Source organism: Arsenicibacter sp. R0_47, assembly GCF_057652235.1.
Genome location: NZ_JBYFCJ010000002.1, coordinates 230,686 through 288,356, shown reverse-complemented (window position 1 = coordinate 288,356; position 57,671 = coordinate 230,686). Strand labels below are relative to the sequence as shown.

Here is a 57,671-nt window from a genome sequence, read left to right as displayed (position 1 = left end):
AAAAAAAGCCACCCCTTCTTACCGAAAGGATGGCTTTTGTGTGTCGTTTTACAAGACCTAGAGCAGCAGTCCGGCCAGGGTGGCCGACATGTAACTGGCTAATGTACCACAAATCAGCGCCTTAAAGCCTAAGCGCGCCAGATCACTGCGGCGGCTTGGGGCCAGTTCGCTGATCCCTCCCACCTGAATCGCAATCGAGCTGAAGTTCGCAAACCCGCACAGGGCGAAGCTGGTAATGGCTACCGTTTTCGGATCCAGGGTATCTTTTAACTTGATCAGATCCAGGTAAGCAACGAATTCGTTAACGACCATTTTGGTACCCATCAGCGCACCGGCCGCCTGAATATCTTTCGTTGGAACCCCCATTGCCCAGGCAAAAACGGAGAACAGGTTGCCTAACAGAAAATTAAGGCTTAACTCCGGAAAACCGGCCAGTTCCCCTATTTTAAACAGAATCCCGTCGATCAGGGCGATCAGGGCAATAAACCCGATCAGCATCGCAATTACGTTGAAACCGACTTTCAAGCCTTCGCTGGCACCGGCAGCAATCGCGTCGAGCAGGTTCGCGTGGTTTTTCTTGATATCAACCTTTGCTGACCCCTGTGTTTCAGAGACTTCCGTTTCCGGAAAAACAATCTTGCTGATGACCAGCGCACCTGGCGCAGCCATGATACTGGCGGCCAGCAGGTACTCGGCCGGAATACCGAACGAGATGTAAATGGCCATAACGCCACCCGCAATACAAGCAAAACTTCCCGCCATTGAGGCCAGCAGCTCAGAGTTGGTCATGCCTTTCAGATAAGGCTTTATCATGATCTGCGCCTCGACCTGCCCCACGAATGCACTCGATACGTTTGATAACGCTTCGGCACCACTCACGCCCATCAGCCATTTCATGATCCGGGCCATAAAGGCCACGATTCGCTGCATGATGCCCAGGTGATAAAAAATATTTACCAGCACGGCGACGAAGATGATGGTCGGGATAATTTTAAAGAAAAAGATCGTTGGCTGACCGAATGTCTTGTTGAGCAGGGTCTCCCGTACCAGCGGACCGAACACGAAATCGGCGCCTTTATCGGCAAAATCAAGTAGTTTTTTCACGAAAGCCCCCAGGACACTGAACAGGTTCCGGCCAACGTCCGTTTTTAAGACAAAAATCGCCAGACCAAATTGCAGGCCCAGTCCAACTCCTACGGTTCTTAAATTAATTGCACGGCGATTATTAGACATCAATATGGCAATGCCCAGAATCAGGACAATGCCGATAAGCCCGGTGAAGCGCTCCATTTAGCGTTGTTAGATGATAAAAGTTTCAATTAGGTCCTGCGAAGATACAAAGTTTATGCCTTTACCGATGGGCTTTAGGAGAATACTTTGACAGACAGCCGGTCCTTATGGCCTTTTTTAGTACTTTTTAAAGACACCCGGACACGAAAAAGCCGTATGCCCGGGTAATCCCCGCATACGGCTTCAGCCTGAAAACAAATTATTCTTTCCTACAGGTTGGCAATCGCCTGCGCAGCCGATTCTTCAATCGGCTCTTCCGGCGTTTCCTCTTTTTCCGCTTCGTCTTTCCGGAAAAGGCACACCACATCCTTGATATCGTCCTCTGTCAGATCAAAGAAACGTTTCTGCGCGTTAAACGCCTCCTGCCCCTCTTCTACTTCACATTTTTTATAGTTGCCGTCCTCATTCAGTTCATACGCGTTGATATTGTCGCGCAGGTTGAATTCCAGGATTTGCATGCACTGCTTGCGAACCCTTGGATCGGCGAGGAAAAACAATGATTCAAGCCGCCGGTCGAAGCTGCGGACCATCACATCTGCACTGCCGCCGTAAATTTTCGGATTACCGTTATTGTGGAAATAGAAAATACGGGTGTGCTCCAGAAAGTCGCCCACGATTGACCGCACCGTGATGTTTTCGCTCAATCCGACCCGTTTTGGCCGCAGGCAGCAAATGCCCCGCACAATCAGCCGGATCGGTACGCCGGCCTGCGAAGCACGGTACAACTCGTCGATTACTTCCTTATCCTCCAGCGAGTTAATCTTAATACAGATACCGCTATCCTTACCCGCCTGTGCGTTTTCGGCTTCCGTCTGAATCAGCCGGATCAGCTGTTTACGCATGTCACGCGGGGCCGTAATCAGGTACTGGTAATCATTAGGCAGCGAGTGCCCGGTGATTACATTGAAGAACTCGGAAATATCGTGTGTATACACATCATCGGCCGTCAGCAGCCCGATATCGGTATACAGCTTGGCCGTGTCTTCGTTGTAATTTCCGCTCGACAGGTGGGCATACCGCACCACGCGGCTCCCTTCATTCCGGACAACCAGCAGCAGCTTTGTGTGCGTTTTGAAACTACTGATGCCATAAATTACGAAGCAGCCGGCTTTTTGCAGACGCTGGGCTTCGTGGATATTATTTTCTTCATCGAAACGGGCTTTTACCTCAAACAGCGCTGATACGTGCTTCCCGTTTTCGGCCGCCTTCAGCAGGGCATCCGTCACCCGCGAGTTTTTGGCCAGCCGGTAAATGGTCAGCTTAATCGCCAGTACGTTCGAATCTTCGGCCGCCTGTTCGAGTAGTTGCAGTACCGCCTCAAAATTGTTGTAAGGGTGATGCAGCAGAATATCCCGCTCCTTGATCGTCTCGAAAATATCCTTGATTTTCTCACGGCCTAATCCCAGCGGCGGCACCGGTGAGCGCTGAGCCGGCATATCGGCCTTAAAATCTGGATGTTTGATGATCTGCCAGAGACTGGTGAAATCAATCAGCGAAGCCGCTTCGAACAGATTATAATCGTCGATTTCCCACTTCTTTTTCAACAGATTGCTCATCCACTCCGATGCACCCGGCTCTATCTCAACCCGCACCACGCGGCCAAGTCGCCGGTTTTTGATCTTCTGCCGGATCTCGTCGATAAAGTCAGCTTCTACGTCGTCACTTTCTTCAAGGGTAAAATCCCCGTTACGCGTGATGCGGAAGAGGTTTACCGACAGAATTTCAACATTCCTGTAGAGCTTTTTGATATTATGCCGTACGATTTCCTCAATCGGCAAAAACAACATAATGGGGTCTTTGCCCTCCTCTTCCCGTTCAATGGTCAGGAAGCGCGGCAGGTTGGCCGGAATCTGTACAAACGACAACCGGTGATGGTCATCTTCCTCCGCAATCTGCTTTTTCCGGACTACTTTCGCATCCGGATTCTGGGTCACTACCCCGAAAATCAGCACCTTCGCCAATAATACCGGAAACGTATGGGTATAGTCATACAGCATCGGCGTCAGGGTCGGGTAAATCGTCCGGTCAAAGTAATGATCCGCCTCTTCCTGCTCCTCCTGACTCAGATCGCCATATTGTACTAATTGAAGACCGTTTTCCGGAAAGACCGGTAGCAGATCATTCATCAACAGGCTGTGCTGATCCTTATTGAACTGATGGGCTGCCCGGAAAAGTGCTTTTTTAAACGGCACCTCCCGCAAGCCTGAATAATCGATCCGCTCTTTGTTATAGTCCAGGTAATTATACAGACTTCCGATACGGATGGTAAAAAACTCATCCAGGTTTGAGGCGGTAATTGCCAGAAACTTCAGGCGCTCCATGATCGTCCGTTCAGGACTACGGGCCTGATCGAGCACACGTTCATTAAACTTCAGCCAGCTCAGGTCACGACTCAGGTAATTACTCTGATCGATAACACTGATTGCTTTATCATTGGCTTTTGCAGCCAGTTTACTATCCCCTTTTGCAGGTACCGGTTCCGCAGTACGCTGTCCGATACGGGAGATAAGATTTGTTACTATTTTATGTGGATTCATGCGAATACGTTTAGGATTTTTACAATTTCAACAGGCACAGTGCGCTTATGAAATGCATTATCGGATTTATCGTGTCATACACGCTTTCCGGCTGGTTATGCTGCCGTTTCACAAATATAACCCCTATAGGTAACATTTATTTCCTGCTGACTGCTAACAAATTGTAAAATTTCTATTTATCGTTTTGTTGTTGACCAATCATTCAGGAACGGACACACAGGGAGCATCTTGATTTCCGCTTTTTGCAGGCAGGCGTTGTGTGGGAAGAAATGGTATTAAAACAATAGTGGTGGCACGACTTAGCGTCGTGCCACCACTATTTCGCTTTTTGTTTCGGGCAACCACGTGGGGAGCGATCCCACGGTTGTGATGTATTATGTTTTGGGCGACCGCGTGGGGGGCGATCCCATGGTTGTGATGTATTATGTTTTGGGCGACCACGTGGGGGGCGATCCCATGGTTGTGATGTATTATGTTTTGGGCGACCACGTGGGGTCGCCCCTACGGTTATGGCGTATTATGTTTGGGGCGATCCCACGGTATTAAATATCGATCCGGGCGTATTTGGCGTTGCGCTCGATGAATTCGCGGCGCGGCGCTACATCATCCCCCATCAGCATCGAGAACACGTGATCAGCATCGGCTGCCGATTCAATGGTTACCCGCTTCAGGCTCCGGGTATCCGGATCCATGGTGGTACTCCAGAGTTGCTCCGGGTTCATCTCGCCAAGCCCCTTGTAACGCTGTACATGTACGTTTTCTTCACGACCGGCACCCGCAATTTCGCGGACAGCCGCCTCGCGCTGGGCTTCGGTCCAGCAGTACCGCTCTTCCTTGCCTTTCTTCACCAGATACAGCGGCGGTTGGGCAATATAGACATACCCATGCTCGATCAGCAGGCGCAGGTGACGGAAAAACAACGTCAGGATCAGCGTCCGGATGTGACTGCCATCCACGTCGGCATCGGTCATGATGATGATCTTATGGTACCGCAGCTTATCAAGATTCATCACCGTTTCGTCGCCAACGCGTTCCAGCCGGATACCCAGCGCCGTGATGATGTTCTTGATTTCTTCGTTTTCGTAGATTTTGTGCTCCATGGCTTTCTCTACGTTCAGGATTTTACCCCGCAACGGCAGAATCGCCTGGAACGCCCGGTTACGGCCCTGTTTGGCCGATCCGCCGGCCGAGTCACCTTCCACCAGATAAAGCTCGCAGTGGCTCGGGTCGGTGTCCGAACAGTCAGCCAGTTTGCCCGGCAGCCCCATACCGCTCATGAAGTCCTTACGGTCCGTCATGATACGCTTATAGGCGAGTTCGGCAGCAATCCGCGCCTGGGCCGAAATCAACACCTTCCGGATGATCGACTGGGCGATTTTCGGATTTTCTTCGAGCCACGTTTCCAGCATGTCCGACATCGCCTGACTTACGGCGCTCACGACATCACTGTTACCCAGCTTGGTTTTAGTCTGGCCTTCGAACTGAGGTTCAGCCACTTTCACCGAAATGACAGCCGTTAAACCCTTCCGGAAGTCTCCTCCGTCGAACGTAACCTTACCGGCATTTTTCGGCAGGTTGGCGGCGTTTTTATCGGCGTAGTTTTTCAGTACCCGCGTCAGCGCCGTACGGAAACCCTGCACGTGTGTACCGCCTTCGATGGTATTGATGTTGTTCACATAGGAGGAGATGTTTTCACCGGCCTCCATGTTATACACCAGGGCCACCTGAACCGGTGTGCTGCCCTTATCGCTCTCCATATACACCGGCTCCATGCCTTCGAGCGACGGCCGGCTTTGATCGAGGTATTTTACAAATTCGATCAGACCACCTTCCGACAGGAATTCGGTCCGGTTGATCGGCTCACCGTTTTCGTCCAGTTCCCGCAGGTCAGTCAGCGTAATCCGGATACCCTTGTTCAGGAACGCCAGTTCACGCAGACGGCCGGCAACGGTTTCGTAGCGGTAAACGGCTTCGGTAAAGATGCTCTCGTCCGGCTTGAAATGCACCATCGTACCGGTATCTTCAGCCGTACCGATCTCCCGTACATCGTACATCGGATGGCCCGTCTGATACTCCTGCTCGAAGATTTTACCTTCACGGTGTACTTCTACCCGTAAGCGTGTCGATAGTGCATTTACGCAGGATACACCGACCCCGTGCAAACCACCCGATACTTTGTAGGTATCCTTATCAAACTTACCCCCCGCGTGCAGGACAGTCATAACAACCTCCAGGGCCGACTTACCGGTTTTGTGTAAACCGGTCGGAATGCCCCGGCCGTTATCGCGGACGGTAATCGAGTTATCTTCGTTAATCGTTACGTGGATTGTATCACAGTAGCCTGCTAAAGCCTCATCAATGGAGTTATCTACAACCTCCCAGATCAGATGGTGTAATCCCTTTATGCCTACATCACCAATATACATCGCCGGGCGTTTGCGCACGGCTTCAAGCCCCTCAAGCACCTGGATATTACTGGCACCATAGTTACTCCGGTCGTTTGCGTCGGTCAGGACGTCTGTGTCAATTATTTCGTTTGTCATACCATTCAGTAGGATCAATAATCCGTGTGTACAGGTAGTGATGGTTCGTGCGTGTACGCTAGTTTAAGATTGTAAAAATACAAAAAAAAACGATCATTTCCTACCGGTTTTCGGGCGAACGATTCAATATACACGTTTTTTCAGCCAATAAAAAAGTCTGACAAAAAGCCAGACTTTTTTACCTTTTTCCGTTTTTCGTACTCTTTTACGGCTGTTTTGCAACCACCCGCCGGCCGTTACCCGCCAATCCGTTAAAATCCTAAAAAAATCTTATTCCTGTCCGTTGTTCGGCAGGATCGCGACCGGCCGGTTGGTCCGCAGTTCATCAACGGCTTTTTCCAGTTGCTGATCACGGCCTTTCGAGAGCAATTCCGGTTCATTCCGCACCAGTACATCGGGCTCTAACTGGGTATTTTCCATGTACTTACCATCCGTCGTAACCATGCCGACCTGCGGAATACCAAACACCAGTGTCGGGTCAATCTGGCTTTCCCACCAGACCGCCGTTCCGGTTCCCGGTACCGGCATCCCGACAATCTTACCGATTTTGTTGGCGCGGTACGCATACGGGAACATGTGGGCGTCGGAATAATTACTTTCGCCGACCAGCACTACCGATGGTTTTATCCACTTCCGCATCGGTTCGTGACCGCCTTTCTGACCGCGCGGCACCATCTCAATATACTTCTGTCCGCTCAGCAGGGTAGCCAGATCATCGTGCAGCCAGCCGCCCCCGTTGAAGCGTGTATCCACAATGATGCTTTCCTTGTTAGCACACTTACCCAGAATCTCTTCGTAGGCTGTCCGGTAGCTCGCGTCGTTCATGCCCCGGATGTGTACGTAGCCGACCTTACCGCCCGACAGACGCTCGGTTTCTTCGCGGCGGGTGCGTACCCAGCGCTGGTACCGCAGTTCATTTTCTTCTCCGAGCGAAACCGGCTTGAGCGCTTCTTCCCAGCGTACATTGGTCGCCGGATCATAGAGCGACAACAGCGTATTCTTACCGGCCTTGCGGTTCAGCAGCTGGTTGTGATCCACTGCCGCCGTGATCGGCTGACCGTCGATTTTTTCTACAATCACACCCGCTTTTACCTTTGAGGCCGCCACATCGAGCGGGCCTTTCTTAATCACTTCCGTAATTCTCAGCCCGTCGCCGGTAAACGACTGGTCATAGAATAGCCCCAGCGACGCGGTGGCATCCATATTCTGCTGCGGGTGTGCATAACGGCAACCGGTGTGCGAGGCATTCAGCTCACCCAGCAGTTCGCTCAGCAGCTCGGCAAAATCGCGGTTATTTGCGATGGACGGCAGGAATTTCCGGTACTCGTCCCGATAAAATTTCCAGTCAATACCGTGCAGGTCGGTCACGTAAAACTTCTTCTGCACCTGCCGCCAGGCATGATCAAAGATGTACGCTTTCTCGCCCAGATAGCTCAGGTTCATCTCTCCGCTGATCGTCACGGGTTCTTTTTTGCCCGACTCCGCATCAACTTTGGTAATGCCCCGCTCCGACAGCACAAACAGCGATTTACCGTCCTTGCTCAGCTCCAGTTCCGAACCCGCATCCTTCACCAGAATTTTGGTTTCTCTGGTGCGCAGCTCCGTCACCCACAGGTCGGAGGTTTTCTCGAAGCGGGCGAGGTAAAACAGTTTTTCACCGTCCTTCGACATGACGGCATCCGACAGGTCTGACGAGTGAATGGTCAGGCGTACTTTCCGATCATCAATGCCGTCAAGTTCCATTTTCAGGCCCGTGTCGTCCTTTTTCTCAGCAGCCACCGCCTTGCCTGCGTCTTTTTTGGCCGCTTCAGCCTTAGCCGCTTTGGCCGCATCTTCCTCCTTTTTCTCCTTTTCTTCTTTTTCCTTCAGCAGGGCAAAATCTTCTTTGCTGAGCTTAAACCGGTCAAACGCCTCTTTGGTAAAAAACAGCGCGTAGGCGTCGCCCTCACCGCCCCAGCTGCCGTGGTTTTTCATCCCGTCGCGGTCGGAGGTCATGATCAGCGCCTTGCCGCCCATCGACCATTTGGCGCGGCTTTCATTATAGCCGCTCTGGGTCAGGTTTACGACGGAGCTTTTCCCGTCGGCCGCAATCAGGCCGACATCTGATGAGAAAATGTTGTAGGCGGCAAAATCAACCAGAAACCATTTGCCGTCCGGCGACCACTGGTAGTATTGATCACCATCGGAATAGGAGTAATTTTTATCGGCGGTCAGGATCGTGCGCGTAGCTTTCATGGCCAGATTTACCACTTTCAGTACCACCCGTTCTTCCAGATAGGCAACCTCTTTACCATCAGGCGAAAACGCAGGCTGAAACTCCTCGGCATCGGTCGCAATGACCGGCTCCTCAGTCAGGACTGTTGACGAATAAAAATATGGCTCTTCCTTCCGGGTGATGGTGCTTTTGTAAATATTCCAGTTGTTGTTCCGTTCGGCGGCGTACAGCAACGTACGACCGTCGGGGCTGAAACTCACCGAACGCTCCTGCTCCGGCGTGTTGGTAATCCGTCGGGTAATCCCGCCTTCGACCGAGGTCACAAACACCTCACCCCGGACAATAAACGCAATTTCCTTACCGCCCGGCGACAAGGCCATTTCGGTGGCGCCGCTACTGACCGGCACAATTTTTTCGCTCAGTAACCGGCCGTCGTTCATGATCTGAACTGCCACTTTCTGCGGCTGACCGTTGGCCGACATTGTATAAATTTCGCCGTCGAAGCCAAAGCACAGCGTCCCGTTATCGGCCAGTGAGAGGAAACGCACCGGATGTTTAGTAAAGCTGGTCACCGCTTTGGTCTGCGAGGGATCGTCCAGCCGCATGCGGTGTACGTTGTAGGAGCCGCTTTGCTCGCTGAGGTAATACACAGTCTGCCCGTCGGCGGCCAGCACCGGATTCCGGTCTTCGCCGATGAAGTTTGTCAGTTTGGTATGCTTCCCGGCGGCCACATCGTAGGCCCACACATCGCGGGTAACCGACGACGTATGGTGTTTCCGCATGGCATCTTCATAGCCTTTGATGTCGTGGTACAGCAACGTGCGGCCGTCGCGGCTGTAGCGGGCCAGTTCGGCGGGGGTTGTCAGCTCCATTTTCGTCCGGCCGCCTGTTACCGGTACGCTGTATAATTCACCGAGCAAGCCTATCGGAAACTGTGCGTTGGCGGCATCGTCCGTACGGGCCGATGAGAAAATAATCCGCTGGTTATCCGGTGTAAAGTCAGACGGCAGGTCATTGGCCGAGTGAAAGGTCAGGCGTTTTGCTTCACCGCCGGCAGCCGGCATCACAAATACATCGAAGTTGCCGTACCGGTCTGAAGCAAAGGCAATTGACTTACCATCGTGCGACCAGACCGGCATGTAATCGTAGCTTTCGTGGATAGTCAGCGGAACGGCCTGACCACCTGCGGCCGGTACTTTGTAGATATCCCCCTGATAACTGAAAACGATGGTTTGCCCGTCGGGTGAAATGGCCGGATACCGCATCCAGAGTGGCTTCTGCGCATAGGCTGCCATCGACAGCGTAGCCGCCAGTAGCGTAAAGAGTAGCTTCATAGTGTTCAGGAATTGTGAGTTACCCTAAAGCTACAAAAAAAGCCGGACGCATCGGTCCGGCTCTCTCATTTCCCGCAACTATTTGTACACAAACAGCTTAGCTTTGCGTACCTGTATCTGTCCGGCCTACGTCTGATCCTGTCAGTCTTCAGGGAACGGCACGTAGACAAATCCGGCAAATTCGCCCTGCACCACAAAGAGGCAGGCGTATTCATCCGGATTCTTATAATTCTCCTTGAACAGATCAACCGACTCAGCACCAATGAGGTTGCGTTGTACAAACTCATCAATCAGGGTTGCCTTGTAATTCCATTCATTGCCTAAATCCCCGCTGCGGAATAGCAGCTGCCCCAGTTCAACTTCACGGCGGGAAGCTGTAAAAATCGGAAAGTCCGAAAAACCGCGCTTCCGGATCTGGTACGATGCTTCTTTCAGGTGGTCGGCCACCAGCACAAAATCGGCCGACACTTCGCCCATCAGCCGTTTGTTGATGTCGGGCGAGTTCGCATCGTCGAGTAAGGTATTTTCGTTACTGTGATGAATCATGTTCTTAAAAACGGGCGGCTAACAGCAATTCAAGATCCTTATACCGCATGTTGAATTTCTTAGCAATGTAGGCATTCGTCAGCGTGCCTTTATGACTGTAAACACCTTTCATAAACCAACGGTTCGCATACATCATTTCTTCGATGCCGCCGATGGTGCCGGTTTGCAGCAGAAACGGCAGAAAAACGTTGCTCAGGGCCATGCTTGCGGTCCGCGCCACACGGGAAGCAATGTTCGGTACACAGTAGTGAATAACCCCGTGCTGCCGGTAAACCGGGTGCTTATGGGTACTCATCCGCGACGTTTCAAAGTTGCCGCCCTGATCAATGGCCACGTCGATGATGATCGAATCGGGCTTCATCTGCGCTACCATTTCTTCGGTAACCACCACCGGACTCATGCCCTCTTCCGACCGCATTGACCCGATCACAACATCGGCGCGCTGAATGGCTTCGGTCAGTGTATCCGAATCGATAATGGCCGTGTAGATATGCTGACCGATTGAGTACTTAAAGCGCTGTAATTTATAGAGGTATTTGTCAAATACCTTGATTTCGGCACCCAGCCCGATGGCCATACGGGCGGCATATTCGGCCACGGTGCCCGCTCCCAGAATCACCACCTTCGTTGGCGGAATACCGGTAATACCGCCGAGAATAATACCCTGACCGTTGGCGCTGTTCAGGTATTCGCTGGCAATGAGCATCACGGTGCTGCCGGCAATTTCGGACATCGACCGGATAATCGGCAACCCGCCGCCACGGTCTTCAATGTATTCGTAGCCCAGGGCCGTGAGATTGCACTCGTTGAGCCGCTCGAAATACCGCCGTTCGTGTGCCGGCAGGTTCAGGGCCGAAATCAGCGTACTGCCCGACTTGATATACGAAAACTCCTCGTCGATCAGCGGTTCGATTTTCAGAATCAGGTTGGCCTCGTAGACCTCCTTCGCCGACGGGGCAATCAGGGCTCCGGCTTCGCTGTACTCTGTGTCGGTAAACTTAGCCCCTTCACCGGCTCCTTTTTCGACGATGACCTCATGCCCGTTTCTGACCAGAATCGCCACCGCTTCGGGAGTCAGGGCGATCCGGTTTTCCTGCATGGCCACCTCTTTCGGAAGTCCGATCAGTAAGCTGTTCTTGCTTGTTTTCAGGGCGACAGGTGCCTCCTGTGGATACAGCGCCGTTTGCTTGGCTAGTTCCTCGAATCCGGTCACTTTTAATGAAGTTTATAAGGGGGAAGCCAGCGCCTCAGTTGGCAGGCTAACCGACTTTTTGTGTTTCGATTGTACGTTTTCCAGTAGCATCGGCTACGATACTGACCGAATAATAGCTGGCCGGCCAGATCGATGTGATGCGCTCAGGCCATTCGACAAAGCAATAATCGCCTGAGTAAAAGTATTCTTCAATGCCAATATCGAGTGCTTCGGCTTCGTTGCGCAGCCGGTAGCAATCAAAGTGGTAGACCGATCCGGCCTCTTGTGTCGTGTATTCGTTGACGATCCCGAACGTCGGGCTTTGTACCACGCTGACAACGCCGAGTGCCCGGCACAGTGCCTTAATCAGCGTTGTTTTACCGGCACCCATTTCGCCGTTAAACAACCAGACCGGCCGGCCACTTCCTTCATCGAGTAAATGGCGCGCTACCTGATCAAGATCCGCCAATTGATCCATGTGCAATGTCATGTGACAAAGATAACCAAAAGAGAGGACAGGTAAGTAACGAAGTTGCCCCGAAATCGCCTGATCGGTCCGCAAGTAAACGTGTTGGCCCCGAAAAGCAAACTACCGGTTGGATGACGGGTAAAGAGTGCTTAGTTTCGGCCTTTACTAAGTGAATTTTTACCAGGAAAACGATTGCTATGCCTTCTCCCATTACTGTCGGCCTGATTGGTTTTGGCCTGTCGGGCCGTTATTTCCATGCGCCGTTTCTGCATACCAACCCCAATTTCGCGCTGACGAAGGTGGTTGAACGTCACCGCAACGACGCGCAGTTGTTCGACCCGTCGATCATTACCGTACGGAGCCACGAAGAGCTGTTTACTGACCCTGCTATTGAGCTGGTGATTGTCGGCTCACCGAACGACACCCACTTTTCGTATGCCAAAGCGGCTCTCGAAGCCGGTAAACATGTGCTGATCGAAAAGCCGTTTACTAACACCAGCGCACAGGCCCGCGAACTGCTCGACCTCGCGCAGGCGAAAGGGCTTATTGCCATTCCGTACCAGAACCGCCGCTACGATGCCGATTTCCTGACGATTCAGCAGGTGCTGGCGAGCGGCAGACTGGGGGACATCAATGAGTACGAAGGGCATTTCGACCGCTACCGGCCGGTCGTGCTGGACAGCTGGAAAGAACACGAGCCCGACGGCGGCGGCAACCTCTACAACCTCGGTCCGCACCTGCTCGACCAGGCTCTTGTGCTGTTCGGCGTTCCCGAAGCCGTTTCCGGCGACATCCGCATGATCCGCAAGGGCAGTACCAACGACGATTACTTCGAAATCCGGCTGTTCTACCCCGACAAACGGGTTATCGTGAAGTCGAACATGATGGCGCCGGAAAACCACCTGCGGTACATCATTCACGGGTCAGCAGGGTCGTTTGTGAAGTCAGGGCTGGATATTCAGGAGGAAACGCAGCGGAAAGACATTTTACCTGATACACCGGACTGGGGCCGCGAACCGGCCAGCCAATACGGCACGCTGACGACCGAAGCGGGTAAGGAAACGATTGAGAGTCTGGCGGGTAACTACCATACGTTCTACAATAATCTGGCAGCCGCAATCCGCGGGGAGCAGCCGGCCGAAGTACGGCCTGAACAGATTTATGCCGTCATCCGGATCATGGAGCTGGCGCGGCAAAGCAGTCAGGAAGGACGGGTACTGGCGTTTGATTAAAGACACTGTTCATCAGACTCTTGCTTAGATAGTCTCATAGAAAAGAGCAGGGCGGAGGTGACTCAGCCCTGCTCCGCTAATTCACCCGGCGCTGCTCGTCTTCCAGGCTGGTCCGGCGCTGGCGGATACCTTTCAGGTCGCGTTTGCCGAGGTTGTAGGTAAACGTCAGCCGCGCCACCCGCGTCTCCCAGCGGCTTGTAAAGCGGATGTACACATCCGGATTGTTGACATAGCCGCCGAACTGCCCTGTTTTCAGCACATCGCTGACGTTGAGTTTCAGGCTGGCCTTTTTCTCCCACAGGCTTTTCTGCAACCCGATCGCCAGCTGCCCGGTGCCTTTGCCCTGAAACATGCCATCGACAAACGGCGACCGGTAAAAGGCCACTACCTCGGCCGTGATACCGTATGGCAGTACCAGATTGTGGCTCATATTCAGGTTGGCGGCCACCCCTTTGCGGTCCAGCGACTTACCGAGCCAGACAGCATTATACTGATTTACAAAGATATCGGCCGACTGGCGCATGTTCCACCACTTTGTAATCGTTACCGGAAAACTGACACTCAGGTTGTAGTTGTTCAGCATACTCAGATTAACCGTCGTTTGCTTCAGGGCTTCGCCTACCTGTTCGTTTACCTGACTGATTACATCGCTGGTCCGGTTGTAGCCGAGCGTAATGCTGGTTTCGTTTTTGTAGGTATAACCTACCTCGAAGGCGTTCGTGTACTGCGGCCGCAGGAACGGGTTTCCCTCGTTGTAGGTATACGGGTCCATAACATACACGAACGGGTTCAGCGACAGGTAATTCGGCCGGTCGATCCGGCGGCTGTAGGCAAAACGCAGCTGATTATGTTCGTTCAGTGAACGGGTCACGAACAGGCTCGGAAACAGGTTGGTATACGCCCGCTCCACTACTTTGTTCATGGTGATGGAATTGCCCTTCGACTGCGTGTGCTCCATGCGTAAACCGGCCTGCAGTCCCCATTTTTTCCAGTCGCGGTTGCCGTTGATGTAGGCCGCATGGATTGTCTCATCATACATGAAGTGGTTGGTCCGGGCCGCATCCGGCACCCATTTGCCGTCGGTCAGTGTTTCGAATACCACATCGTTGTCCGATGTCACGTAGCTGCTTTTCCAGCCTGCTTCCAGCTTGCCCGTTTTACCGAACGGGTGCACATAGTCCAGTTTTGCGGCCCGGATCACCACATCCGAAGGCGGAATGTTACGCTGAAGCAGTGGCGCCCCGGTTTCTTCGCCGCCTGTCCGGAAACGCCGGGTAGTCATGTTGTCGGCGGGGCTAATGGCGACATGCGAGTAATCGGCGTCGAACGTCAGCTCCCGTGGCCCTCCTTCCCTGTCAGATTTGTCGAAGCTATGCCGGACATTGGCGTTCACAGCCATCCGGCCCATTTTCCGGGTAGAGGCGTTGATGAGCGTCACCAGACTTTGCTGCACCATGGCGTTATTGTAGACCAGGTTCTGGTTATCAATCTGCGCCTGATTGGCGTTAAACTGGCCGTTCAGCATCAGGCCGAAGGTGGTTTGTCTGGTGGGCGAAAAATCAATACCTGCCTTAACAGTCTGGTTATTCGACTCGCTGGGCCGGTAACCGAGATTACGGACCATCTGCCGGTTGTCGCCGGTTCCGAACTCACGGAGGGCATCTACCGAGCTGTATGTTTTCCGGTAATCGTAGTTATAATTACCAAACAGACTCCAGGGTCCCTGGCGGTGATTGAGCGTCAGTCCGGCCGATCCTTTACCAAAGCGCCCGTAGCCCGCTCCCAGCAGAAGGCTCCCGTTGGTTCCGTTGGCAGTATTGTTGCGTTTCAGACGAATGTTGATGATACCCGAGTTACCGGCAGCATCGTATTTAGCAGACGGCTTCGTAATCAGTTCAATGCTCTGAACGCTGTTGGCCGGTGTATTTCGCAGCAGGTTCATCACATCAGCGGCCGACAGGTAGGTGGGTTTGCCGTCGATCATGACCAGCACTCCATCGCGGCCTTTCAGTTTAAGTTGATCGTTCTGTGAATCATAAACGACTCCCGGCGATTTTTCCAGCACTTCGAGGGCCGTGCTGCCGGCCGAGGTAATGCTGTTTTCAACGTTGACGACTGTCTTATCAGGCAGTTGCTCAATAAACGGCTTTTTGGCCGTCACCTTCACTTCGGTCAGCGTTCTGTTGTCTTCGGCCAGTACCAGCGCCGGTACAGCAAACGCCTCGCCCGCTTTCAGGGTAAACACCGCCGAAACGGCCCGCTTGTACCCAACCTGTGAAACTGTCACGCGGTAGGTACCGGCGCCAACCTGTTCGATCAGGTACTTACCGGCGGCATCCGTGATAGCGCCCTTGACCAGAGTTGAGTCGGCGGCCCGTTGCAGGAGTACAGTTGCAAATTCAAGGGGTTTGCCGGTTGCGTCCTGCACCTGTCCGGCTACGGATGTTACCGGTTGCCGGGCAAAAAGCATTTGGGATAAAAGCAGGGTCAGCGCCAGGCTAATCCACAGGACCGGAACCAGTGAAAAGCGTATTTGTTGTTTACTGTATGCGTTCATGGTAGTTGTTGTTTGCTGCCACAAAGTTGGGCAATCGGGCAACGTCCATCAATCGCATGAAAATGTGAATCTGCCGTTTTTTTACCGGTTGTTCCAACCATCCCCGGCGGCAGCGGGTCATACATACGAACAACAATTTATTACCTCAATGTTGAACAGTAAACTCATTGCCGCCCTGTTGATCGGCGGCGCTCTGGCAGCAGGTTGCCAGAAGAACGACGACAATGCATCGCCACAGGATACCGTGTCAATCGGCAACAAGGGAGCCGCCCGTGTTGGTCAGGACATTACCATTAAAGCCGATAGCATTTCTGACAGCCGTTGCCCCAAAAATGTGCAGTGTGTGTGGGCAGGTAACGCCCGTGTAGGCTTTACGTTAAGCAGCAGTACCGCCAGCAAAAAAGATACGCTCTGTGTGGGCGATTGCCGTACTACTAAAGGCAGTGTGGATACGCTGACCCTGGGGTCTGACCGGTATCAGGTTACGCTTGTCGATGTTACGCCTTACCCGGCGACAACCGATCCAAACCCCAAAGCAGAAGCCGTTTTCAAGGTTGTGAAACTGTAACGGATAAAGTAATGCATAATGGATAATGGTTAATGAACAATGTATAATGTCCATCCGGCAACTTACTGTCCATTAACCATTATCAATCATTCATTATCCATTTTACATTATCCATTCCCCTCCCCCTCACACCAGCCCCTCCCGCATGGCTTTCAGGATGGCTTCGGTTTTGGAGTTGACCTGAAGCTTATCGTACACGCTCCGGATATGCGACCGGACGGTATCAATGCTGATGTGCAGTTCGTCGGCGATGAGTTTGTAGCTGTAGCCCGCCACCAGCCCCTTGATAATATCCAGTTCGCGGGCTGAAAGCCGGTAATCATCAGGTTGGGCAGCCGGTGACGGAGGCGGTTGCTGGAAATGCAGCAGTACTTTGCGGGCAATGCTGGCCGTCATGGGCGAACCGCCCCTGGAAAGGTCGAAAATAGCAGCGATGATGTCGGCCGGGGCCGTATGTTTGAGCAGATACCCGCTCGCCCCGTTGCGGATGGCGCGGAAAATCTTATCCTCATCGTCGAACACCGTCAGCATCATGATCTGCGTTCCGGGTGAGGCGGCTTTAACAATCGGCACGGCATCAATACCGCTGATGCCCGGCAAATCAATGTCCATCAGTGCCACGTCCGGCTGCAAACCGCGGAGGTCGTCCTGCACCTGCCGGCAATTCGGGAATGCTCCGAGCAGCTCCAGTCCGGGCGTCGCCTGAATCAGAAACGAGATCCCTTCGCGCAGTTCGCGGTTGTCTTCGTAATAAACAATGGTGATCGGTGGTGTCATACATTAGTCTGGTTTTGCCATTAGCCGGATGGTTGTCCCCTGCCCCGGCACCGACTCTACCGATAAGGTACCGTTGATGTCAAGCGCCCGTTGCTGCAGGTTCTGCAGGCCGTTGCCCTCGCGGACGGTTGCCGGATCGAACCCTGTACCGTTGTCCTGAATCGTCAGTTGCAGGTTGCCGTGAACAAACCGCAGGTCAACGGTAATGACCGTACATTGGGCGTACTTAATGGCGTTATTAATACTTTCCTTAAAAATCAGATACAGGTTACGGCGCTGCGCCATGTCCAGCCGGAGCGGCTGAAAACTTTCCGTCACCTCCATCCGGAAGGTAATGTCGCGGGCTTCGGCCATTTTGAGCCCGAACTCCCGCATCCGGATCACTACATCATCCAGCGTATCCTGGTTGCTCCGGATTGTCCAGATAATGTCCTGCATCGACTCCAGTAAACCGGCGGCACTCTGGCTGATCCGCTGTAAAACCGGTATCGCCTCAGGATTGGCCTCCCGTAACTGTAGCTGCAACACATCGCTGAAAATACGGATACTGCTCAGGGTAGACCCCATGTCGTCGTGCAAATCCTTAGCAATACGGTTGCGGATGGCCTCAATCCGGCCTTTCTGCTGCGACCGGTACCGGTAAACGCCATAGCCAGCCCCTGCCAGCAACATGAAAATTAGCAGTTTAAACCACCATGTCTGGTAGTAGGCCGGTATAACCTTAACCGGCACCGTAATTCCGGTCGTGTTCCAGACACCGTCGTTATTGGCGGCCTTAATGACCAGTGAATACGTGCCCGGTTCAAGGTTGGTATACGTCGCCTGTTGATTGTCGGTGTCAACGGGTTGCCGGTCAAAGCCCGTGAGCTGATAGGCATAGCGGTTATGCTGTGGGCGGCTGAAATTCAGGGCTGCAAATTCAACGGTCAGGGTCGTTTCGCCGGGTTGCAGGGCCAGCGTTTCGCCGGGTTGCCAGATTCGACGCTGGTTATTGACCTTTACGTCGGTGACCACCACGGGTGGCGGCGCTGTATTCCGGCGTAACTGCTCAGGCTGCACATAGTTGAACCCGCCGGTATACCCGATAAACAGTTCGCCCTGCCGGTTCAGGGTAATATCCGATGGCATAAATACCGCCTTATCAATCAGCCCGTTGCCTTTGTCGTAATACCGGAACCGGCCGGTAACCGGATCCAGTTCATGCAGCATGTTATCAGTCGTCATCCAGATATGCCCCCGATTATCGTCTTCGATGCCGAACACATGGTCACACAACAACCCGTTTTCAAGCACGTAGGTAGCCAGTATCTGACCGGTACTGTCGGCACAGACAACATAACCAATACCTGAGGTCCAGATTCTCCCCTTGCGGTCTACATGAAAGCTGCTTTGCAACCGGTCCGACGTTTGAATCGACGCCTTCACGGCCTTCAGCGGAAAGCGTTGCAGCATGTTGCGGGACGGATCAAAACGGAACAGCCCCAGAAAGGTATGAATCCAGATACGATGCTGCCGGTCGGCCAGCATACTGCCGAAATTAATCGGTTCCTTATTCGGCCACAGCAGCGACCAGGGCCTGATCCGGTGCGTAACCGGATCAGCATAAAACAACTGCCCCTTACCGGCACCGATCCAGACCCGTCCCTGGTCATCCAGGCAAAGCGTCTGAATAAAATGGTCTTTCAGCGCCGAACGCCAGCTCTTCAGGGACGGATTATAGATAAAGACGCCGTTATTCGTCCCGACCCAGACGTTGCCGTCGCGGTCCTGTGTCAGGCCGCGCGCATCCCGGCCGGATGGTTCCTGCGGAAACGGGACCGGATGCGGCTCATCTTTGCCGCGATGCCATACAAATAAGCCCTTTTCGCGGATCAGAAGCCAGTACCGGTCATCCTGCCGGTTGTCCTGTGTCACTGCACTCACAAAATCACCGACAGCATTGACCGGCGTCTGTCTGCTCAGCAGTTTACGCTTAAATTTTATCGCAAACGGATCAACTTTTTCCAGTCCCTTGTTGGTCCCGAGCCACAGAATCCCCGATACCGGATCGCGGTATAAACAAGCCACGACCCCGCCGTTGTGACTCAGCGGGTCCTGCGCCACTGCCGGCACCGGCAGCGTTTGCTGCAACGACGGCACATAAACGGCCAGGCTGCGCTGCGTATCACCCAGCCAGAAAAATGGTCCGCTGCCCGGCTGCCGGTCAGCAGCCATGCTCAGCGCTCCGACATCCGCTCCAGGTAAGGGCAGCAGCCGGTCTGCCGCCGGATCATAGGCCATTGGCCCACGGTTATAGAACAGCACAAACAGCTTTTTCTCCGGTGTCTGGTACAGAGTAGAGACCCAGACCTGCTGGCCGGGGTGCTGCTGATCATTACCGATAATATGGGTGTATTGCCGGGTTTGCGGATTGAACCGGTAAAGGGCACCTTCATGCTGCACCCAGAAATTTGCCCACTGATCGAAGTACAGGTTAGCATAACTGTTCTGCTCCACAAACGGAACGGGAAAGGCGGTAAACTGCCGGCTCCGGAGATTAATGCGGTAAAGCTGCTCCCTGGATGCAAACCAGCCATTTCCCTGCAAATCAATGGCCAGCGGCGACACAAAATCATTGTCTGCAAACTGGTCGCTGAGGGGCGGGATCGGAATACTTTCAAAGCGTTCCTGCACAGGATCAAAGCGGTGCAGCCCCCGGTTGGTCGAGACCCAGATAAAACCGTCTGCGTCTTCGGTTAGCCCGTGGGTTACCACGTAATTTCCCAGCAGCCCGTCCTTGCCCTCCCGGTAGTATGTATGGGTCCGTTTGTAGGATTTGACATGCAGCCCGTCAAACCGGTTCAGGCCGTTGCTGGTACCAATCCAGAGAAATCCGCGCCGGTCTTTCAGCAGGGCCGTTATGTAATTGCCCGACAAGCCATCTTCGGTAGTATAATGCTCAAACGATACGTCTGTCCACTGCGCAGACAGCCGGTATGGCCATGCTGACAGCCATACAATGAGTATCCCGATAAACCCGATTTGTTTTGCGTTCATGAAGGCCCGGCCATAACCGGACAAAGGTCTGAATCCTTTCAGTGGAAGGCAACCCGATGGCCTCACATAAAGATGTGAATCTGCTGTTACAAGCGCACAAATGTACGGATCGCCGTATGCGGGGTATTAAAACCCAGCTCAAAGAAGTTCCCGACCTTCAGCTCGCCCTGCACCTGGCTGAGCGGGTAACTGGTATAGACCGATGACGACGAAAGCATATTAAGGAGGTATATGTCATTGTCCTTGATGTAGTAGGTATACAGCCCGCTGCCGATTTTGGGCAGCAGATACCCCGCCGGTGTCATTTCTTTGCCACGTTTCACCAGCAAATTCCCTTCCGTAAGCCCGGCAGCGATGGCCTGATTAAAGACGAGGGTATCTTTCCGGTTTGTTTTTTCGATCCAGGTTCCTGTTAAACCGGCAGGTGTTGCAGCAGACTCCAGCGATTTATTGGAGCATGCCCCTAAAAAACTGCACGCAGCCAATACCAGGTATAGTTTGTTGTTCATTGGTACTTTCTATTTCCTGTATGACCCGAATCAGGGGCGAATCGTTGGATTTGGGCAAAAAAAGTGGTGGCACGACCGGCAGGCGAACCTGTCCAAGTCGTGCCACCACTACGCAATTCTGACATTACCGCTTAATACCCCGGATTCTGCGTCAGGGTCGGCTTGCCGTCTTTCTGGCTGTTCAGAATTTCCTGCAGCGGAATCGGGAAGTACTCGTGTTTGCCTTTCACGAACTGTACGCCGTTCAGATACGACCGTTTTTTGGCCTCCGCCGGATAATAGGTGTTCAGTACCTGATCGGCAATGCCCCAGCGAACGAGGTCAAACCGGCGGTGTCCTTCCATGGCAAACTCCAGACGCTGTTCAAACTGTACGGCCTTGCGGGCAGCCGCCTTGTCGGTCCAGGCGGCCGTATATTCCTTAATCAGGTAGTTGGCGGCCGGTGTACCGTCTGCATTTTTGACCCAGCCATCCGGATTGGCCGCGCGGCGGCGAATCTGGTTTACATACCCTCTGGCTTTATCGAGATCACCGATTTCTACTTCGATTTCGGCCAGCCACAGCAATACATGCGAGTAACGGATCAGGCGGTAGTTGTTCGCATTCAGACGTGGGTTACCGGCAAAGGTGTTCGTACCCACATCCGAGCGGTACATCACATGCTTCTTCGGCGAGTACGGACCACCATACGCCTGATCGCGCACATAGGCTTTGCCAGGGTGCACACCCCAGTCGAGATACGGGATACCGCGACGGCCAACGGTCCAGTCGAGGCGTGGGTCAAGGGTACGGGTTTCCGCTGTAAACGGCGCGGTCGATTCAATACCCTGATCGCTCTTCACGTCATCATTATTGAACGTATCGGGCAGCGGCAGCCCGTTTGCATCGGTTTTAAAGGCATTCACCAGGTTCTGCGATGGCTGGAAAAACCCGCAGCAGGTTGTTACGCCACCACCACCATACGGATAGTTCAGCGTTGAACCGGCATTCCCGTTTTCGCCACCCGACGCTCCGTCGTTCACCGAATACTGAATCTCAAAAATTGATTCGGCATTGTTGTTGGTCACCGCCTTAAAATTATCGTGATAGCGGTCCATCAGCTTATACTGATTACTGGCCACAACGGCTTCCAGCAGCGTTTTGGCTTCGGCATATTTTTTCTGGTACAAATAGGCCTTGGCCAGATCAGCAGCAGCAGCCCATTTGGTCGGGCGACCTACCTGCGACTGTTTGGCAGGCAAGGCATCATAGGCTGCCTTCAGGTCTTCCACGATTTTCGGCCAGATATCTGTGGTATTCGGCTGCTTTGTACTTTCCAGGTTATTCGGATCGTACGTTTTTTCATCAATGTATACCACGTTGTTATACATTTTCTTCAGCTCAAAATGGTAGTGGCCGCGCAGGAAACGGGCCTCGGCAATGATCTGTTTGGCTTCGGCATCGGTCACGTCTTTGGCCAGTGCAAGTATCTGCAATACGTCATTTGTCCGGGCAATTCCGTCGTACATCCCCCGCCACTTACCCCGGAAATAGATGTTATCCGACTGAATATTTCCCTGTTCGATGAGTGAAATCGGCGGCTGGTCACCGGCAATAGTCCCTTTGTAGGCATCATCCGACGCCACACTGCCGTATACCCAGTTGTCGGCCCCTACCTGATACGAGCGGTAGGCTCCTTCGGGCGTAGCCCAGCCATCCAGCAAAGCATAGGCGCCGATCAGTAAGGCATTTACGCCGGCCTTATTCTGTAATGCCGCCGACGACAAGGCCGCTTTAGGCTGTACATCAAGAAATTTATCGGAGCAGGACGTAGCAAAAACTCCGCTCAGCAAAAGAAGTGATACTGTTATCTTTTTCATGGATTGAGATCAGATTAGAAGCTTAGGTTTAAACCTACCAGGAACGTTTTGGCAACCGGGTACATCCCGCCGTCTACACCGATCTGACGGTCGTTACCGGCTGAATAGCTACGCAGGTTCACCTCAGGATCCATACCCGAGTATTTGCTGAAGGTCATCAGGTTCTGGCCCTGCACGTATACCGACGCCTGGCTCAGACCCAGTTTCGACAGCAGAACGGCCGGAATACGGTAGGTCACCTGGATATTCTTAAAGCGGAAATACGATCCGTCTTCCAGGTAATAGGTTGATGGCTGGATACTGACCTGATCCGACGACACTAACTGTGGCAGAATGGCGTCGGTTTTGCCGGGCCGCCACGACTGATACAGCATCCGGGTGCTGCGGTTACCGCCAAATGTCGGGAAGTCCGTCCAGTACTTAGTGTAGTTAAAAATCTGGTTACCCTGCACCCCCTGACCGAAGAAAGTAAAGCCGAAGTTTTTGTAGTTCACGCTCAGGTTCAGGCCGTAGGTAAAATCAGGGTGCGGGCTGCCAATGATCGACAAGTCACCGGTATTGATAACACCATCGCCGTTGACGTCGCGGAATTTGAAACGTCCGGCTTTATTTTCGTTCGTAGCATTGCCAAACTGAACAGGATGCTGTTTAGCCTCCTCATCGCTCTGGAAAATTCCGTCGATGGTATAGCCAAAGAATGACGAGATCGGATAGCCCTGCTGTGTGACGACAAAGTTCTGAATCCGTTCGTCATTGATGCCAAAGTACTGCGTTTTAGGGTCGCCGGTCGTTTTGATGACTTCGTTCCGGTACGTACCAAAGTTGACATTAACATCGTACGTCAGATCCTTTACGCCTGTTTTACCGCTGTAGCCTATCATCAGGTCGACCCCTTTGTTGGTCATGGCACCGATGTTCTGGAACGGCGTAGTAGCCACGCCCTGCGTCAGTGGTGCCTGTACCGGGAACAGCATGTCACTGGTTTTCCGCGTATACCAATCGAGCGCAATGTTCAGTTTATTGTTCAGGAACGAACCGTCCAGACCAATGTTCGTACTGGTTGTGGTCTCCCACTTTGCCTTTGCGTTACCAAACTGCGTCAGCTCATAGCCCGGTGTTGCTGATGTGCGCGAACCGTTAATATCATAAAACGACGTGATCGGGTTGGTACTGAATTGCGTATACGGGTTATAATTACCGATTTCCTGGTTACCCGTCTGCCCGTAACCAACCCGCAGTTTCAGGTCATTTACCCAGGTCAGCGGCTGCATAAAAGCCTCTTTCGATAAACGCCAGCCTGCACTTACCGCCGGGAAGATGGCCGAACGGAACTCTTTCGCGAAGCGCGACGACCGGTCACGGCGTACTGTAATGTCGAGCAGGTATTTGTCGCCCAAAGCATAGTTCAGCTTTGCGAACTCAGATGCTAAGCGCCAGTTGGCTGCCCCGCCGCTGTTGGTCTGTACCCCTGTACCGGCGCTCAGGTACCGGTTTTCGATATCGTCAACGGCAAAGTTCGTCCGGCTGGCATCAAAGAACTCAAAGTAGTTTTTGATGGCTTCGGTACCCGCAATGATGTTAAAGCGGTGATTCTCGCCCAGATTGAAATTATACGTCAGCGTATTGTACCACGTCCAGGTCCATTCGTAGTTATTGCTGGTTGTCAGGCTGTTTGAACCACGGGCCTCGGCAGCTTCGATGTTGCGGATCGAGTAGTTACGGAAGTTAAACAGGTTATAGTCGATACCGAAGCTGGTACGGGCTACCAGGTTTTTCAGCAGGTCGACCTCGGCATAGGCATTACCGAAGAACCGCATTTCTTTCTGTACGTTGTCTTTGTTGCGGTAGAGGTCGGCCATCGGGTTGAAGGCGTTATCGAGGTCACCACCGCGTGTTCCGGCGAAATTGCCGGCTACGTCATACACCGGGATAATCGGCTGAATCCGGTACGCAAACGAAACCGGGTTACTCTCGTTACCGTTGCCGTTTGGCTGGTTCACCCGCTGCCCGAAGGCGGCCTGGAAGTTTTCGCCGATCCGCACCCGCTTCGTTACGTTGAACTCGGTATTTGCCCGGAGTGAGTACCGCTTGTAGTTGGTGTACTTCATGATCCCTTGTTGATCGAAGTAGTTCAGCGACATGGCATACCGGCCGCCTTCGTTACCGCCTGATACACCCAGCTGATGGTTCTGAATCGGAGCCGGATCAAAGATTTCGTCCAGCCAGTTTGTACCCGTTTTGTTCGCTTTCGTAATCAGCCATTTCGTTTTGTTGAAATCGGCGGCATCGATGTTTGTCGAGTAGTTGATGTAGTTGCCATTGGCATCCTGCGCTACACGCGGATCGCTGGCTGAAGCACCACTCGGAAAAATGTAGTCCGGAATGACCGGTGTGGCGCCATTACCAAACTGCGAGTGAACCGGGTAGCCATTGGCACCCACCGCTTTTGAGTTAATCCGCGATTCCCAGACAAGCTGTGCGTATTCCTGGGTGTTCAGCATGCTCAGCAGTTTGCCCGGCCGCTGCGTACCATAGTAAGTATCGTACGTAAACTTCGGCTTGCCGGCTTTGCCTTTCTTGGTAGTAATAATGACCACCCCGTTGCCGGCCCGTGACCCGTAGATTGACGCTGCCGACGCGTCTTTCAGTACCTGCATCGATTCGATATCGTTCAGGTTCAGCGTATTCAGGTTACCTTTTGTCGGCGTACCGTCGATGATGTACAGCGGCGAGTTATCGTTGATAGTACCAAATCCACGGATACGGACCATGACCCCGCCACCCGGTGAATTCTCATTACCGACCGTTACACCTGCCACGCGGCCCTGCAACGCCTGCCCGACGTTCGTCGCCGGTACCGAAAGTAGCTGTTTGGTATCGACCGTCGCCACCGCACCGGTGATGTCTTTTTTGGCCTGTGCCCCATAGCCCGTCACCACTACTTCGGTCAGGGTCTTTACATCCGGCGACAGTACCACATCAATGTTAGTGCGGTTACCAATCGTTACCTCCTGCGCCAGAAAACCAATGCCCGAAATAGTGAGCACCTCTTTACCGGCTGGTACATTCAGGGTAAAACGGCCGTCGCTGCCCGTAGCAACCCCGATTGACGTGCCTTTTACGACGACGTTAGCACCCGGTAACGGATTATTGTCGTTCCCGTCGACAACACGTCCGGTGATCTTTTTGTCCTGCGCCACTGCCATGAGGACGCACAGGCTCAACACCATCACCAGCGAGAGCCTGATGGTTTTCATCAAGTAAACATGTTTCATAAATAAGACTATTTTTTATTGGTTATATACCATATAAACCTTGACAAAAAGCAGTCATATATGATCAATTTACTGTCAGATATCCATTTTTTTTTTATTCGGTCAGGCACAAAAAAGTGGTGGCACGACTCTAAGTCGTACCACCACTACAAAGCTCATACAAAGAAGCTTATTTCAGATTCATATCGTCCACAATGCCCTGTACTTTCGCTTTCAGCTGCGCGTATACCGAATCAAAATCTTCTTTCCGGTTCAGCGGTTCTACCACGCTGACGTAGAACTTAATCTTCGGCTCCGTACCCGACGGACGGGCAGAGATTTTGCTGCCGTCGGCCGTGAAGAACTGCAATACGTTTGACGATTCGATGCCGAGTTTGCCCGATTCGATTGTTTCTACGTCGCCGGTCTGCACATTAGTGCGGGTCAGCGCCTTGTAGTCGTCCATCCGGATTACATCCGAACCGGCGATTGATTTCGGCGGGTTGGCGCGGAAATCGGCCATCATCTGCTGGATTTCTTCGGCGCCGGTCTTGCCTTTTTTGGTCAGTGAAACGAGGCCTTCGTAGTAAAACCCGTTTTCCTGATACATTTCCATCAACAGGTCAAACAGGCTCAGGCCGTTGTCTTTGGCATAAGCCGTCAGCTCGGCAATCATCGCGCAGGACGCAATCGCATCCTTATCGCGCACGAAATCACCGATCAGGTAGCCGTAGCTTTCTTCGCCGCCACCGATAAACTGCTCTTTGCCTTCGAGCTCGCGGATCACCTGGGCGATGTATTTAAAGCCGGTCAGGGTGTTGTAGCATTTTACGCCATAGCGCTCGCAGATTTTGTCGATCAGATCGGTGGTTACGATGGTTTTCGCCACAAACTCTTTCCCCTGCAGCTTACCGGCATCTTTCCATGCCCGCAGCAGGTAGAAAATGATCAGGCTGGCCATCTGGTTGCCGTTCAGCAGCTCGAATTCGCCGTGGTGGTTACGCGTCCCCGCCCCTACGCGGTCGGCGTCGGGATCAGTTGCCATCACCAGGTCGGCGTTCAGCTCCAGCGCCTTATCGAGTGCCAGCTGCATGGCCGCCTTTTCCTCCGGGTTCGGCGATGCCACCGTCGGGAAGTTACCATCCGGCGTTGCCTGGGCTTCGAGAATGTGTACGTTATTAAAACCCAGCGCATCCAGCACCGGTGGCACCTGCGTGATGCCCGTTCCGTGAATCGGTGTAAAGACGATGCTCAGGTCTTTCTGGCGCGCAATCACGTCCGGATTTACCGCATTGGTTTTGATCCGGGCCACGTACTCACCATCGACCTCTTCGGCAATCAGGTGGATACGTTCTTCAACGCCGTCAAACTTAATGTCGTCGACCGACTGGATTTTATTTACCTCCGCCACGATGTTTTTGTCGTGCGGAGCCACCACCTGTGAACCATCTACCCAATACGCCTTATAGCCGTTGTATTCAGGCGGGTTGTGCGAAGCCGTGATCACGACACCGCTGTGGCAACCCAGATGACGGATCGCAAACGAAAGCTCCGGCGTCGGGCGCAGCTCTTTGAACAGGTATACGGTAATGCCGTTTGCCGAGAAAACATCGGCGGTAATGCGGGCAAATTCCGGCGACATCCGGCGGCTGTCGTGGGCGATGGCCACTTTAATTTCTTCGTCCGGGAAGGTCTGGTTCAGGTAGTTAGCCAGCCCCTGGGTAGCCGCACCAACGGTGTATTTGTTGATCCGGTTCGAGCCGACGCCGATGATGCCCCTAAGCCCGCCCGTACCAAATTCCAGTGTCCGGTAGAACGAGTCGGTCAGGTCGGTATTCTGGCCTTCATCCAGCATTTTCTGAATGGCAGCTTTGGTGTCAGCGTCATAATTACCGTTGAGCCAGCGGTCTATTTCCTGTTGGGTTGTTGCGTCAAACGATGTTGTCATTTGGGTTTTTATATTGAATTGCGAGAGTTCAGATAAAATGGTGCTGCCAAAATTACAATTCTCCTTCATGTTGACAAGTCCTGTCAGTAAACAGCCAAACTAGCCGATTGATTATCATAAAAAATTTATTGTTTATCAATAATAATATATTGACTCTTATAAAAAAAGAATTCAGATTTGCGGGGAATTAACAATGACTTAACTGCCATGACACAAGCTATACCCTCACTTTATCTCCGCATCCTGAAAACGGGCGTTACCCTTCTCTTTTGGGCAAGCCTGCTGCTGATCAGTGTAATTGTCATCAAAGAAGGAAAAGACTTCCTTTTTGGCGACGATCATTTCTTTGCCCTTGAAAACGTGGACCTGCACGTCGCCAACCCGAATGACCGTACCACAATCCGCCGCGCAGGCGAACTGATTCATATCAACCCCGCCCGCGTAAGTATAAGCTTTGCCTACGACGACCCGGCGGCTTTTGACCATGTCAAATGGCTTTATTTCGCCACAACCCTCCCTTTGCTGCTGATGGGGATTGCGCTTGTCTGGCTGCTCTGGAACCTGAAACAGGTAGTTGATACCATCGGCACCGCCACTGTTTTCAGTCAGCAAAATGTCCGCCGTGTACGCATGATCGGCCTGTGCATCATCAGCGTGTATTTCCTTGAGAAAATACCGTGGTGGTTTGGTCAGTCGTATGTTTCGGATTTGCTGAATAAAGAATCCATTGCTTTTAGCGCCAACCACACCACCAGTATCCTGAACGGCTGGATGTTGGGCCTGCTGATTATTGCCCTTGCCGAAGTGTTCCGGCAGGGTGTGGTGCTGAAACAGGAAAATGAATTAACGATTTGATGCTTCTCCTCCTTCACCGTCAACTCCCCGGAAGTTTTAAAAAGCCCTTTTTTATGAAATCAACACCAATGATCCGCTGGATTTACCGCATTTTTGACACGCTCTTTTTCGGACAAATCACTATGTATATGCTGGTTCTATGCATTCCGCTGATAGTCGGCGTAGCGCATTGGTATGAAGCCCGGACCGGCGGCAATGCCGGACATAAAACAACCAGGAGCGGGGGACTCCGTACGGCCCTTACGTTCCCGGTTGCGGGGCATCTTTTCCGCCCTAATACATTACCGGATCATCCGCGGAAAGATACCCTGTCCGTCAACCCGCCCGTAGACATTAAGCTGGCAGAGAATACCGTTGCGCCCTATCTGTTAACGTTTACGATTGGCTCCTGGCAGGATTTCCGAACCATTCCGGCTGTGCTTATCATCCTTGGATACCTGCGATTTTTGCTCTACATCGGCAGTCTGCTTTGGGCAAACTACCTGCTGCGAAATATGTTCCGGGCACTTACCTATGAAATCTACTTTAGCAACCCGATCTGGAAACGATGTCAAACAGTGGGCGGGATCATCACAGGTTATTTTTTCGCCTACAATATCGTTATCAACCTGAGCCATGTGGCCGCCTGGCGTTACCTGGCTACCAAAGGCTTCCACGAGGACTGGCAACAACCTTTTTTGTGGCCGGATAACTGGATGTGGCTGTGGGCAGGGTTAACTTTGCTCGTCTTTGCGCAGGCCTTCCGGTTCGGAACGCAGCTGCAACAGGAAAAAGACTTAACGATTTAGGAATATGCCGATTGTTGTGAACGTAGATGTGATGATGGCCCGTCGGAAGATGTCCCTGACCGAGCTGTCGGAGAAAGTCGGCATTACGATGGCAAACTTATCCATTCTGAAGACCGGCAAGGCACGGGCCATCCGCTTCGAAACCCTCGAGGCCCTCTGCGAAGCCCTCGACTGCCAGCCCGGCGACCTGCTGGAATACCAGCGGGAATAAGTTATCTGAACGCTGAAACATGAAGAGACAAGGCATGCCTTGTCTCTTCTGCGCAAATAGAATGCTGTACTACAAGAATTAAACGTATTGCTCCGTAATATGTCGGAGCCGGTCGGCTGTTTCGGTCAGCAGCGGATGACGCGGCTGCGCCAGTGCCTGCTCCAGATCGGCTACGGTATCTTTGAACAGCGCCCAGACGGCCAGGGTTGTTTTGCTGCCATCGGCGGCTTCATACACCAGCTCCGGCCGCACCTGCCCTTCGGCCGCCAACCGGTTATAGGTGGCTTTAGCGTTGGCATAGGCTTCATCACTGGCCCCGAAACTCACCTCCTGTACCGGCAACGGACTGGCTTTGCGGGCAGCCAGCTGGCTATCCAGTTCGGCCAGCATTGATTTCAGGCGGAACGTGTCTTTACCCGTCCGGATGCGCTCCCGCAGCGACTGCCGGATCAGATACGTTAACGAGTTGGTCAGGTTCATTCCCACCTCAGCCATCTGTTTGAAAATCAGCGAGGCCGGCGACATGCCCGGAATAGTATTCGGATCATGCAGCAGTACGCGCCCGTCGGCCGTCAGGAAACCGTCGATACGCGAATACACGTTGATGCCCAGTTTCGAGAACACGGTACTGACTGCCTGCTGAATGTTGCGGTTGTTTTCGAGCGATGTATCGACCGGAATCCGCTTTTTCGTCACGTTTGACAGGTATTTCGAGGCAAAATCGAAGCTTTCGACATTGTACACTTCCGTTGGCGGGAGGGCAATGGCGGTTCCGGTATCATCCTGAATTACGCCGCACGAAAACTCCTGACCACTGATAAACTCTTCGAACAGGACCTCATCCTCCGAATTCAGCGAGCTCAGCACGATGTTGTCCGCCGATTCAGCCGTCAGCTGATCCAGACAGGCGATGAGCTGTACCGGTCCCATCAGGTATTCGCCCGTTTTTTCCAGGACCACCGGATAGCCGATACCCTGGTCCAGTTGGGCCACCTGCTGCGCAAAAGCCGCCTTTTCATCTCCGCTCAACGCTGTCCAGGCAGCCGGCTCAACGACCTGTTTGAAGAAACACTGATCCACCGATTTGATGAACTTGTCCAGGTTCTTCTCACGCACAATGGCCACCCCGATAGACGAGCCCTGATGCGGGGCTTTTACGACTACCGGCAAGCCCAGGTGCTCCACCAGCGAATCGAAATAGGCAGCTTTGTCGGCCTGCTCCCAATCCGTCCGGTTTACCACGGCGGTCTTTTTCTCCTGCCCGTTGACAAGAGCAATCAGGTGGTTTTGCAGAATTTTATTGATTCCGATGGCCGAACCGATCAGGCCCGGGCCGGTATACGGTATTTTAAACCATTCGAACAGGCCCTGAATGGCACCGTCTTCACAGTCGGGACCATGCATAGCCAGAAAGGCAATATCGAAATAGTCTTCAAACCAGTCGGGTTCGATTGACTCTCCTTCGTCAAATTCGTCTTCTTCCAGTGATTCGTCGTATACCGAGAAACCACCGTCTTTCGGCAGGGCGTCACGGATGGCACCATGCTCCAGAAACTCAGGCGAAACGTGATAAAACCGGCCCCAGCCGCTCACAAAAATCAGAACGGGTTCGAACAACGATTTGTCTAAATACTGGTAAGCCGTGCGGCCTCCCATAAATGATACCTCGCGCTCACGCGACGGCCCTCCGAAGAAAATTCCTACTCTCACAATGAGTTGCTGAGTGATTGGGTGATTGAGCGAATTAGTGACGTGTCGTCATGCAAAGAAACGAAAAAGCCGCCTGTTTTAAGACAGACGGCCCTCCGGAAACAGATGTTCCGGTAAAATATTAGTGGTTTAGCCTCCCTTACGCAACTGACGTAATGTTGATGGCTTCTACTTTCGTGATTTCAGGTACAGCTTTCAGCACGGCTTCTTCAAGGCCGCCTTTAAAGGTCATAGCCGACATCGGACAGCTTCCGCACGAGCCTTCCAGCTCCAGCCGGACAACGTTGGTTTCCGAAATATCCACAATCCGTACATTACCGCCATCTGCCTTCAGATAAGGCCGGATGCTGTCTAACGCACGTTCTACTCTATCTTTTAAGTCGTGTCCTACCGCCGTTTGCATGAATTGTCTTATTTGTCGGTAAATTTACTATTAATTCGTCAGAAAGCGCAAGTTAAGAAGCGAATATACGCTGGCCGGTCACTTAACCGCGAACGATTTCTACCCGCTTTGTCTGGTCCTGCGTGGCATTCCGGATCGCTACCTGCTGCGCCAGTGCTTCGGCCGCTGCCCTGAACGCTTCCGTTGCCGGATTTTCGTTTCCGATTACGGCGGGTTTCCCTTCATCACCGGCTTCGCGTACGCTCTGTACAAGCGGCACCTGCGCCAGCAACGGTACCGAAAACTTGTCGGCCAGGGCCTGTCCGCCACCTTTTCCGAAAATCGGATATTTGTGGTCAGGCAGTTCGGCCGGTGTAAACCACGCCATGTTTTCAACCACGCCCAGCACCGGCACATTGATCTGCGGCTGCCGGAACATCGCCAGCCCTTTTACGGCATCGGCCAGGGCCACTTTCTGCGGCGTTGTGACAATGACAGCGCCCGTAACCGGTACGGTCTGCACCAAGGTCAGGTGAATATCACTCGTACCCGGCGGCAGGTCAATCAGCAGGTAATCCAGCTCGCCCCAGTTCGTATCGGCAAAAAACTGACGCAATGCCTGACTTGCCATCGGCCCGCGCCATACAATCGCGCTGTCGGGTGGTGTCAGGAAGCCGATCGACATGATTTTAACCCCGAACTGCTGTACCGGATGCAGCATGTTCTTACCGTCAACCTGACTTACGCCCGGCTGAATATCTTCCGCCCCGAACATAACCGGCATGGAAGGGCCTGAAATATCGGCATCAATAATCCCGACCTTCGCGCCTGATTTGTGCAGCGCCACGGCCAGGTTCGCCGTTACGGTTGATTTGCCCACCCCGCCTTTACCTGAGGCAATGGCGATGATGTTTTTCACACCCGGCAACACCGGCGCATTGTAGCGTGTTGAGGTCACATCGGCCGTCAGGTTAACTTTCACTTGGATAGCCGGGCCAATGTGCGTATGAATCGCGTCTTCGCACCGCTTCCGGATCAGTTCTTTGAGCGGGCAGGCAGGCGTCGTCAGCACGACAGTGAAGAAGACCTGATCGATCCCCAGTTCAATATCCTTAATCATGCCGAGCGTTACCAGATCCTGTTTCAGATCCGGCTCTTCTACATGACTCAGAGCCGCCAATACCGACTCTTTGGTTAATTTATACGTAGACATTCTTATAATCAGTTAGACCACTGCGTACCCGGGCCAGTTCATCCGTTACATCAATGCGATCCTGTAAGCGTTCGAGTTTTGTCAGTAATTGCTGTAGAAACGCCTGATGTGCTTTCGTTGGCCCATGTAGTGGCCGGTGTGCCAACGATTTGCGGATACTATCCCACTCCGTTACGAAAGTGCGAAGTTCGGTATCAAACGCGCTCTGAACAAATTTTTCAAAGATGTATTCCTGTGCCTGTGCATTCGGATGAATCAGATCGGCCTCGTAGAACCGGTAATCCCGCAAATCGTCGACCATGATTTCATACGCAGGAAAGTACTGTACCGCATTTTCCCAGACCGTCAGCTCATGACAAATGACCCGGAGCATCGACTTACTTACCTGATTGACGGGTAATGTATCCCGCGTGTGCCGCACCGGACTTACCGTTAACAACACCCGCAGAACTGGATTCGTTCGGCGCAGTTTCCGGATCAGCTGCTGTAGCTCGTCGCGCAGGTGCTCATGCGCATACAGGTATTTTTCAAACAGTTCTGACGGCATTTTGTGGCAATTGGCCACCACACGGCCGGTTTCGGTATGCCGGTATACCATGGCCGTCCCGAGGGTAACGACCAGCCAATCGGCCCGAAGCAACGCCTGCCGCGTGGTATCGAGCAAACCGGTCAGCTGTGTCTGCAACGCCTCCCGGCTGTGTCCCCAGCACGATGAGTGGAAATCGTAATGGAACCAGATGCCGTTGCGTTCCACATACAAGGCCTCATCCGGTTCTCCGCCGTCAACGGCCAGTGTCAGCAGCTTGCTGATCGAAACCGGATTGAATACGGTCCCGAACGGGTTAGCCAGCACCGTCAGTTTATGATCGGCCAGCTGGCGGCCCATAACGTCGGCAAAGCACGAGCCAATGGTCACAATCCGGTCGGTAATCCGGAGCGGTTCCGGCAGTTTTCCGGGTGTCAGTTCAGTATGGAATTGCATACTGGTAAAACAAAAAAACGGACCGAATAGGTCCGTTTTTACGACAAACTTTCACTCAGTAATGAGCTGCGTTTCAGCCTATTCGCTTACAACGTCAACCTTTACTTTGTGCTTAACTTCTTTGTGAAGATCGATCGTTGCTTCGTATGTACCGATGTTTTTCACATCTTCGATAGCAATTTTCTTACGGTCGATGTCGAAGCCTTTTTCACGAAGCGCATCAGCGATCTGTGTGTTGGTAACACGACCGAAGATTTTGCCGCTTTCGCCTGCTTTGGCAGGAATTGTCAGGGTCATATCACCGATGTTCTGAGCGATTGCCAGGGCATCGTTCTTGATTTTCTCGGCTTTGTGCGCAGCCTGACGGATGTTTTCAGCGATCATCTTCTTGTTAGAAGGAGTCGCCATGATCGCATACCCTTGCGGGATGAGATAGTTACGGCCGTAACCTGGTTTTACGTCTACAACGTCGTTTTTGTAACCCAGGCCGGCGATATCAGTTTTGAGAATGATTTCCATTGTGTCTTAAACTGTTAGTGGTATGTGGTCAGAGCAGCAGAGTGTCTGCCACGCTATCACTTATTTTAAAGAGTCCCCAACATAAGGCAGGATAGCGATATGGCGGGCACGTTTTACGGCCTGAGCCACTTTCCGCTGGTATTTCAGGCTTGTGCCTGTAATACGCCGAGGCAGGATTTTACCTTGCTCATTCAGCAACTTCAGCAGGAAGTTAGCGTCTTTGTAGTCGATATACTTGATACCGGATTTTTTAAACCGGCAGTATTTTTTCCGGTTTTCGTTTTTTGCAACTGATTCGTTCTGCAAGCTCATGATTATTTGCCCTCCTCTGTGGTTTCAACTGATTTTTTCTTACCCACTAAGCCATTCCGCTTACGCTCGTTGTAATCAACAGCGTGCTTGTCAAGTGCAATAACCAGGTGACGCAGAATACGCTCATCGCGCAGATATTCTGTGTTCAGGCTTTCGACGATCGTACCAGGAGCTTTGAACTCAAACAGCTGGTAATAACCAGAATTTTTGTGCTGAATTGGATAGGCCAGTTTCCGGAGGCCCATGTTCTCTTCGTGAACCAGTTCCGCCCCGTTATCGGTCAGCACTTTACGGAACTTATCAACGGTGTCCTTTATCTGTGATTCAGATAAAACGGGAGTCAGGATGAACACCGTTTCGTAATCCTTTTTAAACATTTCGTTAAATCGCTTAAAATGAGGGTGCAAAAGTAGCACAAAAAAAATAGAGACGCAAGATGTTGCGTCTCTATCTCTGTCAGAATTTCATCTATTGTATCTGTGAAGCTTACCTGCGCTTTACGAACGTGCGCCAATAGCTTGCGCGTGATGAGACGCAAGATGTTGCGTCTCTACTTGACGGTGAATTCGCCTTCGCCGATCTTGAACCCTTCACTATAGATCTCAATTACATGGCGACCCTCGTTGAAGCGCTGCTGCCCGCCACGGCCATAAATAAAATTCACGGTCTGACGGGTATTCTCAAACTGGATCGTCTGCATGGCGGTGTAAATCATTCCTTTGCCACCGTACATGAATTCGCCTGAACCCGTTGCCATGTCAGCAATGACAGCGCCGGCCGGATCGAGCACCCGCATATAAATCTCCTTGTCATTGTGTTTCGCCAGACCGTTAGGCGCCAGCTGGAACGATACTTTTACCTTATCGATGCGTTTGGCCTTATAGCTACCGCCGTCGCGCTCTTTACCCCGTGAGTTCAGGGCATTGACCACAATATTCTCGGCCCTGAGCGCAGAGGCGACCGTGACCTTTTCCTCCAGCTCCTTATTTTTAGCCGAATACGTCGTGATCGAATCACTTAATACCTGTTTGTCGTTTTTGAGACCGGTATTTTCCTGGGTAAGCGTCTCGTTCTGCTGCGTCAGAATCCCGTTTTCCTCTTTCAGGCGGGCAATCTCCTGGTCTTTCTGTACCAGCAGGGCTTCGTATGACTTGATTTTCTGGTCATACTTGCGGGTGTCGAAATTATTAACATTCCGCAGGCTGCGCTTATCCTTCTCCAGTTCAGCCTTAATCTGTAGTAACGAGTCAATGTTACCGCCTAACCGCTGAATCTCACTGATTTTAGCATCTAACTGAGTGGAAATCGAATCTAGTTTAGCACGTGTGGCCAGTAACTCCTCCGTTTTGGCGTTAATGGTCGCATCTTTAGTCTTATTGGTTTCGCGTTCCTGATAGTAAAAATACAGTACCAGCACATTTAGGGCGGCTAAAATAAGCAACGCAGCAATCAGATAATTACGGCTGTTGTCGCGTCGTGGTTGCCGTGATTCCATAGAAAAAATGGGTTAGTTTGTGTAATCAGGTTGAAAAACTACCAATTTGCAATCACTTCTCAAACCTATCTTTGCGTAAATTTTAGAAAATGGTAAAGAATCCGGATGATTGCAGATAATATTCACCAGATAGAGGTAGCACTCACAGCCTTTCCGCAAACCGTTCGGTTAGTTGCGGTAACTAAAACAAAACCAGTCGCTATGCTGGCAGAAGCCTATGCTGCCGGCAGCCGTATTTTCGGCGAAAATAAGGTGCAGGAGATGGCTGAAAAGCAGCCGCAACTGCCGCAGGATATTCAATGGCACCTGATCGGCCATTTACAGTCGAACAAAGTCAAGTACATTGCACCCTTTGTATCGCTTATTCACTCGGTCGATAGTCTGAAGCTGCTTCAGGAAATTAACAAACAGGCGGCCAAAAATAACCGTGTCATCGACTGCCTGCTTCAGATTCATATTGCCGAAGAAGAAACCAAGTTCGGCTTATCGGCTGAGGAAGCGCGGGAACTGCTCCATTCCGCCGATGTACAGCAGCTATCGCATATCCGGATTACCGGACTAATGGGTATGGCGACGAATACCGACGATGAAACGCAGATCCGCAAGGAGTTCCGGGGCCTGAAACAACTGTTCGATCAGCTTGGCGAATTCCGGAGTGATAACGTTGTCTTCTCCGAACTGTCGATGGGCATGAGCGGTGATTACCTGATTGCCGCTGAAGAAGGCAGCACACTTGTCCGGGTCGGCAGTGCGATTTTCGGCAACAGAAGCTATACGTAATGAATAATGATTAATGAACAATGAGCTTACGCTTGCCGGAACTGTTCATTACATATCAACCATTACACATTGTACATTTTCCATTATATATTATTCCTTACTTATGAAGCTATTTATTCAGGCGGGGGCTGCACTGGGCCTGTTGGGCGTGGCGCTCGGCGCTTTCGGTGCACACGCACTTCGGGGGATGCTCGAAGCCACAAACCGCACGGCAACCTTCGAAACGGCCGTTAAATATCAGTTTTACCATGCATTAGCGCTGATTGGTATCGGCATCCTGATGCAGCAGTTTGCCGATAATGCTACAATCGTCCGCCTGCTGGGCTGGTCGGGCTATTCGTTTCTGACCGGCGTCCTGATTTTTTCGGGATCGCTGTATATTCTATGTTTCACCGGCATCACCTGGCTCGGTGCCATCACGCCCATCGGCGGTGTCTTCATGATTATCGGCTGGGCGCTGATGCTGTGGGCATTTCTTTAGTCTAAAGAGCGAAAGAGATAAAGAGTGAAAGAGCGGGATAACGCGTAAACGGCTATTTCACGGCGTAGCGGCCGCTCTTTATCTCTTTCGCTCTTTCACTCTTTAATTCCTCGACAGCATGCTGGTTCGGCGGGAGTCGAGCTTGAGGAAGATAAACAGGAACAAGGTAAACGACCAGAGCGATGAGCCTCCGTAGCTAAAGAATGGCAACGGGATACCGATTACCGGCATCAGCCCGATGGTCATGCCGATATTCACCATAAAGTGGAAGAAGAACACCCCCGCCACACAATAGCCATAGACCCGCGCAAACCGGCTGCGCTGCTTTTCTGCCAGAATCACTAACCGGCTCAGCAGCCCGACAAACAGAAGCACTACAATGGTGCTGCCCACAAAGCCGTGCTCCTCCCCAATTGTACAGAAAATGAAGTCTGTGCTTTGTTCGGGTACAAAGTCAAATTTCGTTTGTGTTCCTTCGAGAAAGCCCTTACCCTCAAAACGGCCGGAGCCAATCGCGATTTTGGCCTGGGTAACGTTCCAGCCCACGCCCAGCGGATCAATATTCGGGTTAACAAGCACCTTGATCCGGTTTTGCTGGTGGGTCTGCAACACATCGTTTACGAAAAAATCTACCCCGGCCACAACGCCCATCATCGCCAGACTGATCAGACCGATTCCCAGAATACTGCGCATATTGCGGTTATAACGCGGCAGGATAAAAATAACGGCAACCGCCAGTACAGCAATGCCGATAAAGATATAGGTCAGCGGGAAAATCAGCGCCAGCACGAACAGGGTTGCCAGGGTAATCCCACTGAGCGGGTAGATCGCCGGCAGCCCTTCGCGGTATAACATAATGATAAACGCGGCAAAGACGAGGGTTGAGCCGGTTTCGTTCGATAACAGGATCAGAATCGCCGGCAAGCCGATGATACCTGCCACATAGAGCTGGTCTTTCTGCTTGGTGAGATTTACCCCGGGGACATCGAGATACCTGGCCAGCGCCAGGCTGGTTGCCAGTTTGGCAAATTCGGCCGGCTGGAGCGAAAATGACCCGAACTTAAACCAGGAACGGGAACCGTTAATGTTCGATCCGGCGACCATAACCAGCAGCAACATGAAGATCATGAAGCCATAAAATATGTAAGCGAACTGGTCGTAAAACCGGTGGTCAATCACCAGCACGCAAATGATCAGGATGATACTGGTTCCGATCCACATCAGCTGCTTACCGGCGTTGGTAGAGAGGTCGAAAATACTGGTTTTGGCTTCAGGACTGTATACCGCTGCATATACATTAAACCAGCCCATCAGCACACAGCCGATGTACAATGCCAGCGTCAGCCAGTCTATATTACGGGCAAAAGGATCGTTACGAGACATGAGAATGCACCAGGTAGGCGGCGGACAACCTGTAGCTGTCCGCCAGATATATTAGTTTCCGTTTACACCAGCCGCGGCTGTCCGGCTTGCCGGCTTGGCAGGGGCCGTATTGGTCATCAGCGGCTTTTTCACCACTGCCTTGCGTGTTGTATCTTTCCGCAGACTATCTAATTTCTTTTTCTGAGTCGGTTTCGCCCCGATAACACCAACGTTCAGCATGTAATTCTGTGCTTTCACCGATTCATCGAGTTTCAGGGCTTCTGTTTTCCGTTTCAGATACCGCTCAACCACAAGCGCAGCCACTGAAGCAGCGGCTTTACCACCCCAACCGGCATTTTCCACAAATACCGCGATGGCGATTTTAGGATTATTGATCGGCGCAAAACCAACGAAAATTGAGTGGTCATATTTATGGCCCATTTTCGCGTTCTGCGACGTACCGGTTTTGCCGCAAAGCTCCACATCGGCAATATTGGCCAGCGGCGTCACGGTTCCGTGTACTACTGCCCCCCTCATGCCTTCGATCACCGGACCGAAATATTTAGGATCAATATTTACCTGACGCTTTTCATAATACGTCGCATCTATTCCTGAGCCTACTTTCCCGACTCCTTTTGCATAGTGCGGCGGAATGTAATAACCACGGTTAGCAATAATGGCGGCAACATTGGCCAGCTTAATCGGACTAATCAGCAGCTCACCCTCACCAATACTGAGGGAGTAAATATTTGAGAACTTCCAGCGATACTGGCCTTTATAAATTTTGTCATAATATTCAACGCTGGGTAGATTACCTTTTAGCTCCGTTGGCAGATCGATATCCAGTTTTTGCCCGATACCAAACAGTTTTACCGCATCATGCCACTGTTGCAGTCCAATCGCTGAAGCTTTAAAGGTATTCGGGTCTCCATTGAAATAGAGCATTTTCCGGAAGACATGGTAGAAATACGGGTTACACGAGTACTGCACAGCGCCGCTCAGGTTTCTCACCCCATGACAGTGGCACCGCATCGGCGAACCGGCATGCGAATAAGCCGTACTTGGGAAAAGGGATCCCTGTTGCTGAGCAATCAACGCCTGAATCAGTTTAAACGTTGACCCTGGCCGGTAGCTCGCCATAATCGGCCGGTTAATGAGCGGCTTGTACGGGTTCTTCAGCAGTTTGACATAATTTTTAGAAAAGAAACGGCTCGACAGCAAGTTCGGGTCATAGGTCGGAGCAGACACCGAAACCAGAATTTCGCCCGTTGCCGGTTCAATAGCAATTACGCTCCCTACCTTATTTGCCATCAGGCTGTCAGCATATTGCTGCACATCCAGGTCAATACCGGTGTACAGGTTCTGACCCGCTACGGCAACAGTATCGAACTCACCGTTTTTGTAAGAGCCTTTTACCACACCCCGTACGTTCTGCATGACAAAGCGAACGCCCCGCTTACCGCGAAGCTCTTCCTCATACTGCTCTTCCAGTCCGTTATGACCGATGTAATCACCCTGACGGTAATAAAACGTCGCCTGCTCGTCGAGCTGCTTTTTGGTGATTTCACTCACATACCCGAGCGCATTTGCCAGCGTATGGGCCGGATAAGTACGCATCGAGCTCATGCGCGGCTCAAAGCCCCGATAATCGACTAACGCATCCTGAATACGGGCAAAATCTTCTTTGGAAAGCTGGCGTAAAAACAGAGAAGGCTTAAACGGCGAATACGTCGTAGCCTGATTGATCAGGCTGTCGAACTCCTGCCGCGTAATGTTCATCATCCGGCAAAAGGCCAGCGTATCCGGCACCTTCATCTGCTTGGGGGTCACATAGAGATCATAAACGGGCGTGTTATACACAATCAGTTTCCCGTTACGATCATAAACCTGGCCCCGATACGGAATCTCAATCACCCGCTTTACCGAGTTTTTCGACGACCCCAGCGAGTAGCTATCATCTAATACCTGTATGTAAAACAGGCGTGCAATATATATCAATCCGACCAGGCAGAAAGCGCCAATGACGATATATCTTCTATTCTCAAACATGGACAAGTCCGGTCAACACACATTCAACCCTTACAAAGTTAGTAATTCGTCTGTAGCCCTTTGTTATCTGTCTTTAGAAAAATTATAAATCTTTTTTACGGAAGTGCTGACATCGGAATCAGCGCATTTTTTCCTTAAAATACACCTCTTGCCGTGGTCCGGATGCGGCACAGATACATATCGGCGGTGATGTAAAGCGTTGATCCATCGTCACCCCAGCCGCAGTTAGCCGTATTTTCGCCGATATCAATATGTCCCAGCAGCGTTCCGTCCGGCGCGATAATAAACACGCCCCGCGGGCCTGATGTCCAGATATTACCGTCTTTATCCGCCTTCAGCCCGTCGGGTGCACCTTTGAGCCCATACTTCTCCAGGGCCTTCATGTCGTAGAACACCTTACCGGCTCCGATACTCCCGTCTGCCTTGATCGGATAGGCCATAATTACCGGCCGGTTCACGTCTGACTGGGCGACATACAGCGTTTTTTCGTCGGGCGACAGCGCAATGCCGTTGGGCCGCGTCAGGTCATTAACCAGTAGAGATACCTCCCCTGCGGGCGCAATGCGGTAAACGCCGAACAGCGGGGTCTCGCGGGTCGGGTCGTTTTCTTTCAGCGGCATGCCATAGGGTGGATCCGTAAAGTAGTAGCTGCCATTCGAATGAGCCACCACATCGTTAGGGCTATTGAAACGCTTGCCCTGAAAATTATCGGCCAGCGTCCGTTTTCCGCCCTGTCCGGTCAGCGGTAAGGCGGAAACACGCCGGTCGCCGTGCTCGCAGGAAATCAGCCGCCCGCTGGCATCAATCGTCAGGCCGTTGGAGCCGGGTTCATCGCCGTAGGGTGCCACGCCGGTATAGCCCGACGGCTTCATAAACGGCGTCAGTCCGTCTTTTTCTGTCCATTTGTAGATGGTATTCTGCGGCACATCCGAGAACAGGAGAAAATTACCCTTTTTGACCCAGACCGGCCCTTCTGACCAGACAAAGCCCGAGGCCAGTACCTCAACCGGGGCATCTTTAGCAATCAGTTTATCGAGCCGGGCATCGTAGCGGGTGACTTTACCAATGGTTGGAAAATGAGCCGTTTGGGCATATGCAGAGGCGCTCAGCAACGCCAGGCTCAGGGCAGTAAACAGGGGCAGGAAACGGGTTATCATGCGGTTCAGGAATTTTACGGCAACTTACAAAGAATCCGGTTTGCCGGCTATTCTTTATTACCTGAAACCCTGAATTCCCAGCGCTGTATGACGTTTAGGCCCTGAGAATAAGCCATCAGGGTATCTGCTCCTGATCGAGCAGGCTCTGCATGACAAACGCGTGAGCACCGGCCAGCTTGGCCATTTCGCCGAGCTGTGAAATTTCAATCGACAGGTTATTGCGGTAGTCGGCCAGGCAGTATTTATCAATGGCCTGTTCGATTGGCCGGCGGATGAGCTTATCGGCTTTGGCCAGCACCCCGTTAATGATAATCCGCTCGGGGTTGAAGAGGTGTACGGCAATCGACAGGCCACGGCCGAGTTCACTGCCAATCTCGGTCAGCATGTCAATGGCGAAGGCATCACCGGCGTTGGCCTGATCAATTACGGTTTCAACGTCAATGTTGTCAACCGCTTCTTCGGCCAGTTTGGAGATGCGGCCCTCCAGCAGCCCAGCTTTCACGCGCTGGATGAGCGCATAGGCAGAGGCCATCGTGTCGAGGCAGCCTACCTTACCACAGTAGCATAACTGCCCGCTTTCCTGAATCTGAATATGTCCCAGCTCACCGGCAAAACCCGAGGCACCCTGCAGCAGTTCGCCGTTCAGGATAGCCGCCAGACCAATCCCCCAGTCAATGTTAATCGACAGGACGTGGTTTTTGCCTTTGGCCAGTCCGAACCGGTGTTCGCCGAGAATGGTCGCTTTCGTATCATTCAGGAGGTAGGTCGGCGCATTAAACAGCTCCTGCAACAGGTCGGTAAGCGAGTAGTTGGGATGATTCAGGTGCGGGTAGGTATAGTTGATGCCACGGGCCGGATCAATCAGGCCGGGCAGCGCTACGCCGACACCGATGACATGCAGATTACGGGCGTCGGCCTCACGGACAATCTGCTCCAGCGGCTCGCGCAGAATCGACAGAAACGTTTCAGAGTCGTCCAGGTGCAGATCTGCATCCAGACGATATAAGACCTGATTGGCCAGGTTAAAGATAATCAGCTTAACGTCGTGCCGGTTAATGTCGGCCACAATCGTAACATGGCGGGCAGGATCAAGCGCGAATAAGGACGGTTTACGGCCGAACTGGGCAGTACCGGTTCCTACACCATGCGCCCACTGCCCGATATTCAGCTCCTCAACCAGGGCCGTAACCGAAGGAATACTGGTGTGTAAAACAGTAGCCAGCTGCGACAAGGTCCGCGGACCTGACCGGTAAAGCTCGTTAATGATATTCCGTTTTAACTTATTCTTTTTCGCATCGATGACCGAAAAAACCGCGTTGTCTTGCATCATGTTAACCTTGTAAGCAACAGCCCATCGGGCATTTTCTGCTCCGGCGAAACCGCCTTTGATATGTTCAGGAAAGTCAGTAGCACCAAATTTACCAACTATTTTGGTGATCCCTCAGCCTAATTTAATACTATTTTATCTCCCCATCAGAATAATTGCCTGTATGACACTTATCATATTGTGCTCATATACAGCGAATTCATTTCCGTGTACTTAATAAAGGGCGGCCACCGGCGTTCTTTACTCTATTAATTACGTATTGTCCTATCGAACGACCTTGTTTCTGACCGTTTTCGATGGCATCCCGATAATGAATGCCCCCATACAGCCGGGACACCGAAGCCTCTTCCGCCGCCTGCCGGAATGAGACAAAGGTTCGGGACGGCAATTCAAAAATCTCTTCGGTTGTATCGGTAAACCGAAACGAATCGCCCAGAAAATAGGTCAGTACTTCGGCGGCGGCCGTGGAAATAACACTGTGACCGCTGGTATATTCGGGGAAGGGCGGTGTCTGCAATAACGGTTGCCAGCGTACGTCGATCAGGCGGTTGATGACCGTTTCGGGCCGGATCCGGCTGCTGCGGAATTTTTCGTCCCAGCAGCTGATAAAACTATCCCGCAGCGTCATCGCTACCAGCGAATGAATATACACCGCCTGTTCGAACGGCAGTTTTGCCTGCGCCGCAACCTGACTCGTAATATTGATCCAGTGCCCGCCCGGACTGATTTTTTTAAACCCGATCGACATATGGCCTGCCGTATTGATGGCAAACGGGTTACAGTCCCAGTACGACGCAATCAACCGTTGCGCAGGGGTCAGGTTCCGCCCCGTCTGGTATACCTCCTGCACCAGCTTGCCGAACGGGCTGTTCATGTCGGCATCATACGCAACCGGTGGTTCGGGTTTGAACTGGCTGCAACTGTCAATGAGCATCGGGCGGATAATGCGCCAGTGCGGCTCAATGGCTTCGATATAGCCGGGCGGTGTCGGATACCAGTAGCCGTCTTTTTTGGTCGGCCGGTAGCGGAGGTACGAACTTAGCTTCTGGTAATTATCACCGGCGGCGTAGGCCGCCACGGCTTTTGCCACCTCCACACCGGCCTGCCTGGCTGCGTCTGTTTCAGCCGCCGTGTATCCTTCCTTACGCAGGTCTGCCGTTAGCTTCTGCACGCCGGCTTCCAGGGTGCTGCCCGACGGCAGCAGCAGCCGGCCGGTTTCGAGCATACAGTATAGGGCCGCCATCTGGTGATTACAGGTTGCTGGTACCGACGACGCCAGATCGGGCAGGTTCCGGATCAGCTGCGACGGCATCACAACCGACGGATCTTTTTTCGCCACAATCGCGTGGCTGCCCAGTAAACAGTAACTGTAAAAACGACTCGCCGCCGGTGGGTTTACCACATCATGAATCATCACCATTGTCAGCGCAAAAACCGTCGGCTGCAGGTGTTTCTGCATCGCCGGCTTAGGTGCGCTGAACACAAGCCGGCTCCAGCACAACAAACAAATAACAAGAAACTGCCTCATGGCTGATTTAATTTATAGACCTGTAACGGCAGGTAAGACGCCCCGATCACCAGTGTTTTTTGCCGGTTTACCTCCAGTTCCAGCACCGACTTAACATCGCCGACAACCGTCAGACCAGAGGCAGGTTGTACCACATACCTGAATTCACCTTTGCCGTTACCCAGCAGCAGGCACCCGTAATTAGCATCCATACTGCCGATTTTCAGGCGGTTGTCTGACTTATTGCCCAGCAGCAGCAGATCCGTGTTGCCATCCTGATCAACATCCTGAACGAGCAGGTTGGTGACCGGCGAAAACTGGGCCTGTACCGGCAGCACCCGCTTGTCGAACGCAGTACCGGAGGTACTCAGGTAACAGACCGTCTGCGGCTCAGTCACACTCAGCTTTTTTGCCCGGCCCAGCTCCTCTGCGGTCAGAATGCGGTCGATGGTGGCGTCAGCATAATCTTTATAAAAGCCGAACCGCTTACGCATGGCATAAATCTGGTCGTTCAGCTCGTCGCGGCTCACGAACGGGTACATCCTGCCCTGCACGTAAAAGCAGAAGAACGGGTCGATGGAGCCGTTGTTATCGAAATCAGCATAGATTAGTTCGGCCGGCTCGTTCTGCGAAAAACGGAGCTGCGAATTCGTCCCTAGATTCCCGGCAATGATGTCGGGTTTATTGTCCTTATTCACGTCGGCAATGGCAATGGACTGCCAGAAGCCCTTGTCCTCCGTTCTGAAATACTGCGCTGTCTGATCGGTAAAGCCGGTCGTTGTGTTCAGCAACACCCGTACCGCCATGAACTCGCCGCACACAACCAGGTCGTTCCGGCCATCGCCGTTCATGTCGGCCCACCTGGCGTCGGTAACCATCCCGAGGCGGGTATATGGTCCGTCGACAAGCTGGAACTGCCCTTTGCCGTTGTTCCGAAGCAGGTACGACTGCGGCGTTTCCGGATAGCGGCCCGGAATGACCCGCCCGCCGACAAACAGATCCATATCCCCGTCGTTGTCATAATCGCACGCCCGGACACAGGACTTACTGCTGGCCGTCAGATCCGGCAACGCACCCGGCGACGGGACTAAACGGCCTTTCCCGTCGTTCAGGAACAACTCATCCTGCAACGAAGCCGATCCTGCTTCAAATAATGAATAACCGCCTTTAGCCACGTACAGATCATCAAAGCCGTCGCCGTTGACATCCACAAAAACGGCGGCCGACACCGTTGAGGCCGACTCATCCCCGATTACCAGATCAGGGATTGGCAGGAAGGTTCCGTTGGCCTGCTGCACCAGCACCATGCCCTGTTTTTTCTGGTCACCGCTGACAAACAAATCCGGCAGACCATCTTTGTTCACGTCGCCTTTGGCCAGCACCGGCCCCGTGTGCGAATACATCCACAACATCAGCGGCTGCCGCTTAAAATCATTTTCGGCATAGCCTTCGTGCATGTAGTTCAGGATCGGCCGTGCCCGCTGAAAGACAGGTTTTACCGCACTGATAACCGGCGTTCGTTTAGCGGCGTTAGCGGCCTGTTCAACATCCAGCAGCGTATTAGCCCGCATGCCGGGTATAACCTCGGTCGCCTGATCCGGCCAGATAATCCGTATCGAATCTACCTGCGTGGCACTGCCTAATCCGAAATGAAGCACCGGCGCCTGGGTTGACAGGTAGCCGCGAACCGGACTCAGCTCCTGGTATTGCTGCTGCCCGCCCGCATACACCGTTACCCGCGCCCCGATGCCCCCGTTTTTGGGATTCGCAGCCTTAAGCCGGATCTGGATATACCCGTTTGCGGTTTGCTCACGGGCCATGTTCCGGTAGATGTAAGCCGGTTCGTTGATGTTGTTGACGATCAGTTCAAGGTCACCGTCATTGTCCAGATCGGCATAGGCGGCCCCGCCCGAAATCGACGGAATATCAATGCCCCACTCCTTTTGTTTGTTGGCAAACGTCAGGTCGTGGTTATTGCGGAAAATATAGTTCGGCACCTTGGTCGACGGCATGGCCTTGACCAGATCCATCAGCTGAACCGGCTCACGGTTGATCGCCTGCTTGATTTTATAATCGCCCCAATAGCGCAGGAAGTCCTTGTTGGTATAATCGCGGAGGTAGCCGTTGGTGATGAACAGGTCTTTATAGCCATCGTTATCGAAATCGGCCAGCAGTGGTGCCCAGCTCCAGTCGGTGTTCGACACCCCGGCCGCCTGCGCAATCTCGCTGAAGGTGCCGTTGCCGTTGTTCAGCTGGAGCATGTTGCGCATGTATTGCCGTTGTAAACCCTGCTGCTGCATGAGCTCAAACGACTCATAGTTTTCCTGCAATTGCAGCAGTTTCTGCCGCCGGTTATCCTCCGGCAACATATCGAGCGACATGATATCCGGCAGGCCGTCGTTGTTGTAGTCGGCAATATCGACCCCCATCGAAAACTGGGGCAGGTGCCGGAACCACTGCGTGGTTTCATCGCGGAAGGTACCGTTGCGCTGGTTGATGTACAGGTAGTCGGGTTCGTTGTAGTCGTTGGTGACGTAGAGGTCGGTCCAGCCGTCGCCGTTGACGTCTGACGCGGCCACACCGAGGCCAAAGGTCAGCGGGTACTGGTGAATACCGGCCTGTTTCGATACATCGGTAAAGTGGTTATTATCGTTCCGGAAGAGCTTGTTTCCGGCCAGCGGGTCTGTTTCAAGGTGTAGTTTGGCGAGCTCAAGGTTGTCGTACTTTTTAACGTTGTGGTTGAGCAGGAACATGTCCAGGTCGCCATCCCGGTCATAGTCGAAAAAAACGGCCTGTGTGCTGTAGCCCGGATCGTCGAGGCCATACGCCTGTGCTTTCTCCACAAAGCGGGGCGTACTGCCCGGTGTACCGCCCTGATTGATAAACAGCTGGTTGCGGCGTTTAGCCTCGTCAGTTTTACCGGAGTAACAGATGTAAATATCCAGCCAGCCGTCGCCGTTGACATCGGCCAGGCTGACGCCCGTTTTCCAGCCGCCGGGCCGGCCGCCGAGCTGCGGGGCGGCTTCTTTGGTAATCTCTTTAAAGGTCAGTTTCCCGGTATTCAGGAAGAGCTGATTGGGTTTCATATTGGCCGTAAAAAACAGGTCGGCCAGACCATCATTATTCAGGTCACCGGCCGCCACGCCGGCGCCGTTAAAAAAGTACTCGTAGGCCAGTACGTTCAGGCTTTCCGTCTCGTCGATAGTATTGACAAAACGAACGTGTGTCTGCTCGGGCGGGAGAAGTTTAAACAGCGGCTGGGCCACCGTTGGAGAGAGCACCGGCAGACAAAAACCCCACGTCAGCAGTATGCGACGCAATTTCAGTAAGTAGCAACGCGGAGACATGCTTCCTGGATTGACTTGATAAGTCGCTAAAGATAAAAAAAAGGACAAGGCCCTCACAGGGAGGTCCTTGTCCTTTTCAGACAGGCAGGCTTATTTATCCCACCAAACGCGGGATGCCCATACGTCACCACCGGTCAGTTTACCAACCGCTGATTTATAGCTGTCGGTATTCAGCGTGGCTTCGCTTGTCGGGTATGGCTGACGGCGCGGAATGGCACCGTTTGAGAAGTTACCCGTGTAGTTTACCGGTGTCAGCACCGGGAATCCCGAACGCTTCCAGTTGTTCCATGCTTCCACGAAATTCAGCACCGTACCTTCAGTAGCCCAGTACTGCTCGTTGATTTGTTTCAGCGGGTTAGCAGTGCCCAGCGGGTTAGCGGTAGCATAGGCGTCAGCCGTAGCAGCATCGATCGCAGCCGCAGCACCAAAGCGTGACAGCATCTGAACACCGGCCGAAACGGCGTTTTTGTAGTGAGCCGCAGCCGTACCCGGTACACTGAAACCGCGGGTTACCGCTTCTGCCAGCAACAGTTCTGTTTCAGCGTATGTCAGCACAAAGAACGGCATTGACTGCGAGCGGTAGATGAATGCCGGCCGCGAGTATTTGCCGATCGGCGTAACGTCTGCACCCGAGCCGGTAGCTCCGGGGTAGCCCGGTGATTTTGAGATGTCGGTAGCACCACCATTCAGATCATAGCCGTTTGGTAAACCAACCTGTACGGAAGCATCTGAGATACCACCCGTCATCAGCTGGTTAGCCGCCAGACCGGCAGCCGGTACTTCGGCTACTTTAGACAGACGCGGGTCGTTTATCGACTTCAGGAAGTCGATAAACGTTTTGCTCCAGCGTACCTGATACACGTCAGCCGGTGTAATCAGGGCTGAACCGTTGCCGTTTGAGTAACCGTTTGCGTTATCGGCCAGCAAATACGCGTCGTCTGACAGGCTGGTGAATACACCAGCAGCAGCCGCTTTTTCAGCATATGTTTTGGCGGTAGCCGCGTCAGCTTTTACCAGACGCATCGCCAGTTTCAGCATCAGCGAGTAGCCGAATTTCTTCCATTTCGCCACATCGCCTTTGTATACGTACGCATCGTTTGTCGGGCCGGCAGCGGCGGTGTTCAGCGCAGCAGTTGCCGTTTCCAGACGGGTCAGCAATGATTTATAGATGCTTTCCTGCGTATCGTATGCCGGCAGGGTTACACCGGCTTTGCCCTGCAGCGCCTGTGTGTACGGAATGTCGCCATACACATCCGTGATGGTTGCCAGCGACAGCACCTGCATGATTACCGCAATGTTTTTCAGGTTGGCCAACGCCGGTTTGTCCGTTGTCAGTTTCTCCATTTCGTAGGCGTAGCTGGCTGCATTATAGCTGCCGCTCCACGTACGCTGCTGGTAATCTGTCGTATTACTTGATTGAACGTATTTATCGCCGTTTGAGTAGTAGTTGGCCGCACCCGACGTTGTCGAGGAAAACAGCTGCACCCACATGCTCTGGAACAGAATAGACCCGTTATAACCCGTAATTGAGTTAACGTGGTTATACTGAATGCTTGGCAACAAAAGGTTCGGATCGAACGTCGTCGACGACGCCCGGGTTGGATCGGTGTTGATTTGATCAAATTTATCAGTACAAGCAACCTGCAGCGACCCAACAAGAAGTGTTAATGCGATCAGTCTCTTTTTCATGGAAATGCTTATTTGAATTTGATGTTTACGTTAATGCCATAGTTACGCGACGAAGGCAGGCTTGTTCCTTCGATACCGGCATAGCGGAGATTAGCACCAAATGTTGCTTCTGGATCGATGTTGGTGGTCTTTTTCATCAGGTAAGCCAGGTTACGGCCAACCAGTGAAACGTTTACACTGCGGATCAGCGGAACACCAGCTAACAGACGGGCAGGGACATTGAAGCCAAGAGTGATCTGACGCAATTTGATAAAATCGCCGTCAACAACGCTCAGTTTGGTTACGTTGTTGGCAAGGGCTGTATAATAATCCTGCGCGCGGGCAGTTACCGTGTTGGCCGCACCACCTTCTACTACACCGGTTTTGATACCGGTATCACGGCCTTCCAGGGTTGCCTGGTGCAGACCACGACGGTAAGCATAGTTTTCAGTCGCTGACAGGATTTTGTTTCCGTAGTTGTAATCAAGCAGGAACGACAGGTTGAACGCCCCGTAGGTCAGGTCATTATTCAGACCACCGAACAGCGTTGGCAGTACGGTTCCCATATTGATCAGATCACCACGAACCGGCAGACCAGAGGCATCAACAATGATCTGGCCGTTCGACGAGTACTTGTAGTCGTACGCACGGATCTGCGGACCAGGCTGACCCACTACGAATGCCGTAATGGCGTTACCCAGTGTTGCACGGTTTGAGCCCAGACCGATTGTGTTGTTGTTCTGATCGGTTTGCAGGATCTTGTTGTGTACCGATGTCAGGTTCAGCGACACGTTCCACTGCAGTTTCGACGACTTAACCGGTGTACCGTTCAGCATCAGCTCGATACCCTGGTTCTGTGTTGACCCCGTACCAACGATACCGCTTGTATAACCCGTTGCCCAGCTGTAGTTGGCAGGCATGATCTCGTTGTTCGTTTTCTGCGTGAAGTACGCAAGATCAAAGCCTAACCGGTTGTTGTAGAACTTCATTTCCAGACCCAGTTCCAGCTCGCTCTTCGTAAACGGCTTCAGGAACAGGTTTGGCAGGCCCGAGCTGAAGTTACCCGTTGCAATACCGTTGATCGAGTTGCCGACACCGTAATAGATGTTTGTACCGTATGGTGTTGTTGGCTCACCGCTGGTTGTTGCATACGACGCACGGAATTTACCGAAGCTCAGGTTTGGTACGGTAAACAGATCTGTGAAGACCAATGAACCGGTTACCGATGGCGTAAAGATCGAACGGGCTGTGCTTGGCAGTGTTGAATACGCATCATAACGGCCGGTTGTACTCAGGTTCAGGATGCCTTTGTAGCTCAGGTCAACGTTGTAGTATGCCGAGTGTACTTCAGTATTTGCCACTTCATACGAACGGCCGAAGTTAACCACGTTGTTGTAGCTGTACAGGTAAGGCAGTACGAACGGACTGCCGCTGACACCCATTTTCTCGTAGTAGTTCTTACGGATGTTGCCACCGATAAGGGCGTCTATGGAAATGTCGCTGGTAATGTTGCGGTTAATGCCGATCAGACCGTCGATGTTCAGTTCGGTACGCTGCGCGTTCGACAGTTCGTCGAGACCGCCACGGCCCTGGTTTGAATAACCGGTACCCCATGGTGTAACCTTGAAAATCCGGTCATTTGAGTTGTCATAACCGACACGGCCCTGTGCATAAATCCAGTCAGCAAACTGGTATTTTGCCGATGCCATTGAGATCAGACGCTTCCGGTCAACGTTGTTTACGAACTGATTAACCACGAAATACGGGTTTGTTACATATTCGTCATCGCTGAAAACCACCTCGCGGCCGGTTGTCGTGTTGTAACCCGGTGCCAGAATGCGCTCGTCGATGTTGGTAGCCAGGAACATACCGTTGTTGGCGTTCATCGGACCATCGCTCAGGATTGGCTTGTTCTTCACCCGCTCATCGATGTAGTTAGCCAGCACGTTGATGCTCAGCTTCGATGTAATGTTCTGATCAACCGTCAGGTTGATTGTCTTACGGGTCAGACCGCTGTTTTCGATAATGGCTTTATTATCCAGGTTCGACATTGACAGGCGGAATGAGCCGTTGTCGCCACCCTTAGTTACCGATACGGTGTTTGTAAAGTTTGTACCGGTTTTGTAGAAGTTCTTAACGTTGTTGCGCTGTGCTGAGTAAGCATACTGGTTACCGTCGAACTGAGTCAGCATTGAGCCGTCTAGTTTAGCACCCCAGCTCATACGGGCAGTCTGCTGGGCAGCGGCCTGCGTCGTTGGTTTCTAACCGTACGTACCCTGACCATACACATACTGGAAATCCGTGAAGTCAATGGCTTTGTCGGCCGAGAAGTTCATATTATAGTCAACCGCAAAGTCACCTTTTTTACCCGCTTTCGTTGTAATCAGGATTACACCGTTTGATGCACGGGCACCATACAAAGCCGAAGCCGACTGGCCTTTCAGGACCGTGATTTTTTCAACGTCATCCGGGTTGATGTTACCCAGACCGTCACCACCATCGGCACCACCCCACTCACCGGCGCTGCCGCGCTGGGTGTTGTCCATTGGTACCCCGTTGATAACGATCAGCGGCGAACCGGCTGAGTTCATACTTGGCATACCACGGAGTAACAGCTTCGATGTACCGCCCGGGCCACCGTTTGTTCCTTTAACCGACAGACCGGCAACGCGGCCAACCAGTGAGTTACCAATGTTGGTCTCGCGGGCTTTTGTCAGCATACCACCGTCAACCGTTGTAACGGCATAGCCTACTTTACGGGCATCTTTAGAAACGCCGAGGGCTGTTACAACCACCTCATTCAGGACGGCACTGCCCGGATTCAGTGAGATGTTAACGACTGCTTTATTACCTACTGCTACCTCCTGCGTTTCATAACCGATGTATGAAAAGACCAGCACTGCATTACCATCGGCTACGGATAACCGATACTCACCGTTGGCTCCTGTCGTTGTACCTTTCGATGTACCCTTGACAGACACAGAAGCACCCGCTAACTTATTCCCTTTCTCGTCAGACACAACACCCGTGATGTCCTTGTCAGCTCCAAAAGAAAACGACATGGCGACGAAAATCCAGGCTCCTAACAGAAGCATACCTTTAGAAAAGGCTTTTCGTAAAGTTGTTTTCATGAATTGTTTTGAGATTAGATAAACTTTCTTCTTTAGGCACGTTGAGACAAATACTGCCATTTGTCATTCACTTTTGCTTAACCTGTAGCTATACTTAATTACCGGTCCAGATCAAGTTGTATGACTTTTGGGTCAAGATGTGCAAATATATTATGAATTTAAAAAAATTTAATAAATGCAGCCAGTTTTTAAAAATTTTAATTTTGACGTATAACATTCTGAATAGTATACACAAATCAAATATTATTACACAAAATCCTCTCTCCGCAAAACAATCTTCTAAATAGCAAACGGTCACCTACGATATATCGGGCAGTAGCCCGCATTATTATGGCTGTGTTAACAACCGGCCGCAGCCATATACCCCGCATTATTTTCCGGGATTACAGTTAGTTTTGTTCACCTTTCAGGTCTTATACCCTATTCTATGCGCGTTATCCGTAAAGCAGTTTACCTTTTTGCCTGGGCAATTCTCTCAGGCCTCATTCAACCGCTGCTCGCCCAGCCTGCGGCAAGCCGGTACACCTACTTCAGCGGCACCATCGGTACTGTGCCCGTTATCATGCACCTGCACCAGTACGGCAACAAGGTGTCGGGCTATTATTATTACCAGAAGCAGCAACAGCCTATTCCTTGTACAGGAACGGTGAGTAAAGATTCACTTCGGTTGGTTGCGTATCTGGGAACAGCTATTGATGAGGCATTTGACGGAACCTGGAAAGCAGGACAGTTTCAGGGCAAATGGACCAACAATGCCAAACAGTCGGGCCTGACCTTTAACCTTCAGGCCAGTGCGGCCAAATCCGATCAGTTTGTCTATATCTATACGGAAGGGTCGAAGAAGCTGATTGAAAACAAGGGAAAAACCGAAGTCCCCGCTGCCGATTATGTGGAAGGAACGATCTGGCCAACCGAGCGGATGGCTGCCGGTCAGGAAGCATTGACCGGTGTTATCCGTAAAAAACTGAAAATACCCGATGGTGCGACACCGGGTAATGTCTTTCTGCAACGCCGGAAGGCTTATCTGGCGGCCTATGTCAAAGAGAATGCCGGGGTATCGCAGAAAGAAATGCTGGAGTCAGTCGGACAATACAGCCAGTCGTCGCAGTCGAACCTGCAACTGGTCTACTGGTCGGATCAATATGCGGTACTGGCCCTGTCTTCGTATGAATATACCGGCGGAGCGCACGGCAACTATGGTACTGATTACACAACCGTAGACCTCAAAACCGGTAAGGTTGTTTCGCTCGCGGATATTCTGACACCGGTTGGCAGGCAGAAATTGCCGGCGTTGCTGGCGGCTAATTTCAGAAAGCAGTATGCGGTGAAACCGTCAGAAACCTTGCAGCAGGCTGGTCTTTTTGACAATTCGATCAAGCCCAACGGCAATTTTTATGTGACCGGCACCACGCTGACGTTCTGCTACACGCCGTACGAAATCGGGCCGTATGCGATGGGCGAAATCCAGATCCCGATTCCGCTGAGTCAGCTCGCAGGCGGGCTGGTTAAACCATAATACCCTACCCTTCGACAGCCCGGAAGAACTGCTCCAGTTTTTCCGGGTCAAGTTTCCCGCCGGTCCGGACGCTGCTGCACAAATCAAGCCCGAACGGCTGAACGGTGTCTATTGCTGCGCGGACATTACCGGCATTCAGGCCACCGGCCAGAAATACCGGCACCCGGCTTTGCGCCACAATCTGCCGGCTGAGCGCCCAGTCGTGGGCACGGCCCGTGCCACCCAGTACTTTTACGGCCAGATTCGGGTTTCCGGAATCAAGCAGCAGGGCATCGACGTGGTCAGCAGCGGCCAGAGCCTCGTCAATCGTGGCTTCATCCAGCACATGGATTACCTGTACGAGCTTCACTGCCGGCAGCGCGGCGCGTATGTCGGCATACGTTCCTTCGCTCAGGGCGTCAACAAGCTGAATGGTATTGGTCTGTACCTGCTGATGGTGAGCAATCACAGCGGGCGCCGTCACCTCGCTGGTCAGCAAAAAGGTTGCAATGGGGGGCGGTACCGTCCGGACGATGGACCGGATCAGCTCATCGCTGATTACTCCCGGACCACTCGGCATTTGCCCGACCAGCCCGAGTGCCGCCGCGCCGTATGCTACGGCTGTTTTTGCCTCCTCAACACTGCTGATGCAGCAGATTTTAACACGTATCGACATAAGGTATTGAGCGAATTAGTGAATATACGATTGAGTGAATAAGCCACTGAAATACAACTCTTTGCTCTCTGGCTAAGTCGAATCTAATTCTGATTGCTTATTTAGACAGGCATAGGTTGGTTTCACATCGGACGCAATATTCGGAAAATCCTGTTAATCCCGTCATGCTGCCTGAAAATCACCTTTCGTTTTGACAGGATTTACAGGATTATATGATTTTGCAGGTGACCACCTGTGGCAGCAACGTTATGCAGGAAATCCCGTTGATTCCGTCATCCTGTCTGAAAATCACGAAAAGCGTTTGAAGAACTCCGCTTCGTAGCTCGCTCCTATCGGAATCTCCTCGCCGCCCAGCGTAATAATCCGGTTCCGGACGCCTTCGATCCGGTGAAACGGCACAATGTAGGACCGGTGGACGCGGATAAAATAGTCCTCCGCCCCTTCGGTTTCTTCCAGTTTCTGCGCCATTGCTTTCATCGTCATCCGGGCCACTACCGGGCGGCTGTTCTGTACGTGTATCTTCAGATAGTCGTCCAGTCCCTCGATAAACAATATATCTTCGACGGAAATTTTGTGCATCCGGTAGTCGGCGCGTATGTAGAGGTAAGCTGTTTTCGGCAGCGGTACGCGGTTGATAAGCGCATGATAGTCTTTCGCTTTCTCCACCGCCTGCAAAAAGCGGTCGCGTGTGAAGGGTTTCAGCAGGTAATCGACGGCATTCAGGTTAAAACCCTCCACCGCATATTCGGCATAGGCGGTGGTGAAAATCACCATTAGCCGGCTAAGCCCCTCCTCTTGCCGGGCCGCCTGATGAAAATCGATGCCCGACATGGCCGGCATGTTAATATCCAGAAACAGGACATCGACCGGATGCTCACGCAGATACGCAAGGGCATCGTCGGTCCGGGTAAAGGTCTGTACCAGCTCAATGGCGTCGGTCAGGCTACAGAAATGAGTCAGTAAACGCAGCGCCGGTGGTTCGTCGTCGAGTGCTATGGCACGTATCATGTGAGCTGAATCGTTAAATCGACCGTATAGTCAGTGCCGGTATCTGTAATCACGAGCAGGTGTTTATTCGGATACAACAGGTCTAAGCGGGCTTTTGTATTTTTCACCCCGATCCCGCCCGGCATTTCCTCTTCATAAAATAACCGCAGCTTTTTGTTGGCTACACGCATATGCAGCTTATCCTGTTCAACGTGAATAGCAATCCTGATCAGCGAACGTACCTGTGGATTGACACCATATTTAAATGCATTTTCGATAAACGAAATCAGGATCAGCGGACTAATCGTCAACCCACCGGATGTTCCGGTAATGGATGCTTCGATCTCTGCCGTTTCGTCGAGCCGCAGCTTTTGCAGGGAAATATAGTGGCTGATGTATTCCAGCTCGCGGGCCAGCGGCACCTGCTCTCCCTGCGCGTCGCGGATCACGTACCGCATCAGTGCCGAGAGTTCTACGATGGCCTCCGGCGTACTATCCGACTTTTCAATCGCCAGCGAGTAAATGGTATTCAGGGTATTAAACAAAAAATGGGGATTAATCTGCGCTTTCAGGTACGAGAGTTCGGCATTCAGTTTTTCCTGCTGCATACGGCGGAGCCGGTTATTGACCTGTAGGGCTAAAGACCCGAACACACCTACCAGAAACAGAAACAGCGAATGACTCAATTCGAAGCCTATGGGTGGTTTATGTTTCTCATCGTCAGGGTTTCGGGGAGGGGGCGGCATACCGGCATGCGCTCCTGCCGCATCACGCGGATGCGCACGGGGATGACTGTGGGTCATCTCCATAACCGGTGAAAACGCCGTTTGCCGGTCTGCCCAAAATAACAGACCAAAGATAATTCCGAAGCCGATAGCAATACCCGTTCCGTATATGAGAATGCGGTCCTGAAAGTAAAACCTCGGGATCAGTATGTAATAGTGAATGTAAAAAAAGGCCAGCATCAGCAGATACGACAGAAAGTTCGTCAGCTCATGGGGATTGGACAGTATCTGCCGGACCTGCCCCGGACCATTCGGAGCAAATATGTAAGGCAATGCCAGAAAGGCCAGCCCAAACCCGATATGCGACACCATAAACCTGACCCGTCCCTTCATCAACCTGTTTTTGCAGTAATGTACAAAAGTCATACATCCCGCAAAAATTTAGTCGGTAAACCAGGGGTTTGTGCCGGCCGGGAGCAGTTAGCCGTTTATCGTTAGCTTCGTATTGGATTGGAGCGTTAGTTTTCCGCCATCATATACCACCCCTTTGGCGGTGCCGTTTACGTTCAGCAGAATGGCGTGACCCGGTTTTATGGTCACAATATCCGATGCGGTCGGCAGCCGCCCACATGACCAGACACTGATA

41 protein-coding genes and 1 pseudogene (1 of these 42 running past the window's edge) are annotated in these 57,671 nt (G+C 52.3%); 8 read left to right on the top strand and 34 right to left on the bottom strand.

The features are described from left to right. Window positions 1–57: 57 nt before the first annotated feature. From AC23NW_RS04560 to tsaE, 7 genes are all read right to left on the bottom strand, one after another. On the bottom strand, window positions 58–1,290 hold the full coding sequence (locus tag AC23NW_RS04560; protein ID WP_293844503.1) for a NupC/NupG family nucleoside CNT transporter: 1,233 nt from the start codon (window positions 1,288–1,290) through the stop codon (window positions 58–60). Window positions 1,291–1,499: 209 nt separating this feature from the next. After that, a complete protein-coding gene (ppk1, locus tag AC23NW_RS04555; RefSeq protein ID WP_487447995.1) occupies window positions 1,500–3,827 on the bottom strand; it encodes a polyphosphate kinase 1 in 2,328 nt (775 codons plus the stop codon). Between the two features lie 542 nt (window positions 3,828–4,369). After that, window positions 4,370–6,370 carry a DNA topoisomerase (ATP-hydrolyzing) subunit B gene (gene gyrB, locus AC23NW_RS04550; RefSeq protein WP_293835183.1) on the bottom strand — a complete coding sequence of 667 codons (2,001 nt, stop codon included), beginning with the start codon at window positions 6,368–6,370 and terminating at the stop codon, window positions 4,370–4,372. A gap of 270 nt (window positions 6,371–6,640) precedes the next feature. Then, window positions 6,641–9,919, bottom strand: coding sequence for a S41 family peptidase (locus AC23NW_RS04545; protein ID WP_487447993.1), 3,279 nt, complete (start codon window positions 9,917–9,919; stop codon window positions 6,641–6,643). Window positions 9,920–10,060: 141 nt separating this feature from the next. Continuing rightward, a complete protein-coding gene (locus tag AC23NW_RS04540) occupies window positions 10,061–10,465 on the bottom strand; it encodes a hypothetical protein (protein ID WP_293835187.1) in 405 nt (134 codons plus the stop codon). A gap of 4 nt (window positions 10,466–10,469) precedes the next feature. After that, window positions 10,470–11,678 carry an alanine dehydrogenase gene (locus AC23NW_RS04535; RefSeq protein WP_293835189.1) on the bottom strand — a complete coding sequence of 403 codons (1,209 nt, stop codon included), beginning with the start codon at window positions 11,676–11,678 and terminating at the stop codon, window positions 10,470–10,472. A 46-nt stretch (window positions 11,679–11,724) separates the two neighbouring features. Continuing rightward, window positions 11,725–12,147, bottom strand: coding sequence for a tRNA (adenosine(37)-N6)-threonylcarbamoyltransferase complex ATPase subunit type 1 TsaE (gene tsaE / locus AC23NW_RS04530; RefSeq protein WP_293835191.1), 423 nt, complete (start codon window positions 12,145–12,147; stop codon window positions 11,725–11,727). A 176-nt stretch (window positions 12,148–12,323) separates the two neighbouring features. Here tsaE and AC23NW_RS04525 point away from each other — a divergent pair, with 176 nt between their 5' ends. Beyond that, entirely contained in the window at window positions 12,324–13,358 is a 1,035-nt protein-coding gene (locus tag AC23NW_RS04525) for an oxidoreductase (RefSeq protein ID WP_487447991.1), read from the top strand. Between the two features lie 76 nt (window positions 13,359–13,434). Here AC23NW_RS04525 and AC23NW_RS04520 read toward each other — a convergent pair whose 3' ends face one another. Beyond that, on the bottom strand, window positions 13,435–15,915 hold the full coding sequence (locus AC23NW_RS04520; protein ID WP_487447990.1) for a TonB-dependent receptor domain-containing protein: 2,481 nt from the start codon (window positions 15,913–15,915) through the stop codon (window positions 13,435–13,437). 148 nt (window positions 15,916–16,063) lie between these two features. Between AC23NW_RS04520 and AC23NW_RS04515 the strand changes: the two genes are divergently transcribed. Further along, a complete protein-coding gene (locus AC23NW_RS04515) occupies window positions 16,064–16,483 on the top strand; it encodes a hypothetical protein (protein ID WP_293835199.1) in 420 nt (139 codons plus the stop codon). A gap of 126 nt (window positions 16,484–16,609) precedes the next feature. Here AC23NW_RS04515 and AC23NW_RS04510 read toward each other — a convergent pair whose 3' ends face one another. From AC23NW_RS04510 to AC23NW_RS04485, 6 genes are all read right to left on the bottom strand, one after another. Next, a complete protein-coding gene (locus tag AC23NW_RS04510) occupies window positions 16,610–17,260 on the bottom strand; it encodes a response regulator (protein WP_293835201.1) in 651 nt (216 codons plus the stop codon). A 3-nt stretch (window positions 17,261–17,263) separates the two neighbouring features. Continuing rightward, window positions 17,264–20,296, bottom strand: a complete 3,033-nt coding sequence (locus AC23NW_RS04505; RefSeq protein ID WP_487447988.1) for a ligand-binding sensor domain-containing protein — start codon at window positions 20,294–20,296, stop codon at window positions 17,264–17,266. Window positions 20,297–20,382: 86 nt separating this feature from the next. Further along, window positions 20,383–20,805 carry a hypothetical protein gene (locus tag AC23NW_RS04500; protein WP_293835205.1) on the bottom strand — a complete coding sequence of 141 codons (423 nt, stop codon included), beginning with the start codon at window positions 20,803–20,805 and terminating at the stop codon, window positions 20,383–20,385. 131 nt (window positions 20,806–20,936) lie between these two features. After that, on the bottom strand, window positions 20,937–22,664 hold the full coding sequence (locus AC23NW_RS04495; protein WP_487447987.1) for a RagB/SusD family nutrient uptake outer membrane protein: 1,728 nt from the start codon (window positions 22,662–22,664) through the stop codon (window positions 20,937–20,939). Window positions 22,665–22,678: 14 nt separating this feature from the next. Next, entirely contained in the window at window positions 22,679–25,921 is a 3,243-nt protein-coding gene (locus AC23NW_RS04490; protein ID WP_487448337.1) for a SusC/RagA family TonB-linked outer membrane protein, read from the bottom strand. 187 nt (window positions 25,922–26,108) lie between these two features. Beyond that, window positions 26,109–27,866, bottom strand: coding sequence for a phospho-sugar mutase (locus AC23NW_RS04485; RefSeq protein ID WP_487447986.1), 1,758 nt, complete (start codon window positions 27,864–27,866; stop codon window positions 26,109–26,111). Between the two features lie 207 nt (window positions 27,867–28,073). On the opposite strand from AC23NW_RS04485, the gene AC23NW_RS04480 reads away from it, so the two are divergent. From AC23NW_RS04480 to AC23NW_RS04470, 3 genes are read left to right on the top strand one after another with little or no spacing between them, the layout of a single operon-like run. Next, window positions 28,074–28,721 carry a DUF2975 domain-containing protein gene (locus AC23NW_RS04480; RefSeq protein ID WP_293835208.1) on the top strand — a complete coding sequence of 216 codons (648 nt, stop codon included), beginning with the start codon at window positions 28,074–28,076 and terminating at the stop codon, window positions 28,719–28,721. 53 nt (window positions 28,722–28,774) lie between these two features. Continuing rightward, a complete protein-coding gene (locus AC23NW_RS04475; protein ID WP_487447985.1) occupies window positions 28,775–29,509 on the top strand; it encodes a hypothetical protein in 735 nt (244 codons plus the stop codon). A 4-nt stretch (window positions 29,510–29,513) separates the two neighbouring features. After that, window positions 29,514–29,720: a helix-turn-helix domain-containing protein gene (locus AC23NW_RS04470; RefSeq protein WP_071505467.1), complete on the top strand. Its 207-nt coding sequence runs from the start codon at window positions 29,514–29,516 to the stop codon at window positions 29,718–29,720. 78 nt (window positions 29,721–29,798) lie between these two features. On the opposite strand, the gene AC23NW_RS04465 is transcribed toward AC23NW_RS04470, so the two are convergent. The 8 genes from AC23NW_RS04465 to AC23NW_RS04430 form a co-directional block, all read right to left on the bottom strand. Beyond that, window positions 29,799–31,430, bottom strand: a complete 1,632-nt coding sequence (locus AC23NW_RS04465) for a D-alanine--D-alanine ligase family protein (RefSeq protein ID WP_487447984.1) — start codon at window positions 31,428–31,430, stop codon at window positions 29,799–29,801. A 139-nt stretch (window positions 31,431–31,569) separates the two neighbouring features. Next, window positions 31,570–31,833: a NifU family protein gene (locus AC23NW_RS04460; protein ID WP_293835216.1), complete on the bottom strand. Its 264-nt coding sequence runs from the start codon at window positions 31,831–31,833 to the stop codon at window positions 31,570–31,572. Between the two features lie 82 nt (window positions 31,834–31,915). Continuing rightward, a complete protein-coding gene (locus tag AC23NW_RS04455; protein ID WP_293835218.1) occupies window positions 31,916–33,025 on the bottom strand; it encodes an Mrp/NBP35 family ATP-binding protein in 1,110 nt (369 codons plus the stop codon). Then, window positions 33,012–34,007 carry a GSCFA domain-containing protein gene (locus tag AC23NW_RS04450; protein WP_487447981.1) on the bottom strand — a complete coding sequence of 332 codons (996 nt, stop codon included), beginning with the start codon at window positions 34,005–34,007 and terminating at the stop codon, window positions 33,012–33,014. Before AC23NW_RS04450 ends, AC23NW_RS04455 begins: the two co-directional genes overlap by 14 nt. A gap of 78 nt (window positions 34,008–34,085) precedes the next feature. Continuing rightward, the gene (gene rplI, locus AC23NW_RS04445; protein ID WP_293835224.1) at window positions 34,086–34,526 is read right to left on the bottom strand and encodes a 50S ribosomal protein L9; all 441 of its coding nucleotides are present in this window, start codon (window positions 34,524–34,526) and stop codon (window positions 34,086–34,088) included. Window positions 34,527–34,586: 60 nt separating this feature from the next. Next, window positions 34,587–34,838 carry a 30S ribosomal protein S18 gene (gene rpsR / locus AC23NW_RS04440; RefSeq protein WP_071505461.1) on the bottom strand — a complete coding sequence of 84 codons (252 nt, stop codon included), beginning with the start codon at window positions 34,836–34,838 and terminating at the stop codon, window positions 34,587–34,589. A 2-nt stretch (window positions 34,839–34,840) separates the two neighbouring features. After that, the gene (rpsF, locus tag AC23NW_RS04435) at window positions 34,841–35,215 is read right to left on the bottom strand and encodes a 30S ribosomal protein S6 (RefSeq protein ID WP_293835227.1); all 375 of its coding nucleotides are present in this window, start codon (window positions 35,213–35,215) and stop codon (window positions 34,841–34,843) included. 173 nt (window positions 35,216–35,388) lie between these two features. Continuing rightward, on the bottom strand, window positions 35,389–36,333 hold the full coding sequence (locus AC23NW_RS04430) for a hypothetical protein (protein WP_293835229.1): 945 nt from the start codon (window positions 36,331–36,333) through the stop codon (window positions 35,389–35,391). Window positions 36,334–36,438: 105 nt separating this feature from the next. On the opposite strand from AC23NW_RS04430, the gene AC23NW_RS04425 reads away from it, so the two are divergent. Further along, complete coding sequence (locus tag AC23NW_RS04425) at window positions 36,439–37,113, top strand: YggS family pyridoxal phosphate-dependent enzyme (RefSeq protein ID WP_487447980.1); 675 nt, start codon at window positions 36,439–36,441, stop codon at window positions 37,111–37,113. Window positions 37,114–37,216: 103 nt separating this feature from the next. Next, window positions 37,217–37,594 (top strand): DUF423 domain-containing protein, encoded by a 378-nt coding sequence (locus AC23NW_RS04420; RefSeq protein WP_487447979.1) that lies wholly within the window; start codon window positions 37,217–37,219, stop codon window positions 37,592–37,594. 102 nt (window positions 37,595–37,696) lie between these two features. On the opposite strand, the gene rodA is transcribed toward AC23NW_RS04420, so the two are convergent. The 8 genes and pseudogenes from rodA to AC23NW_RS04380 all read right to left on the bottom strand — a co-directional run bounded on the left by rodA (window position 37,697) and on the right by AC23NW_RS04380 (window position 53,142). Continuing rightward, window positions 37,697–38,977 carry a rod shape-determining protein RodA gene (gene rodA / locus AC23NW_RS04415; protein ID WP_487447978.1) on the bottom strand — a complete coding sequence of 427 codons (1,281 nt, stop codon included), beginning with the start codon at window positions 38,975–38,977 and terminating at the stop codon, window positions 37,697–37,699. Window positions 38,978–39,028: 51 nt separating this feature from the next. Beyond that, window positions 39,029–41,005 (bottom strand): peptidoglycan D,D-transpeptidase FtsI family protein, encoded by a 1,977-nt coding sequence (locus tag AC23NW_RS04410; RefSeq protein WP_487447977.1) that lies wholly within the window; start codon window positions 41,003–41,005, stop codon window positions 39,029–39,031. A gap of 134 nt (window positions 41,006–41,139) precedes the next feature. Next, complete coding sequence (locus AC23NW_RS04405) at window positions 41,140–42,162, bottom strand: SMP-30/gluconolactonase/LRE family protein (protein WP_487447976.1); 1,023 nt, start codon at window positions 42,160–42,162, stop codon at window positions 41,140–41,142. Between the two features lie 115 nt (window positions 42,163–42,277). Continuing rightward, window positions 42,278–43,492, bottom strand: coding sequence for an ROK family protein (locus AC23NW_RS04400; RefSeq protein WP_310587066.1), 1,215 nt, complete (start codon window positions 43,490–43,492; stop codon window positions 42,278–42,280). A 196-nt stretch (window positions 43,493–43,688) separates the two neighbouring features. Beyond that, the gene (locus AC23NW_RS04395) at window positions 43,689–45,017 is read right to left on the bottom strand and encodes a vanadium-dependent haloperoxidase (RefSeq protein ID WP_487447974.1); all 1,329 of its coding nucleotides are present in this window, start codon (window positions 45,015–45,017) and stop codon (window positions 43,689–43,691) included. Continuing rightward, window positions 45,014–48,316: a VCBS repeat-containing protein gene (locus tag AC23NW_RS04390; RefSeq protein WP_487447973.1), complete on the bottom strand. Its 3,303-nt coding sequence runs from the start codon at window positions 48,314–48,316 to the stop codon at window positions 45,014–45,016. Before AC23NW_RS04390 ends, AC23NW_RS04395 begins: the two co-directional genes overlap by 4 nt. 117 nt (window positions 48,317–48,433) lie before the next feature. Then, a complete protein-coding gene (locus AC23NW_RS04385) occupies window positions 48,434–50,032 on the bottom strand; it encodes a SusD/RagB family nutrient-binding outer membrane lipoprotein (protein WP_487447971.1) in 1,599 nt (532 codons plus the stop codon). A gap of 8 nt (window positions 50,033–50,040) precedes the next feature. Continuing rightward, a pseudogene (locus AC23NW_RS04380) lies at window positions 50,041–53,142 on the bottom strand (SusC/RagA family TonB-linked outer membrane protein). 427 nt (window positions 53,143–53,569) lie between these two features. On the opposite strand from AC23NW_RS04380, the gene AC23NW_RS04375 reads away from it, so the two are divergent. Then, window positions 53,570–54,658, top strand: coding sequence for a DUF3298 and DUF4163 domain-containing protein (locus AC23NW_RS04375; RefSeq protein WP_487447970.1), 1,089 nt, complete (start codon window positions 53,570–53,572; stop codon window positions 54,656–54,658). A gap of 4 nt (window positions 54,659–54,662) precedes the next feature. On the opposite strand, the gene AC23NW_RS04370 is transcribed toward AC23NW_RS04375, so the two are convergent. From AC23NW_RS04370 to AC23NW_RS04355, 4 genes are all read right to left on the bottom strand, one after another. Continuing rightward, entirely contained in the window at window positions 54,663–55,313 is a 651-nt protein-coding gene (locus AC23NW_RS04370) for a phosphoribosylanthranilate isomerase (RefSeq protein WP_487447969.1), read from the bottom strand. A 288-nt stretch (window positions 55,314–55,601) separates the two neighbouring features. Then, entirely contained in the window at window positions 55,602–56,321 is a 720-nt protein-coding gene (locus tag AC23NW_RS04365; RefSeq protein ID WP_487447968.1) for a LytR/AlgR family response regulator transcription factor, read from the bottom strand. Then, the gene (locus AC23NW_RS04360) at window positions 56,318–57,451 is read right to left on the bottom strand and encodes a sensor histidine kinase (protein WP_487447966.1); all 1,134 of its coding nucleotides are present in this window, start codon (window positions 57,449–57,451) and stop codon (window positions 56,318–56,320) included. Before AC23NW_RS04360 ends, AC23NW_RS04365 begins: the two co-directional genes overlap by 4 nt. Window positions 57,452–57,505: 54 nt before the next feature. Beyond that, window positions 57,506–57,671 carry the end of a hypothetical protein gene (locus tag AC23NW_RS04355; RefSeq protein ID WP_487447965.1) on the bottom strand. Its footprint extends 395 nt past the window's final position, so only the last 166 of its 561 coding nucleotides appear in the window; the start codon falls outside the window, past its right edge — the gene reads right to left on this strand; it ends in the stop codon at window positions 57,506–57,508.

Coding starts and splice junctions, on each gene's coding strand:
- AC23NW_RS04460 (WP_293835216.1), bottom strand. CDS start 31,833: ATGCAAACGGCGGTAGGACACGACTTAAAAGATAGAGTAGAACGTGCG.
- rodA (WP_487447978.1), bottom strand. CDS start 38,977: ATGTCTCGTAACGATCCTTTTGCCCGTAATATAGACTGGCTGACGCTG.
- AC23NW_RS04515 (WP_293835199.1), top strand. CDS start 16,064: ATGTTGAACAGTAAACTCATTGCCGCCCTGTTGATCGGCGGCGCTCTG.
- AC23NW_RS04480 (WP_293835208.1), top strand. CDS start 28,074: ATGACACAAGCTATACCCTCACTTTATCTCCGCATCCTGAAAACGGGC.
- rplI (WP_293835224.1), bottom strand. CDS start 34,526: ATGGAAATCATTCTCAAAACTGATATCGCCGGCCTGGGTTACAAAAAC.
- rpsR (WP_071505461.1), bottom strand. CDS start 34,838: ATGAGCTTGCAGAACGAATCAGTTGCAAAAAACGAAAACCGGAAAAAA.
- AC23NW_RS04520 (WP_487447990.1), bottom strand. CDS start 15,915: ATGAACGCATACAGTAAACAACAAATACGCTTTTCACTGGTTCCGGTC.
- AC23NW_RS04425 (WP_487447980.1), top strand. CDS start 36,439: ATGATTGCAGATAATATTCACCAGATAGAGGTAGCACTCACAGCCTTT.
- AC23NW_RS04395 (WP_487447974.1), bottom strand. CDS start 45,017: ATGAGGCAGTTTCTTGTTATTTGTTTGTTGTGCTGGAGCCGGCTTGTG.
- gyrB (WP_293835183.1), bottom strand. CDS start 6,370: ATGACAAACGAAATAATTGACACAGACGTCCTGACCGACGCAAACGAC.
- AC23NW_RS04560 (WP_293844503.1), bottom strand. CDS start 1,290: ATGGAGCGCTTCACCGGGCTTATCGGCATTGTCCTGATTCTGGGCATT.
- AC23NW_RS04495 (WP_487447987.1), bottom strand. CDS start 22,664: ATGAAAAAGATAACAGTATCACTTCTTTTGCTGAGCGGAGTTTTTGCT.
- AC23NW_RS04375 (WP_487447970.1), top strand. CDS start 53,570: ATGCGCGTTATCCGTAAAGCAGTTTACCTTTTTGCCTGGGCAATTCTC.
- AC23NW_RS04430 (WP_293835229.1), bottom strand. CDS start 36,333: ATGGAATCACGGCAACCACGACGCGACAACAGCCGTAATTATCTGATT.
- AC23NW_RS04490 (WP_487448337.1), bottom strand. CDS start 25,921: ATGAAAACCATCAGGCTCTCGCTGGTGATGGTGTTGAGCCTGTGCGTC.
- AC23NW_RS04420 (WP_487447979.1), top strand. CDS start 37,217: ATGAAGCTATTTATTCAGGCGGGGGCTGCACTGGGCCTGTTGGGCGTG.
- AC23NW_RS04400 (WP_310587066.1), bottom strand. CDS start 43,492: ATGATGCAAGACAACGCGGTTTTTTCGGTCATCGATGCGAAAAAGAAT.
- AC23NW_RS04360 (WP_487447966.1), bottom strand. CDS start 57,451: ATGACTTTTGTACATTACTGCAAAAACAGGTTGATGAAGGGACGGGTC.
- AC23NW_RS04525 (WP_487447991.1), top strand. CDS start 12,324: ATGCCTTCTCCCATTACTGTCGGCCTGATTGGTTTTGGCCTGTCGGGC.
- rpsF (WP_293835227.1), bottom strand. CDS start 35,215: ATGTTTAAAAAGGATTACGAAACGGTGTTCATCCTGACTCCCGTTTTA.
- AC23NW_RS04475 (WP_487447985.1), top strand. CDS start 28,775: ATGAAATCAACACCAATGATCCGCTGGATTTACCGCATTTTTGACACG.
- AC23NW_RS04405 (WP_487447976.1), bottom strand. CDS start 42,162: ATGATAACCCGTTTCCTGCCCCTGTTTACTGCCCTGAGCCTGGCGTTG.
- AC23NW_RS04370 (WP_487447969.1), bottom strand. CDS start 55,313: ATGTCGATACGTGTTAAAATCTGCTGCATCAGCAGTGTTGAGGAGGCA.
- AC23NW_RS04500 (WP_293835205.1), bottom strand. CDS start 20,805: ATGAACAACAAACTATACCTGGTATTGGCTGCGTGCAGTTTTTTAGGG.
- ppk1 (WP_487447995.1), bottom strand. CDS start 3,827: ATGAATCCACATAAAATAGTAACAAATCTTATCTCCCGTATCGGACAG.
- AC23NW_RS04470 (WP_071505467.1), top strand. CDS start 29,514: ATGCCGATTGTTGTGAACGTAGATGTGATGATGGCCCGTCGGAAGATG.
- AC23NW_RS04365 (WP_487447968.1), bottom strand. CDS start 56,321: ATGATACGTGCCATAGCACTCGACGACGAACCACCGGCGCTGCGTTTA.
- AC23NW_RS04450 (WP_487447981.1), bottom strand. CDS start 34,007: ATGCAATTCCATACTGAACTGACACCCGGAAAACTGCCGGAACCGCTC.
- AC23NW_RS04485 (WP_487447986.1), bottom strand. CDS start 27,866: ATGACAACATCGTTTGACGCAACAACCCAACAGGAAATAGACCGCTGG.
- AC23NW_RS04410 (WP_487447977.1), bottom strand. CDS start 41,005: ATGTTTGAGAATAGAAGATATATCGTCATTGGCGCTTTCTGCCTGGTC.
- AC23NW_RS04385 (WP_487447971.1), bottom strand. CDS start 50,032: ATGAAAAAGAGACTGATCGCATTAACACTTCTTGTTGGGTCGCTGCAG.
- AC23NW_RS04540 (WP_293835187.1), bottom strand. CDS start 10,465: ATGATTCATCACAGTAACGAAAATACCTTACTCGACGATGCGAACTCG.
- AC23NW_RS04505 (WP_487447988.1), bottom strand. CDS start 20,296: ATGAACGCAAAACAAATCGGGTTTATCGGGATACTCATTGTATGGCTG.
- AC23NW_RS04545 (WP_487447993.1), bottom strand. CDS start 9,919: ATGAAGCTACTCTTTACGCTACTGGCGGCTACGCTGTCGATGGCAGCC.
- AC23NW_RS04510 (WP_293835201.1), bottom strand. CDS start 17,260: ATGACACCACCGATCACCATTGTTTATTACGAAGACAACCGCGAACTG.
- AC23NW_RS04455 (WP_293835218.1), bottom strand. CDS start 33,025: ATGTCTACGTATAAATTAACCAAAGAGTCGGTATTGGCGGCTCTGAGT.
- tsaE (WP_293835191.1), bottom strand. CDS start 12,147: ATGACATTGCACATGGATCAATTGGCGGATCTTGATCAGGTAGCGCGC.